The organism is Pseudoxanthomonas sacheonensis (genome assembly GCF_031455975.1).
Taxonomy (GTDB): Bacteria; Pseudomonadota; Gammaproteobacteria; order Xanthomonadales; family Xanthomonadaceae; genus Pseudoxanthomonas_A; species Pseudoxanthomonas_A sacheonensis_A.
On the sequence record NZ_JAVDTT010000003.1, the window covers coordinates 391,850 to 447,680 of the forward strand.

Sequence of the window (55,831 nt, forward strand, 5' to 3'; positions counted from 1 at the left end):
GCGAGCGGAATTGCGGAATCACCGCTTGCGTCATCGCCATGACGCCGAACGTATTGGTTTCGAATAGCTCGCGCACCGTCGTCATGGGTGTTGCTTCGAAGGCGCCGAACAATCCGATACCGGCGTTGTTGACCAGCACATCGAGAGGACCGCTGGTTTCGAGCGCGGCCACGATGCTTTCGGGTCGGGTTACGTCGAGCGCCAACACTTGAAGGCGGTCGCTTGCGGGCAGCACATCGTGGTGCGGCGTGCGCATAGTGGCGATGACGCGCCAGCCCTGGGCAAGGAAATGACGCGCGGTTTCCAGTCCGTAGCCGGACGAACAACCTGTGATGAGGGCGGTTTTCATGAGGACTCCTGAAGGTGATTGATCTTGGGTAGACGATAGGGGAGGATTGCCGGACTATCTATGTCTTAAAGTCCATATTTAATTTGCGAAAGTCCGATCATGGGCGATCCCCTTTCCGACGTCGTTCGTCTGCTGCGGCCTCGTGCCGTGTTCTCTAAAGGCATCAGCGGTGCCGGCAGATGGGCGGTGCGTTACTCGGAATTCGGCCAGCCGAGCTTCTGCGCGGTGCTGGAAGGCAGCTGCCTGTTGGCCGTCGACGGTCATCCGGCGCTGACGCTGGATGCGGGGGATTTTCTGCTGCTGCCCGCGACGCCTGGTTTCACGATGTCGGGGTTCGAACCCGCGACTCCTCAACGTATCGACCCGAAGCTTGCGCCAGCGGCCACCACCGAAATCCGTCACGGCACGCAAGAGGGAGCGCCGGACGTGCGGTTGCTCGGTGGCTCATTCCTGTTCGACTCGCACGATCCTGCGCTGCTGGTGTCCCTGCTTCCCGCCGTGGTGCATGTGCGCGGCGTGCAGCGGCTGTCGCTGCTGGTGCGGCTGCTGGGCGAGGAAGCCGGCGAGGACAAGCCGGGGCGGGAAGTGGTGCTTACGCGGCTGGTGGAGCTGCTGTTGGTCGAAGCGCTGCGATCGACGCCCGGGCAAGATGCGCCGCCGGGCCTGCTGCGCGGACTGACGGATGCGCGCTTGGCGTCCGCGCTACGGCAAATGCATGACCAGCCTGCGCACGCGTGGACGGTCGCGCAACTTGCCGGCGTCGCTGCTTTGTCGCGTTCGGCGTTCTTCGAGCGCTTCAACCGCACGGTAGGCGTTGCGCCGATGGAATACCTGCTGTCCTGGCGCATGGCCGTGGCGAAGGATCTGTTGCGCCACCACGACTTGGGAATCGCCGAAGCAGCCGAGCGCGTGGGCTACGGTTCGGCCAGCACTTTCAGTACGGCCTTCAGCCGCTATGTCGGCCAGTCACCCGGTCGGTATGCGCGCGCGGTTAGTGCATAGAGCAGGCTCAAGCCTGCGAGAACACACTTGATCCGTCATCTATGGGGGCATGGCTCGTGAGCAAACAAGAACAAGTCCGTACCAGCCAGGACCCAGAGCTGTTGCGTCGCCTGCTGCGCGCGAAGGACCGGATGGACGCCGCCTCGCATGAGGCGTGGCCCGTGCAACGGCTGGCGCGGGTGAGCAGCGTCTCCGAGGCCCACTTCGCGCGATCGTTCAAGGAGGCTTTCGGCCTGCCGCCGCACCGGTATCTGCTTACGCGTCGGATCGAACGGGCCAAGGCGCTGTTGCGCGATACGGATCTTCCCATCCTGGACATCGCGCTGCAGACGGGGTGGAACAGCCTGGGAACGTTCGGGCGCACGTTCCGCGACGTCACCGGCGAAAGCCCCAGCGAACTGCGTGCGCGCGAACGAGCGGCGCGACACGAACTGGAGCGGGTACCGGCCTGCTATGTCAGCGCTGCCTACCGCCCCGGCCTCACAACCGCAGTTTCGGAGAAGCGGCGGCAGGAGGCCGGTGCTACAAAGAGCGCCCCACAGAAACCGGAGGTCACATGAGTCAGGGTATTGGAGTAGTCGGGCTATACGTTCGCGATCAGGACGAAGCCCTTGAGTTCTATGTCGAGAAGCTCGGATTCCGCGTGCACACCGACGCGCGCAACGGCGACTATCGCTGGCTCACGGTGCAGCACCCGGACCAGCCGTCCTTGCAGCTCGGCCTGTTCAAACCGCAAGCGCCGGAGTTGGACGCATCGACGGCGCAGACGGTGCGCGAGATCGTCGCCAAGGGCGCGATGCCGCCGCTGGTGCTCAACGTGGATGATTGCCGCGCCGCCTACGCACGGATGCAGGCCCGCGGTGTGGAGTTCACTCAGGCGCCCGAGGATCGCTATGGCAACGTGGATGCCAATTTCCGCGATCCCTCGGGGAACGGATGGAAGATGATCGAGTCCGGCCGCGCATCAAGCTAGATAGATCGTAGGGGCGCCGTTCGTGGGAGCGGCGTCCCGCCGCGAGCTCTTCCTCTGAGTGAGAGTTTGCGCCAAAAGCTCGCGGCGGGACGCCGCTCCCACGCCCCCTTCTTCATCCGTGAATCTGCAGAGGAATTCCCAATGAACTGGAACAAATGGATTCGGCAGTTCCACCGCTGGGTGGCCATCGTTTTCACGCTGACGGTCATCGCCAACTTCGTCGCCCTGGCGCAGAGCGGCGGTGCGATGCCGCCGCCCTGGGTCACCTACTCCCCGCTGCTGCCGCTCGCCTTGCTCATACTCACCGGCCTGTACATGTTCGTGCTGCCATATGCCGCCAAGTGGCGCGGGACCTCGCAGGCCTCATAGGGCGGGCTCAAGCCCGCCGCATGAGGTTCACCCTCCTCCAACCGCTCTACGGAACCTTGGAAAGCGTCTGTGCGCCAATTCTCTTGTCGAGGAACGACAACACCCGGCTGTAATACTCCTCGCGGTTTTCCTCGCCGTAGATCCCGTGGGTTTCGTTGCGCGGAAAGTATCCTTCGTACCGTTTTCCGGCTTTCTCCAAGGCCAACCTCATGGCCTTGGCATGCTCGAAAGAAACGCGTTGGTCGCGCACGCCATGGACCAGCATGATGTCGGCCTTGATCCGCGAGGCGTGGGTCACGGGCGAATGCTCGATCAATTCCTTAGGATCGGAACCCACCGCACGATCGAGGTAGTCGCGGCCACGCTTGCTTCGCTGGATATCCCCCCATTTCTGCATTATCGACAGGTCTGAAACGGCTGCCGTGGCGATCGCGCACTTGAACAGGTCGGGCGACTGTATGGCGCCCATCATGGCCGCGTAGCCGCCATAACTGGACCCCCATATGCAGATCTTCGACGCATCCACCTTTCCTTCGCCGACGACCCACTGTGTCGCGTCAGCGACATCGTCCTGCATTTTCCGTCCCCACTGCCGATAGCCCGACTCGACGAAACTTCGGCCGAATCCGCCCGACCCCCGGTAGTTGACGCGCAGGACCGCATATCCGCGCGCCGCCAGTATCTGGACCTCTTCGTCGTAGGCCCAATTGTCCTTGATCGTGAATGGGCCTCCATGCGGCAACACCACCAACGGTGGGGGCTGGTTCCCGGAAGCCAGGGGAAGCGTCAGGTATCCGGTTATCGCGACGCCGTCCCGAGCCTTGAATTCGATCGATTGCGATGGGGCGAGCGTGTCGGGATTCAGCCAAGGCTTCGCGCGGAAAATCGGCGTGGTCTGACGAGTCGCCCTATCCAGCAGGTAGACGCTTCCGGGATCCCTGTCGCTCCATACATTGACGATGACGCTCTTGCCATCGCGGGAGCCGCTTCCGAATGAAACGGCTTCCTTGGGAAACGCGATTTCCAACTGGCGCAATAGCTTCGCGTCGGGGTCCTGCTGATCCCAAAATCTGGCGCGCGGCACCTCCAACCCATACGCCGCGCCGATCGGCTGCGATCCGTCCGCCGACCATACGATGAACGCGGGATCGAGCCTTGGATCGCTCATTACGACTTCGCGCTTACCCGTTGCGAACACGATGCGTTCGATGACATCGGGGCCGCTGGGTCGTTCGCTTCGCAAATAGCCGGTCGCTCCATCCCGCGACACGCCGAGCGGCGCCACTTCGACGCCGCTCTGGGCCTCGTCGTTGAGAGGCGACCACTTGCCGTCCGCGAGATACCAGAGCTGCTGGATGCCCTTGCTGTCGGTGGCGTAGGCGAACCGGACGTTGCCGTCGTTGTCGGCCATGAACGAAGCGTTGACTATCGGCGCATCGGCGATTCTGGGCCCCGACAATCCTCCGTTGGTATCCACTTTCTGCACATAGGTCCAGCATCCCTTCTCATGGCTCTTTCCGCATCTCTCTATGAGGATGTGGTCGTCGTCATTGAGGATCGTGTCGAATACGGCGGAATAGAAGGCTTTCCTTTTGCTGCCATCCACATTCATCGCCACGATGGCCGGCTCCAGGAACGCTTGTTCGACTCCTACGCCTACGCGGGAAGTCATGACGAAAATACGATCCTTTCCCACCCAGCTGAGCCTGTCGACGGCCCCTTTATCCTCCGGGTCGAGCCCGCGCAGCACTTGCTTGGTTTTGCTGTCGAGTATCGCGACCATCACTTTGTCCTCGACACGCGTTCCCATAGCGATGTAGTCGCCACCGGGCGAAATGCTGACGAGCGTGTTCTGGGTTGGCTTGAGCAGGTCGCTCAGCGACGGCGGCCCCGCCATCGCCACTGTCGGCGCAAGCATCGCTATCCATAACCATGCGATTCGCATTGTTCGTCCCCTTCCCTATTCGAAATAAACCCATCGATACGCTTGGGCTATCTAATCCCCAATTCTGTTGCCACCCCTATTGTTCCCCTAGGACGTGGCGAATAAATCGTACTCCATCCGCCACCGGATCAAGACTCACTTTTGGAACCCACAGACTGCCTGGATCCGTCGTCGCATGCGGTGGCCCCAGGCCCACCCTATGAACTCACCGATAGGGCGGGCTCAAGCCCGCCGCACGAGGCCCGACCTAAGGTGCTTGCCAAGGGCCCTCCCCCTCATGGCAAGCTACCTGCGGGGACGGCGTCACGACGGCGCCAAGGAAAAAACACCGATGCATTTCGTACAGCGGGCAGCCTGTGCCGGGCGAGTGGTGGGCTGGATCCTGTGCTTCGCACTGCTGACGGGTTGCGGTAGCGGTCCGAAGGGAAACGAGTACGTGAACTATGACGGCACTACCCTTGTCGTCGAGGGCACCGAGTTCAAACGGGAAAACACGATGGACCCGCCTGGCACCTTCCTGCCCGGACGCGTCGTGGTCCAGCCGGATGATGACAATGTAGACGACGCCCTGACGCTCATCGAGCGCTATGGGCTGACGCTGGAAGGTCGCAGTTCCGAAGGCTGGCTGCTGGTCAAGGCGCCCGACGGTTTCGAGATGCAGTGGGCGGCAGCCCTGCAGTCGCAGCTCGGCGGGCGTAGCTTTGCGACCATCGACTCCGCCCAGTCGCCAACACCGATAGTGACGGCCGCGGCCGCGGCTGGCAAAGCGCCGGTCGCGGAAGGGCCCGTGCCTGACGATGAGCCGTCCGCCGCGGACGTGCGCCGCATCGCCATTGAGAGGTACGAGCGGCTTGAACAAGCCGGTGGTCTTCCCGTGACCATGACTGCCACCGGGCAGTCGGCGGTCCTTCACGCCAAGGTATTCGATGCACGCAAGGAATCCTGCCGGCGGCTTCCCAGCGCCAAGCCTGGCGAGTGGGAGTGCGAGGCCGAGCTGATGATGGGGCTGTGCAGCGGCGACTGCGACCCGTCCGACGAAGAGCCCCTGCCAAAGGGCGAGCGCGTGTTTATCCGCTGGGATCCTGCGCAGCGTGGCTTCACGCTCGACGACGATTTGAATTAGTGCTGATTTGAATTAGCGAAGCGGGCGACTGTCCGGTTTGGTCGAAAGCGGCCGCTAGTACACGGATCAAAAGCCCCGGGGGCGAGTCGCCTGCCCGGGGCCGAACCGACTTACGGCTTGGCGATCTGCAGCAGTTCGATCTCGAACACCAGGGTGCTGTTCGGCGGGATCGGGCCGCCCGGCGTGCCTGTTTCGCCGTAGCCCAGCTTGGCCGGGATCCACAGCTTGTACTTGCTGCCCACGGGCATCAGCTGCAGCGCCTCGCTCCAACCCGGCACCACCGAACCCAGCACGAACTGGGCGGGTTCGTTGCGCTTGTACGAGCTGTCGAACTCGGTGCCATCGAGCAACGCGCCAGCGTAGTGGACGCTCACGCGGTCCGTCGTTTTCGGCTTGGGACCCGTGCCCTGCGTGATGATCTGGTACTGCAGGCCGGAGGCGGTGGTGACCACGCCGGGCTTCTTGCCGTTGGCGGTCAGGAAGGTTTTTTCCAGTTCCAGGTTCTTCTTGCCCTGCACCGCCATCTCGGCCTGCTTCTTGGCCATCTCTTCCTTTTGCTTGGCCTGCATCTTCTCCGAGAAGGTCTGCATGACCTTCGCTACCTGCTCGTCATTCAACAGCAGCTTCTTGTCCTTGACCACGTCTTCGATCGCGCGGTTGAGGGTCTTCAAGTCCACTTCGTCCTTCATGGGCTTGAGCGATTTGCCGATGTCCATGCCGATCATGTAGCTGACCTGCTCCTTGTCGGTCGCCAGTCCGGGGATCTTGCCGGCCGCGTCCGTCTTGGCGGCGGTTTCGGCGTCGGTACCTGCGGCGCCCTTCTGGGGCGGGTTGCAGGCGGCGAGCACCAGGGCGCACGAGGCCGCGGCCACGGTGAGGGTCAGGGGGCGCGATAGCTTCATCAAAAACTCCGGGAATTGGCGGGGGATGCATAGTGGACTAATAAAGCCAACACCGGCTAACTGTGGCAGGCCCCATAGGGCGGGCTCAAGCCCGCCGCATGATGCCCGACCTACGGAACTGCTCCCATGACGGCATCCGCCACCCCGCCTTACGCACGTTGGAGGCCAATACCCCTCCTCGACTGCGTCGTTCGACATGCCGTCTGCACCGTCGCTACACTGACCTTGGGGCTATGGAGATGCCATGCAGCATTGCGACCTTCGCACTATTTCCACCCGCGCCGGCGTCCATGCCCTACCGGCTCCCCGGAGGCTTGCAATCCCACACGCTTGGCTTGTGGCCTGCTTTGTCTTGTACGGCGTGCCCGCTGCGGCGCAGACCGTATTGCCGCGCATCACCGTCACTGCCCCGCCCGCTAGCAAGGTCAGCGGCGGCTATCTGCGCTCCGGCGACTTCAAGGTCGATCCGCGCATGCCTTACGTCGTATTCGCTGCGGAACCGCTGATCGCGGGCGACATCCTCACCGTCCAGCCCATGCATCTCAACGACGACGAATATCTGGTCCTGCAGGAATGCGCTTCGACCGATTGCAGGGTAGCCAAGCTGGTGCGGGTCTGGAGCGTGGAGGGTTCGACCTCGGTCAACAACAAACCCGATCAAATCTGGATCAAGCGCGAGAACAAATACTTCCTGTGGCTCAAGCGACTGCCGGGCTTCATCTCACCGCCGTGCGAGGGCTGCGGCACGCACTACAGCTCGTTTGCGCTCGAAAGTCCGCCTCTGGTGCTGGAACCGAATGGGACGCTGACAGCATTCAACGTGGCGCGCCTGGAAGCGGCCAAGTCGGCGGATCCGATCCTTGTGAAATCGCAGCGCCACGATGGCACCTATTTCAACGTCACGTACGTGGGCGGCACGCGGATCCGCGTCCAACGCCTGCGGGCGCTGTCCGCTGAGCAGGCTAACGCTGAAGAAAGCACCTCACCGCCACCGCGACCCTAGCCGAACTCTTCTAGCACCATGATCTCGTGTCATGACCTGCCCCATCGGTTCTTACCCAACTTGCGAGGAACTCCATGCGAAACCGGATCGTCTACCTGACCTGCGCAGTCTTGCTGACAGCCGCACTCGCTGGGTGTACGCGGGAAGATCCCGACTGTGCGGCTGCCGGTGAAGCGCTCTCCGATACTGCGTATCGCGAGCAGTTGAAGGCGACTGTCCAGCGCTTGTTCGATGCGGGGGAACTCGGTGAGATCAACACGCTGGTGAGGCCAGGCACGCCGCCCGACCTTCCCGGCAGATACGGCGTCGCTGTCGCGCCCGAGTTCAAGGCAGTGGCCTCCAAGCCCCTGTACCAGCGGACCCTCTTCGACGCTCGCGACCACCTGGTTGCGGTGTTCGTGGGCTGGGCTGCGGGCAAGGGCGTGGTCGTGGACTTGGCGAACGAGGAGGGTGTCGTGCCGGCGGGCACCTTCGCCCCGACGATCGACTACGGAGATGGCGTCCAGCTGGTTTGCTCTCCACAGGACTAGTTGCCGCGGCCTCGAACGTCTGTCGGCCCCGCGCCGTTCTTGGGGTCTATGCCAGCAAGAGCCCCGGGGTTCGCCTATGGCTCTACGCAGGCTACGTCACTGTCGAATAACGAGCACGAGGTGGTCGGCAGTCAGTCGCGACCCACAAACCGCTTTGATCCGTCATCGCATGCGGTGGGCCCGGGCCCACCCTATGAATGCCACCACAGCCGTACATAGGGCGGGCTCAAGCCCGCCGCACGATGCCCGACCTACGGGGCCTTGAGGCGTGTCACCACAGTGCAACGGAGTGCTTAGGGGGCTGGATCAATGAAGATGTACTGCTCAACGATGAGTCCATTTTCTACCTTGATGGCATCTGATCCGGTCAGAAGCACCTTTCCTTGTGACTCGCCGTGCCAGCGTGCAACGCCGATTCCATGGTGTCCGGAGGGGCTGCCCTGAACAACGAAGCGAAAGTCCTCTGGGAAACCACCCATCACCTTGGTCACCGTGGCTGCGATGGCGCCGATGCCTTCGATCGCCTCCTCTCTGTCCGGCTCGTAAAGCCTGACCCGCTCATGGTAGACGCGGTTCAACCAGGACTCTCGCGTTCCAGCGTCCTTCTCATTCCATACGTTGTTCAGACACTGCTCCAACAGTACCGCAGGTGAGATATTTTCCATGATCCTTTCCTCAGTCGGATTGATGTAGTTAGATCAAACATTCTGCTCTGCTTGCAACATATCGCTCGCACTCATGACTATGGGTTTTGAATGAACGAGAAAAGAGGCGTTGATGTCTATGGAAATGGGTTACGTTTCAATAGTACATAGGGCGGGCTCAAGCCCGCCGCACGATGCCCAACCCTCGGGACCTGTGTCACTTAAAGCCAAGACGTGGGTTACACTCGCCCCACGAGGAAGCATTGGAGCGAGAAGACCGATAGTTCTATCAGCCTGTTATATGAACAGATTCACCAGACTGAGAAAACCGTCCGACTGCTGGGTGAGAATCCCACTAACAACCAAAACCGTACTTCAACTACAGAGCATCACTCCAAGGAGGTGACTATGAAGAAATCAAACTTCAAGCTCAATCTCGCGGCAGGGTTGGCTGTGGCACTGTCGGTCTTCGTTGGCGCTGGAGGTGCACAGCCTGGCTGTGCTCGATCCAATGCTTCTTTAGGGCATTGCTGAAACAGGCAATCAATACGATTAGCACATATGACAGCTCAAACCTATCGCATGATGTCCAACCTACGGGACCGGTGGTATTTGATACGGGCCATTGACGCAGCCCTGTCCATCACAAAAATTCTCAACCCTAATAGCGAGCGAATTAAGCTCTGGACATAACTGCCGTACTCGCCTCAAGTTTGAGGCAGCCTTCTTACCTAAAGTGTCACGTCCACCACCAGGCTCTTCATCGATACGCTGGCTCTTAGCGAAGGGCTCAAAGTACGTTTCCTTTGGATGGTTCTCACTGCGCACATCTGCCCAAGCCCATGGCAACGGCTCGGCAGCCAGAGCCCAAACTTCAATCTCCTCTATGGCCGCCTCGGCTAACAAACATCTATCAGCCCCAAGAAAGAAGCATAGCTGTCGCTCCAAATTCAGGAGCGCAGCCCTCCGATTAGCTTGACCGTCCCTATCTACTATAAGCAGGAAGAGGTCGACCTGCCTGTACAAAGGAAGCACTTCGTTCTGCAAGAACGCAAGATCAAGTGCCTTATCTACACCGCCAACTAATGGGTCAGTCAACACACGAACATTTGCGTTTGGTTTTCCCGCGCTAGCAAGAACTGATCTAATCAACGGCCTGAGGATGTACTGATCATTCCTAAAATCTTCCGGAATTATCAAAACATTCATTTATCGCAGTCCGTTGCCGTGATCGCGAAACTAACTGCATCCTCCAACCAACCGGCGGCATGAAGCCTAGAAATATTCTGAGTTTCAAGCACTTCGTGAGCATCCGGCAAGTCTACCAACCTAATAAGCCTCTGATCTGACGTGTTCTCTGCTCGATATGCCACTAGAGTTGCGTTGAGCGTTTGCTTTTCCAAGAACGCTAAAAGTTGTGGCGAGTGAGTAGTAGCCACGACCTGCGACAAACCACTTCTTGATTGCCGCTCTATGAGCTGCAGGAGAAGATGCAGTCTCGTCGGATGCAAGCCAGTCTCCAACTCTTCAAAGAAATAAAACCGAGCAGGTTCGGCGCCCAGGAAAGCGCCAACCATTGCCAAGAATCTTAGCGTACCGTCAGAAGCGCTATAGGCAGACGTAAGTCGACCATTGGCTTCTTTCAGCTGCACAAGTATTTTTCCTGTCTGATCAGATGGAAACTCGAAATCCACGACATCCAACGGTGTAAGTTCTCGTATCCACTTAATGAGTGCTGATTTACTACTCTCTTCTTGGCATATGAGCTCAAGAACAGATGATAAATTCTCGCCGCGATCTCCCAGGATTTTTTGACCCTTAACCGATGGGAAACGCATTTGATCGGGAGACAAATCAAGAAACCTCATAGAGGCCAACGCATCGACCACTTCGCGACAAAATGTGCGGACGTCGCGAGGGACCTCCTGATTACTCTCTGCCAATTGTGTCAATGCAGGTCGATCAGAAAGCAATGAGAGGGTTTTCCCGACAAAACCCGCTCGAGGGGTTTTTTTCAAGCGAACACTGAAATGATGCGGATCTGTTGGCTGCGACGGCGGATTGCTATCTGGATGGGAGTCAAAAATAAACTCGCCTCTGCCATCAACAACAAGTTTCTCTCGATCTACAAATACGCGACCACTATCTTCTACCCGGACTTCTATTCTGTATGTCGCGGCACGCTTCTTTGTTGCGTCATCTATTCGAAATCCTGCCTCCAAAGCAAATGTGTTCGCGCCAGAAAAAACAACCTCCTTAATTCCCCCACGCAGCCCTTTCCATTGCAGCACTCCACCTTCAATCCATTTCTCACCGATTGTTTCTAGAAGGGTGTAGCCCCTAGATAAACCATGGAGGAACCTCAACGCGTCTCTTAGGTTGCTCTTACCTGCAGCATTTGTTCCCACGATAACTGTGAAGTCACCAAGATCAGCCCTGGCTTGCTCAAAGCCTTTGAATCTTTCCATCTGAACATAGTTAAGACGACTTTTTTCGGCTGGATTCATTTTGGTTGACCAGTTCGGATCGGGCTGTCAGGTACATCTTATGCCATCGGCAACTTCAACCCCATCTCCCGCGCACACTGCTTCGCAATCTCATACCCCGCATCCGCATGCCGCATCACCCCGGTGCCCGGATCGTTCCACAACACCCGCGCAATCCGCTTGTCCGCCTCAGCAGTGCCATCGCACACGATCACCACCCCCGAGTGCTGCGAATAACCCATCCCCACCCCGCCCCCGTGATGCAGCGACACCCACGTCGCCCCGCCGGCCACGTTCAACATCGCATTCAACAACGGCCAATCGCTGACCGCATCGCTGCCGTCCTTCATCGCCTCCGTCTCCCGGTTCGGCGAAGCCACACTGCCCGAATCCAGATGATCCCGCCCGATCACCACCGGCGCCTTCAACTCCCCGTTGCGCACCATCTCGTTGAACGCCAGCCCCAGCTTGTCGCGTAGGCCCAGACCCACCCAGCAGATGCGCGCCGGCAGACCCTGGAAACTGATCCGCTCCCGCGCCATATCCAGCCAGCGATGCAGATGCTCGTCGTCCGGGATCAACTCCTTCACCTTCGCATCGGTCTTGTAGATATCTTCCGGATCCCCGCTCAACGCCACCCAGCGGAACGGACCCACGCCCCGGCAGAACAGCGGCCGCACATAGGCCGGCACGAACCCCGGGAAATCGAACGCGTTCTTGCAGCCCTCGTCGAAGGCCATCTGCCGGATGTTGTTGCCGTAATCGAACACCGGAATGCCCTGCTTCTCGAATTCCAGCATCGCCTCCACGTGCACGCGCATCGACTTCTTGGCCGCATCGCGCACCTTGTCCGGATTGGTCTTCTGCTCCAGCAGCCAGTGCTCCACCTTCCAGTCGATGGGCAGATAACCGTGCACCGGATCGTGCGCGCTGGTCTGATCGGTGACCGCATTCGGACGCACGCCCATGCGCACCAACTGCGGCAGGATTTCCGCCGCATTGCCCAACAGCGCGATGGACTTGGCTTCGCCCGCCGCCGTGTACGCGCGGATGCGCGCCAGCGCGTCGTCCAGGTCGGTGGCCTGCTCGTCCACGTAGCGCGTGCGCAAACGCATATCGATGCTCTTCTGCTGGCATTCGATGTTCAGGCTGCAGGCGCCGGCCAGCGTGGCCGCCAGCGGCTGCGCGCCGCCCATGCCGCCCAGGCCGGCGGTGAGGATCCACTTCCCTTTCAAGTCGCCGTTGTAATGCTGGCGGCCCATTTCCACGAAGGTCTCGTAAGTGCCCTGCACGATGCCCTGGCTGCCGATGTATATCCAGCTGCCGGCGGTCATCTGCCCGTACATCATCAAACCCTTCTTATCGAGTTCGTTGAAATGCTCCCAGGTGGCCCAGTGCGGGACCAGATTGGAATTGGCGATCAGCACGCGCGGCGCATCGCTGTGGGTGGGGAACACCCCGACCGGTTTGCCGGACTGCACCAGCAGGGTCTCGTTGTCTTCCAGATTGCGCAGCGATTCCAGGATCGCGTCGTAGCAGGCCCAGTCGCGCGCGGCGCGGCCGATGCCGCCGTAGACCACCAGCGAGGTCGGATCCTCGGCCACTTCCGCATCCAGGTTGTTCTGCAGCATCCGGTACGGCGCCTCGCTGAGCCAGGACTTGCAGGTGAGCCGAGGGCCCCGTGGGGCACGGATGACGCGGGAGGGGTCGTGACGTGGATCGGACATGTGGGAATCCAGTTTCAGATGTAACCCCATTATCGGTGATCGGTGGGAGCGCCGTCCCGGCGCGAGCTCTCCCCGGCATGGCAAGGCAAAAGCTCGCGCCGGGACGGCGCTCCCACAGAAATGACGTGTGCCGTGGCAGAATCGGGGCATGCGCCCACTATCGACTCGTTTGCTGCAAGTACTGCTGCTTTCCGCGCTGTTGCTGTGCGGCTATGCCCACAGCGCCGCACCGCCGCGCGTGCTGGTCTTCACCAAGACCGCCGGCTTTCGGCACGACTCCATTCCCACCGCGGTTGCTGCGCTGCAACGGCTGGGCGCGCAGGAAGGCCTGAAGGTAGACCACACCGAAGACGCGGCCGATTTCAACGAGAAGAACCTCAAGCGCTACCGCGCCGTGGTGTTCGCCAGCACCACCGGCGACGTGCTGGACGCGGCGCAGCAGGCTGCCATGGAAAGCTTCGTGCGCGCCGGCGGCGGCTACGTGGGTGTGCATGCGGCGGCCGACACCGAATACGACTGGCCGTGGTACGGCGAACTGGTGGGCGCGTGGTTCAAGGGCCACCCGCCTGGATTGCAGACCACCCGGGTGGTGTTCGAACACGACGGCATTCCGGTGGGCGCCGCGTGGACGGTGACCGACGAGATCTACAACTACCGCAGCAACCCGCGCACTGCGGTGCAGGTGACCGCCACGGTGGACGAGCGCGACTACCAGGGCGGCACTATGGGCGCCGACCATCCCATCGCCTGGTGCCACAGCTACGACGGCGGACGCGCGTGGTACACCGGCCTGGGACACGAGGCGAAGTTGTATGCGGATCCGCAGTTCGAAGCGCAACTGCGACGCGGCCTGCGTTACGCGACCCGCAAGTCGGCGGACTGCTGAGCCCCGAAAGCAAAACGCCCGGCGTGGCCGGGCGCTCCCCCTATTCTGATCGTGATCAGTGCACTGCCGGGTCCAGCTTGCGGAGCGCATCGCGCAAGTCGATGGCGCCGGTGCGGTCGATATCCTCCTTGCTGTAAGAGCGGCCGGTGGCATTGGCGCACTTGCGGCCCTTGCTGTCGGCGCGGATCAGACGCGAGCCGGTGTATTGGAGGCAGTTGCGGTCCGCCAATTCGTTCTTCTTCGCATCGGCCTTGTCCTGCTTGGCCGATGTTTCGGTGGGAGCCGCGTCTGTCGTCTGCGGATCGGCGGGTTCTGCGGGCGCGGGCGCAGCGGTCTGTGCGGAAGCGGCGAAGGCCAGAGCCAGCAGCGCTGCGGTAAGAGCGAGGCGTTTCATGTGAGTCTCCTGCGCGCAATGAACGCGCTGGGTACGCGAATGCGTTGATCTACCTGGGTTATACGCCTGCAGGCCTATAACAGTCGCAAATCTGCCTGTCCGCATTCATAAACGCGTCAGACCGCGTCGCAAACCTTGCCGCTGCCTTCGCGGAACGCCTGCACTGCCGCCGCGTCCGCAGGTTCTGGACGGTTGCCTTCGTCGAAGATCACCCGCCACACGCCGTCTTCGCCCACCTGCCAGACCGTCCTGAAGCGCCCATGCCGGAACGCGCCCGTTTTCGGGTCCTGATACAGCGCTGGCCCGCTGGAATAGGCGGTGCGCCCGTCGCCGCCCACGGAGACCGCATCGGGGTACCACTCCAACTTGAGCGCGGTCCCATCGATGATGCCCTGCCAGTCGGCGACGATCTTCTCGCGGCCGACGCTGGGCTCGCGTTCCATGCCGAACACGACCTGGGGATGCAGGTGTTCGGCGAAGGCGATCGCATCGTGGTCGGCGACCGATTTGGCGAAGCCCAACTCGCGCTGCCAGACCTGGCAGCGTGCCGACTCCGCAGCGGCCGAAGCGGGTTCCGCGGCCGCTACTCCCAAACCAGCGAGTATCAGCGCGGCGATGCAGGCAATCCGTGGAAACCGTGTCATGCGGGAGACTCCCGAGTCTGCCAAGCTTGGCGCATAGATTCTCACGACGATCGCCTATGCACTTGCCATTCTTCAGGCTGGCGTGGCTGGCCGCTTTGCTGTTGTTGGCGGGCTGCTCCACCACCCCGGCCCGGTCCGCTGCCGGTCGAACCGGTTCAGATCAAACCGGTTCAGAGCCGGCACCCCTGCTGCTGATTTCCATCGATGCCCTGCGCGCCGACTACCTGGGCAAGGGCGACACCCCGCATCTGGATCGCCTGGCCCGGCAGGGAGTACGCGCCGAATGGATGAATCCTTCCTACCCGGCCCTGACCTTCCCCAACCATTTCACCCTGGTCACCGGCCTGCGTCCCGATCGCCACGGCGTGGTCCACAACACCATGCGCGAAGAAGGGCTGGGCGATTTCCGTGTGGCCGATCTGGCCGCGGTCGGCGATGGGCGATGGTGGCGGGCCGAACCGATCTGGGTGGGCGCCGAAAAAGCCGGCCTGCCGACCGCGATCTGGGCCTGGCCCGGCAGCGCGGCGGAGATCGATGGCGTACGCCCCACGCGTTGGAAACCGTACGACGAGTCCGTATCCGCCGCGCGACGCGCCGATGAGGTGGCCCGCTGGTTGGAGGAACCTGCCGCCACCCGCCCGAGATTCGCCGCGCTGTACCTGGAAATGGTGGATGGCGCCGGCCACGAGCATGGTCCCGATGCGCCGCAGACGCGCGAGGCCGTGCGCGAGGCGGATGCCGCCGTCGGCCGTCTGATCGATGCGCTGGCGCGCAAGCGCCTATTGGACAGGGTGAATGTGATCGTGGTGTCCGACCACGGCATGGCGGCGGTGCTGCCCGGCCACGTCGTGGCGGTGGAAGACATGGTGCCGATGGAAGACGCGACGATCGTCAGCATCGGCCAGTCGGTGGGCATCGCACCGCGCACCGGCCGCGTGGAAGCGGCGGAGAAGCGTCTGCTCGGCCGCCACGATCATTACGAATGCTGGCGCAAGGGCGAACTGCCGGCGCGCTGGCATTACGGCCGCAATCCGCGCGTGCCGCCGATCGTCTGCCAGATGGACGAAGGCTGGGATGCCATCCCTGCGGCCAACGTGGCCAAACGCCCACCCGGCGCCACTCGTGGCTCGCATGGCTACGATCCTGCGCTGCCCTCGATGCGCGCGGCTTTCATTGCGCGCGGACCGGCGTTCCGAAAAGGCATAGTGATCGCTGCTTTCGACAATGTGGATGTGTATCCGCTGATGGTCAGATTGCTGGGCATACCGGCGCGCGAGAACGACGGGGATATCGCTCCGTTGCTGCCTGGTTTAGCGACGGACAAATGAGACCGCTGGATACCGGCGCGGCAATCGCTCCTCACACGGATTTGATATCCGTTTCGTGCACTTAGCATCGATGTCCGAAAACGGCGAGTCCGGCCTACGAACCGGTGCTAGCCTGTGCGCATGGAAATCAACGGCGCCTTTACCGCACTGGATCCACGCGTCTGCGAACAGGCGCGTCTGAGCCGCGATGCGCGTTTCGACGGACTGTTCTTCATCGCGGTGAAAAGCACCCGCATCTATTGCCGCCCGATGTGCCCGGCCCCCTCCCCCAAACCGGTCAACATCACCTACTACGGCAATGCCGCCGCCGCGGAAGCCGCCGGCTATCGGCCTTGCCTGCGCTGCCGCCCGGAACTGGCGCCCGGCGACGGCGCCTGGCGGCGCGGCGACGAAGCGGTGGCGCGCGCGTTGAAACTGATCGATCAGGGCATGCTGGCCGAACAACCGCTGTCGGCGCTGGCCGAACGCGTCGGCTTGGGCGAGCGTCAGTTGCGCAGGTTGTTCACCGATCGTTTGGGCGCCGCCCCGATCGGCGTGCATGGCACGCGCAGGCTGCTATTCGCCAAGCAGCTGTTGACCGAAACCAGCCTGCCGATCACCGAAGTGGCGTTGGCTTCGGGCTTCGGCAGCCTGCGCCGATTCAACGCTACCTTCCTGGAAGCCTACCGGATGGCGCCGCGCGATCTGCGCCGCCAGACCGTGATCTCGCAAGAAGGCACGCTGGTGTTGCGGCTGGGTTATCGGCCGCCGTACGACTTCGTCGCGATGCTGGATTTCCTGCGTGGCCGCGCCCTACCCGGCGTGGAATCGGTGGACGAGCATGGCTACGCACGCGTGATCGGTCCGGCCAGCGCGCCGGGATGGTTGCGCGTGAGCGCATGGCCCAACGGCGAGCATGCCCTGAAGCTGGAGCTGCACGGCGTGGCGCCGACGCGGTTGCTGGACATCGTCAACCGGCTGCGGCGCATGTTCGACCTGGATGCGGATCCGCACGCCATCGCCGCCGCGCTGTCGCACGATGCGCGTCTGCGGCCGTTGCTGAAGAAACGCCCCGGCCTGCGCTTGCCCAGCGGTTGGGACGGTTTCGAGATCGCCATGCGCGCCATCATCGGCCAGCAGGTCAGTGTGGCGGCGGCGCGCACGTTCACGGCAAGACTGGCGCAGGAATTCGGCGAAGCGTTGCCGGAAGGTTTCGCGCCCGGGCTGCACCATCTTTTCCCCACACCCGAAGCGCTGGCCGACGCCGACCTTACCCGCATCGGCCTGACCCGCACGCGCGCCGACACCGTACGCACGGTCGCGCGCGCGGTGCTGGACGGGCGCGTGGATTTCCGCGGCGAACGCATGCTGGACGATTTCATCGGCCGCTGGGTGGCGTTGCCCGGGATCGGGCCATGGACCGCGAACTACATCGCCATGCGCGCGCTTGGGCATCCGGATGCGTTCCCGGCCGACGATCTGGTCCTGCAGAAGGCGGTGCCAACCGACGGATCGCGCATGACTGCCAAGGCGCTGACCGCGCGCGCGCAGGCGTGGCGGCCGTGGCGAGCGTATGCGGTGATACAGGTGTGGAAGGATTCGATGGGCGTGGCAAAGCCACCCATCGAAGAGCCGAAATCCCTTAGAAATAAAGTCGTCATTCCCGCGAAGGCGGGAACCCAGTGACTTTCGCTCTTCGCGCCAAACCGTATTCGCCAACAACAGAAAGCAAAGCCGCTGGGTTCCCGCCTTCGTGGGAATAACGGCGTTCTCTTTATTCCTTCTTGAAGAATTGAAATGATCCGTTACCAATACATGGACAGCCCGGTCGAACCGCTGTTGCTAGCCGCGGACGACGATGGCTTGCACCTGATCGAATTCCATTCACCCCGCCATCCGATGGCGCGCCTGGAAAAATGGGTGGAAGGAAAGAATTCGATACTCGACATGGCGCGCGCGCAACTGGACGAGTATTTCTCCGGGACGCGCAAGCAGTTCGACCTCCCACTCGCGCCGCAAGGCACCCCATTCCAGACCGAGGTCTGGCATACGTTGGCGACGATTCCCTACGGCGAAACCATCAGCTATGCGCAGCTGGCGCAACGCGTGGGCAAGCCTACGGCGATGCGCGCGGTGGGCGCGGCCAACGGCCGCAATCCCTTGCCGATCGTGCTGCCCTGCCATCGCGTGATCGGCGCCGATGGATCACTGACCGGCTTCGGCGGCGGTTTGCCGACCAAGCAGTTCCTGCTGGAGCTGGAAGGCGCGTTGCCGCCTGCGAACGACTTGTTCGCAGAAACAGCGGTTTAGGAAGAAGCCCCAAGCGACATCGAGAGGCCTTGAATTCCGCCGGTGCGCCTATCGAGAAACCCGTTCGTGGCGAGCCTGTCGATAAAACCGTTCGTGGCGAGCCTGTCGATAAAACCGTTCGTGGTGAGCCTGTCGATAAAACCGTTCGTGGTGAGCCTGTCGATAAAACCGTTCGTGGTGAGCCTGTCGAACCACGCTCTTGGCGCGGAATTTCAGCAGGCATCGGATCGTTCTCCCTCGAAAAGCGTGGTTCGACAAGCTCACCACGAACGGGGTTGCTTATTCAGAGCTTCCTTAACCGGTCAATAGCCGCTCCAAATTCTTGCGATACCGGGTCGCGATGACATCGCGATCGGCATGCCTGCCGTCGGCGACCAGCCGCCGCCCTGCGACATGCACCTCGCGCACCGCAGGACGATTGCCGCTGAAGATCCAACGATCGATGGCGTCGTCCGCATGCGCACCCGCGAAGATCGGCGCGTCGGCATCGAGCACGACGAAATCGTCCGCCGCGTCCTGGCCCGTCGCCTGTCGGGTGCTGGCCAGCGCCCCGCGCAACAGCGTTTCGCCGACGCTGCTGGAGTCCGCGCCCACTGCGATGTTGCGATGGCGCGTGACCAGGCGTTGGCCGTATTCCAGCCAGCGCAGTTCTTCCACCGGCGATACCGAGATGTGCGAGTCGGAACCGATGCCCCAGGCGCCGCCCGCATCCAGATAGGCGCGCAGCGGGAACAGGCCATCGCCCAGGTTGGCCTCGGTGGTCGGGCAGATCGCCACGGTGGCGCCGCTGGCCGCGAGCTGCTTGGTTTCCACCGCCGTCAGATGGGTGGCATGCACCAGCGTCCAGCGCGAATCGACCTCGACGTTCTGCTGCAGCCATTCCACCGGGCGCGCGCCGCGCAGCGCAAGGCAATCTTGTACTTCGCCGACCTGTTCGGCGATGTGGATGTGCAGCGGCGACTCCGGCGGCAAGGCAGCCAGCACTTCGTGCATGGCCGCCTCGGGCACCGCGCGCAAACTGTGGAACGCGCAGCCGATCCGCAGCAGATCGTTTTCCTCGGCGCGCAGGATCTGCAACAGGCGCAGAAAGCTTTCCGCATCGTGGCCGAAGCGCTGCTGGCGCACGGACAAGGCGCGACCATCGAAACCGCCGGTCATGTACAGCACCGGCAGCAGGGTCATCCTGATGCCGGTGTCGCGCGCGGCGGCGATCAGCGCGTGCGACATCGCCGCCGGGTCGTCGTAGGGCCGGCCATCGGGGGCGTGGTGCAGATAGTGGAATTCGCAGACGCTGGTATAGCCGGCTTCCAGCATTTCCACGTACAGCTGCGTGGCCACCGCATACGTACTGTCCGGATCCATGCGCGCAGCGAAGCGGTACATGGTTTCGCGCCAGGTCCAGAAACTGTCTTCGGGATGCGTCTGGCGTTCGGCCAGGCCCGCCATCGCGCGCTGGAAAGCGTGCGAATGCAGGTTGGCGATGCCGGGAATGCGCCAGTCGCCCCGCGCGGTCGTGGACAAAAGCTCGGCGGCGGCGGGGCCGACGTTGGCGGAGAGCGCGGCTTGCATGCAGGGTTCCGATTGCATGGGGACGGATTGCGCTAGGCTAACGCGTCGCCGCTTCCCTGACACGCCCATGAAGCTATTGCTGCTGGCCTTGGTGGTTTTCTTACCGTTGATCCTGCTGTTGGCGCGGTATCGGCGACGCGAACAGGAACGCAATACCCCGGATTCCGGTAGTGGTAGCGACACGGACAGCAATTGCGGCAGCAGCGATGGCGGAAGTTGCGGAGACGGTGGTGGCGGTGGCGACTGAAAGCAATGAGGCAACGCGCTGGGACGGACCTCGCTGGGACGGATTAATCCTGGGCGCGAATCTGGTCACCCTGACCGATGACTCGGGCTACGGTTTGATCGAGCAAGGGGCGTTGGGCTGGCGCGATGGCGTGCTGCAGTTCGTCGGACCCGTTTCCGGCCTGCCGGCTTTGCCGGAACAACTGGCGCGCCAGGTCATCCAGGCCAAGGGCTGCATCACCCCCGGCCTGATCGACTGCCATACGCATGCGGTGTTCGCGGGCGACCGCGCGGGCGAGTTCGAGCAGCGCCTGCGCGGCGTGAGCTACGAGGAAATCGCACGCAGCGGCGGCGGCATCGTTTCCAGCGTGCGCGCCACGCGGGAGGCGAGCGAGGAGGAACTGTTCGTGCAATCGCTGCCGCGCGCGCGCGCATTGCGCGACGACGGCGTGACCACGCTGGAGATCAAGTCCGGCTACGGCCTGGACTTCGACAACGAACGCAAGATGTTGCGGGTGGCGCGGCGCATCGGCGACGAGCTGGGGATCTCGGTGCGCACTACGTTCCTGGGCGCGCACGCGCTGCCGCCGGAGTTCGCTGGGCGTGCGGACGCCTACATCGATTCGGTCTGCGAGTGGCTGCCCCGCCTGCATGGCGAGGGACTGGTGGACGCGGTGGACGCGTTCTGCGAGCGCATCGGTTTCACCCTGGAGCAGACGCGACGCGTGTTCGAAGCGACGCGAGCACTGGGCTTGCCGGTCAAGCTGCATGCCGACCAGTTGAGCGATGGCGAAGGCGCGGCGTTGGTCGCCGAATTCGGTGGGCTTTCGGCCGACCACGTCGAGCACACCTCGGAAGCAGGTGTGCGGGCGATGGCTCAAGCCGGCACCGTTGCGGTGCTGCTGCCGGGCGCCTTCCATTGCCTACGCGAGACCGTGCTGCCGCCGCTCGATGCCTTCCGCCAGCACGGCGTACCCATGGCCGTGGCGACCGACTGCAATCCCGGCACTTCGCCATTGCAGTCGCTGCGGCTGGCGATGTCGCTGGCCTGCACGCATTTCCGGCTGACGCCGGAAGAAGCCCTGCGTGGTGCCACGCACAATGCGGCGCGCGCGCTGGGATTGTCGGATCGTGGGGCGCTGCGGGTAGGCATGCGTGCCGACTTCGCGCACTGGAACATCCGACAGCCCGCCGAACTCGGCTACTGGCTGGGCGGCGATCCCTTGCTTGCCTCCTACTCGAGCGGCGAGCGCCTGGTCTGATCTGAGCTGTTCTGATTCCACAAACAAAAACGCGACGCCGGGCGTCGCGTTTTGCGCATGATCGGAGGAACCGATCAGCCGGCTTTGGCTACCGTCTTCTTGGCCACGGCTTTCTTCGCCGGCGCCGCCGTCTTGGTCACGGTCTTCTTTGCGACAGGCGCGGCCGGGCCGACGGCGACCTTCGAAACGTGCGTGCGTGCGTTGCCGTAGCTAGCGATGCTGCGCTTGCCTTTGGCGGTCCTGCGATCACCTTTGCCCATGGTTTGCTCCTGATTTAGCTGTAGCGCCTTGCGCGCGAGGCCGCAAAGCCTATCACGCGGGCCTCAGTGCGCGCAGCTGGCATCGTGTATGTGCCAGTGATTCAGGCGCAAATTGACGATGTGGGCCAGCCCCACCAGGGTCCCGCCCAGGGTCATCACAATCGCGTGTATCACCACCGGATGATGCAGCGGCGGGTAATAAACGCCGGCCCACAGCACCGCCAGACCGATCAGCAACAAGGTCAGGGCCCGGAAAGCGCGATGGCGGCGATAGCCCCACAGCAGGCTGAACAGCCCCACCACGGTCACGAACACCACGAAACCGCGCTCGAAACCGTCTCCCAGCCAAGCCGAAAGGCCCAGCGACGGAATCGCCGCGAGCAGCACCGGCGTCAGCGCGCAATGCACGGCGCAAATCATCGAACCGGTGGCGCCGAAACGGTCGAGCAGGCTGCGGAAGCGGGAATCCATGTGCATGAGTATGACTTTCGGGAGGGGTGTCTTTCCAATGTTGGTATATTATAACATTCGTCAAGCCCCTCCCACCCCCTTGGACGTTCCGATGCCCCCCAGCCCTGCCGCGCCCTTCCCCGCATGTTCCCGCCACCGGCTTGCCATCGCTCTGGCGCTGGCCCTTTTCCCAGCACTTGCCTGGGCCGCCCCCGCCCCCACCGACGACGCGGGCGCGAACGCCGCCTCAGCCGATGCGCCACCGCCCACGGACCCCCGGCACGCCGAGGGCGACCCCGACGACCGCCATATCAAGGACCTCGACGACGTGGTCGTCACCGCCAGCCCTTTGCGTGATTCCGCCGACGCCTTGAGCAAGCCCGCCGAAGTGCTGACCGGCGAGCGCCTGGACGAAAACCGCGCCGCCAGCCTGGGCGAAACCATTTCCAGCCTGCCGGGCGTGCAGAGTTCCAACTTCGGTCCCGGCGTCGGCCGCCCGATCCTGCGCGGCCTGGATGGCCCACGCGTGGCGGTGCTGAGCAACGGCCTGTCCAGCCAGGATGTGTCCACCGTCAGCCAGGATCACTCGCCGGCGGTCGAAGCCTTCCTGGCCGACCAGATCGAGGTGTTGAAAGGCCCCTCCACCCTGCTCTACGGCAGCGGCGCCATCGGCGGCATCGTCAACGTGGTCGACGGGCGCATCCCGGAAGCGGCCATCGAAGGCGGTTTCAGCGGCCGCGCGGAAGTGCGCTTCGACAGCGTCAATGAGGGCAACACCGACCTAGTCCGCGTCGACGGCGGCAACGACCGCTTCGCCCTGCACGCGGACGCCGTGTACCGCAACAACAAGGACTACGACACGCCGGACGGCAAACAGGCCAATACCTTCATCGACACCAAGACCGGCGCGGTCGGCGGCTCGTTGCTGGGCGACTGGGGTTTCGTCGGCGTATCGGCTTCGCGCTTCGAGGACGACTACGGCAATCCCGGCGAACCCGGCGATCTGGCCGCGGGCGAGCGCGGCGTCTGGCTGAAGCTGCGCCAGGACCGCTACGACCTGAAAGGCGGACTGACCGATCCCTGGGGCGAAGGCAGCAGCCTGCGTTACAGCTTCGGCCACACCGACTACAACCATATCGAGTTCGAAGGCGACGAAGTCGGCACCACCTTCACCAAGAAGGCCGATGAAGGCCGCGTGGAAGCGGCGTTCGGAGGCGCTTCGGCGTGGAAGGGCGCCGTGGGCGTGCAAGGCAGCGACTCCACTTTCGCGGCGATCGGCGAGGAGTCGTTCGTTCCCGAAACCCAGACCCGTTCCTTCGGCGTCTTCGGCGTTGCGCGCAGGAATTGGAACGACTTCCAGTTGGACCTGGGCGCGCGCATCGACAAGGTGGAAGCGGATCCGGTGAACGCCGCGGCGCGCGATTTCAAGCCGCTCAGTCTGTCCCTGGCCGGCGGCTGGCGGCTCAACGATCAATGGCGGCTGACGGCCAACCTCGACCATGCGGAGCGCGCACCGGCGGAAGAAGAGTTGTTCGCCAACGGTCCGCATCTGGCGACGCTGGCCTACGAGATCGGCAACGCCGATCTGGGCAAGGAAAAGGCCAACCAGTTGGAGTTCGGCCTCCAGTACCAGTCCGACTTCATGGATGCCAAGGCCTCGGTCTACTACAACCGTTTCGACGATTTCATCTATCTGGTCGATACCGGCGAGCAGGTCGAATTCGAGGAAGGCGAATTGCTGCCGATCCGCCAATGGAGCCAGGCCGATGCGCGCTTCCGCGGCTTCGAGGGCGAGGCCACTTTCCACCTGGCCAACAACGACAACGGCGCCTGGGACCTGCGCGTCTACGGCGACACCGTGCGCGGCACGCTGGCGGCGGGCGGCAATCTGCCGCGCATCGCGCCTTCGCGATTCGGCACGCAGCTGCGTTGGGAACGGGAAGGCTGGCGCGCTTCGCTGGGCGCGGTGCGCTACGACAAGCAGGACAAGGTGGCGGTGAACGAAACCCCGACCGCGGGCTATACGCTGGTCGATGCGCATGTGGCCTACCACCACGACCAAGGCAACACCGCATGGGAACTGTTCCTGGACGGCAGCAACCTGACCGGCCAGACCGCGCGCGTGCACACTTCCTTCCTGAAGGATTCGGTGGTGCTGCCCGATCGGAACTTCTCGACCGGCATTCGGCTGTTCTTCTGATAACGAAGGTGTGACCGGCAAGGCGGCTGTCCGTACGGGCAGCCGCCTTTCTGTTGACACAACATGTGCATATGCACTCAAATGGCGGAAACCCCGGTGTAGGCGTACCCGAATGCCCTCTCCTTCCGATAGCGTGTGCACCTGTTTCCGCCTGCGTCGCGCCGCGCGCCAGGTTTCGCAGATATACGATCATGAGCTCGCGGCGGTCGGTCTCAGCCTCAACGAATACTCCATCCTGCGCCATGCCGAACGCGGCGGCCATTGCCTGTTGGGCGAGCTGGCCGATTCGCTGGGCATGGAACGCACCACGCTGACCCGCAACCTGAAGCCGCTGCTGGAAGCGGGCTGGCTGAAGGAGTCGCGCGGCGAAGACGCGCGGCAGCGGCTGATTTCGATCGCCGCCAACGGACGCAGGCGCATCGCCAGCGCGAAGCCGCACTGGCTGCGCGCGCAGCAACGCATCGAAGCGCTTTATGGCGTCGCCAGGACCGATCGTCTGCGCAAGGATCTGGATCTTCTGGACAACGCGCTGCGCCAGTCGCCCGGGATCGCCGCATGAGCGCCCGACCGATTACACGCGCCGCACCGACGATGCACTGGGGACTGCTGCTGACCGCGGCGGCCATGCTGATGATCACCATGGGCGCGCGCCAGACCACCGGCCTGTTCGTGCAGCCGATCCATCAATCCACCGGCGTAGGCATCGCCGCGATCAGCTTCGCGTTGGCGATCGGGCAGTTCGTCTGGGGTGCGGTGCAGCCGGTGTTCGGCGCCATCGCCGACAAGCAGGGTTCGACCCGCATCCTGGTCGCTGGCGGCATTCTGCTTGCCCTGGGTATGGCGTTAACGCCGTTCATGTCCTCGCAATGGGGGCTGATGTTCACGCTGGGGCTGCTGACCGCGGCAGGCGCGGGCGCCGGCAGTTTCTCCATCCTGATCGGCGCCACCGCTTCGCGGCTGGCGCCGGAGAAGCGTTCGTTCGCGGCCGGCTTCATCAATGCCGGAGGATCGCTGGGCCAGTTCGTGTTCGCGCCCCTGGTGCAATTGGCGATCAGTGCGGCGGGTTGGGGCGTGGCGATGTTCGGACTTGCGGCCGCTTCCCTGCTGACCCTGCCGCTGGCCTGGCCCCTACGGCGCAAGCCTGCGCCCGCAGCTTCGGGCGATGCGGGCGCAGTCGCGGCACCGCCGGCGGAAATTACTCTCCGCGAACAACTGCGCATCTCCTTGCGCGACCGCAGTTACTGGCTGCTGCACCTGGGCTTCTTCACTTGCGGTTTCCACATCGCTTTCCTGGTCACGCACCTGCCCGGCGAGATCGCGCTATGCGGTTTGAAGCCGGGAGTCGCCGGCGCTTCGATCGCGCTCATCGGCCTGTTCAACGTATTGGGCAGCCTGGCCGCTGGCGCGCTGGGCCAGCGCTACCGGATGAAAATAGTGCTGGCCGCGATGTACGCCAGCCGCGCGGCGATGATCGTGATTTATCTGCTGTCGCCGCCCACGCCGATGACGTTCTACATCTTCGCCGCGGCGTTGGGCTTCACCTGGCTGGCGACGGTTCCGCCGACGGCGGGACTGATCGGGAAATTGTTCGGTCCGCGCTATCTGGGCACGCTGTTCGGCTTGACCCTGCTGTCGCACCAGATCGGCGGATTCTTCGGCGCGTGGCTGGGCGGCGTGGCGATGGAGAAGTTCGGCGACTACACGTGGATGTGGTACGCGGATATAGCGCTGGCTTTGTTGGCGGCGGTGGCGAACCTGCCGATCCGGGAGAAATCGCCGCGCCTGCAAGCTGCGGCGATGGCGTAGGAGCGTGTAGGAGCTTTCAGGCGGCGCAGCGCGCGCACAGGCCGTGCACTTCCAGGGTTTGCGCCTGCGGCTGGAATCCCAGCGCCTTGGCCCGGGCTTCCAGTTGCGTGACCACTTCGCGATCCTCCAGTTCCACCGCGCTGTGGCAGCGATCGCAGATCAGGAACGGCACCGAATGCTGGTCGCTGTTGGGATGGTGGCAGGCCACGAACGCATTCACCGATTCCAGCTTGTGCACGAAACCGTTGGCCATCAGGAAATCCAGCGCGCGGTAGACGGTGGGCGGCGCATCGGCGCCGACGCCTTTCTTTTCGCGCACCAGCTCCAGCAGTTCGTAGGCCTTGACCGGCTTGCCGGCATCGGCGATCAGCGAAAGCACCCGTGAGCGGATCGGGGTCAGGCGCAGGCCGCGTTCCTGGCACGCGCGCTCCACCGCCGCGACGAAGCCATGGGCGTCGTCGACGTGGTGCTTGGGATCGGTGCAGGAGTGCTTCTGGGCCATGGCAGGGAGGATTATGCGTCCGCAGGTATCTTGATGAGTGCTGCGTCGATGCGTTTCAAGGCCTGCTCGCGTCCGGCCAGGTACACGGTCTGCGAAATATCGGGGCTGACCTGGGTCCCGGTGATGGCCACGCGCAGCGGCTGCGCCACCTTGCCCATGCCCAGGCCCAATGCCGCGGCGGTGTCGTGAAGAGCGGCGGACACCGACTCCAGCGTCCATTCCACCGCATTGGCCAGATGATCGCGGGCGGCGTTGAGCGGCGCAGCGGCAGCGGGATTCAGGTGCTTGGCGACGGCGGCTTCGTCGTAGACCTCCAGCGGCTGGTACCAGACCGCGGCGCGCTCGGCCATTTCCTTCAGCGTGTGCACGCGATCGCGCAGAGCGACGACGACATCGATCGGCGCGGGGCCATGGAACGGATCCAACTCCAGCTTGCGCAACTGGTACTCCAGCTGCGGCGCGATGGTGGCCGGCTCGTCGCTCTTGAGGTAGTGCTGGTTCACCCAGCCCAGCTTGTCCATGTCCAGGCGCGCGGCCTTGGAATTGACGTCTTCCACCGAAAACAGCTGGATCAGCTCCTCGCGACTGAACAGTTCCTGGTCGCCATGCGACCAGCCCAACCGCGCCAGATAGTTGATCAGCGCATGCGGCAGGTAGCCGGCGTCCTTGTACTGCATCACGTCCGCCGCGCCGGTGCGCTTGGAGAGCTTGGCGCCCTCCGGGTCCAGGATCATCGGCATGTGCGAGAACAGCGGCACCGGCACGCCCAGCGCTTCGTAGATATTGATCTGGCGCGGCGTGTTGTTGATGTGGTCGTCGCCACGGATCACGTCGGTGATGCGCATGTCGATATCGTCGACGACCACCGCGAAGTTGTAGGTGGGATAGCCGTCGGATCGGAAGATGACCAGATCGTCGAGCTCGCTGTTGCTGATCTCGATGCGGCCTTTGATCCGGTCCTCGAACACCACGCTGCCGGTCTGGGGGTTCTTGAAACGAATCACGCGGTTAGGGTCGTCGCGATGCGGCAGGTTCAGCTCGCGTGCGCGGCCGTCGTAGCGCGGCTTGTCGCCGGCGGCCTGGGCGGCATTGCGGATCGCCTCCAGTTCCTCCTTGGTTTCGTAGGCGTAGTAGGCCTTGCCGTCGGCGACCAGCTGCTCGGCCACTTCGCGATAACGATCCAGGCGCTGGGTCTGGTAAATCGGGCCTTCGTCGTAATCCAGGCCCAGCCATTCCATCGCCTCCAGGATCGCGTCGATGGCGCCCTGGGTGCTGCGCTCGCGGTCGGTGTCCTCGATGCGCAGGATGAAGTCGCCGCCGCGGTGGCGCGCCTCCAGCCAGCAGTACAGCGCGGTACGCGCGCCGCCGATGTGCAGGTAACCGGTGGGACTGGGAGCGAAACGGGTACGGCAGGTCATGAGGAAGCCAATGATGCGGAATCGCTCGATTTTACCGGAGTGGGCGGGTTTTCTCCTTCCCCTTCGAGGCGAGGCCTTAAACTTCCCGCATGACCACTCTTTTCATCTCCGATCTGCACCTGGATTCCACCCGGCCGGCGATTACCGAACTGTTCGGCCGTTTCTTGCGGCGCGAGGCGAAATCGGCCGAGGCCTTGTACGTCCTCGGCGATCTGTTCGAAGCCTGGGTGGGCGACGACGATCCTTCCGAGACGGGCGCGTATGTCGCTTCTGGTTTGAAGGAAGTGGCCGATGCGGGGGTGCCGGTGTACTTCATCCGCGGCAACCGCGACTTCCTGCTGGGTCAGGATTACGCGTTGCGCGCGGGCTTCCGCATCCTGCCCGACCCGGCGGTAGTGGTGCTCTACGGAAAGCCCACCCTGCTCATGCATGGGGATCTGCTCTGCACCGATGACGTTGCGTATCAGGCGTTCCGTACGCAGACGCGCAACCCGGCCTGGCAGGCCCAGTTCCTGTCGCAGCCTCTGCAGGCGCGGCTCGCCTTCGCCGCACAGGCACGCGCCGCCAGCCAGGCGCACCAGGCCAAGCTGCGCGAAGGCGGCAATGACGTGCGCTTCGAAACGGTGACGGACGTGACCCCAGCCACAGTGGAAGCGACCTTCGCCCGCTTCGGCATCGACACCATGATCCATGGACACACCCATCGCCCTGCCCTGCACGATCTGCAGGTAAGCGGACGCGAATGCCGGCGCATCGTACTGGGCGATTGGTACGAACAGGGTTCCGTCTTGCGTGTGGACGCAAGCGGTTTTCGCCTGGAGTCGTTGCCGTAGGAGCGCGTAGGAGCGCGTAGGAGCGACGTGCGTCGCGACTGACCGCTTGTGATCCCAAAGACCATCTTCGCGACTCACGTCGCTCCTACGCACACGCGCCGGTCAGGCGGACAATTGCTCCAGCGCGGCGATCTCTTCGGCGTCGAATCCGGCCAGCAGACGCGCGTCGTGGTTGAATGGTCCACGCAGCGTGGGACCCGCATACTTCGCCAGCAGCGCGCGGAACGTGGAATGCGGCTCGAACCCGTCGCGCTGGCAGTACCAGCGGAACCAGTGCGATCCGGCGGCGACATGCGCCACTTCCTCGCGAAGGATCAGTTCCAGGATCTCGGCCGTGGGTTTGTCGCCGGCATTGCGCAACTTGGCGATCATTCCGGGCGTCACGTCCAGCCCGCGCGCTTCCAGCACGCGCGGCACCAGCGCCATGCGAGCCATGCCGTCGTGCGCGGTTTTCTCGGTCATTTCCCACAGACCGTTGTGCGCATCGAAATCGCCGTAGTCGTAGCCGAATTCCCGCAGCCGATCGCGCAAGAGCACGAAATGGCGCGATTCGTCGTTGGCGACCGAAACCCAGTCCGCGTAGAAGCCCGCCGGCATGCCGCGGAACCGGTACGCGGCGTCCCAGGCCAGATCGATCGCATTCAATTCGATATGAGCGATGGCGTGGATAAACGCAGCGCGGCCTTCCACGCTGCCCAGTCCGCGCTGCGGGAGCTCGCGCGAGGGAACCAGTTTCGGCCGCACGGGACGGCCCGGCATGCGGATGGGCTGCGGTGCCGGCGCGTCGGCATCGGCACGGAGTTCACAACGGGAGAACGCCGCGGCGTACTCCTGGGTCAGCGCGACTTTGTCGTCTGGCGAAGCAGCGTCAAGGCATGCCCGAGCAGCGTCGAAGAGTGACGAAAACATGAAAAATGAACCGTCATCCCAGCGAAAGCTGGGATCCATTTTGATCTTGCTTTTGCCTTTGCTGTTCGACATTCAAGAACAAAGTCAAAATGGATCCCAGCTTTCGCTGGGATGACGACGCGGACGGAACGGGTTTCACGACACCCGACGCTTACGCTTGGCCTCGTCCGAACGCAACGACTCGATGCGCTCGAAATAACCGGGCTCGATGCCGGTGACGTAATCGCCGTTGAAGCAAGAGGAATCGAAACGCTGCAGGTCCAGGTTGCCTTCGCGCACCGAGGCCTCCAGATCTTCCAGATCCTGGTAGATCAGCCAGTCGCAGCCCAGAAACTTCTCGATTTCCTCGACGCTGCGGTCGTTGGCCACCAGTTCGTCCACCGCCGGCATGTCGATGCCGTAGATATTGGGGAAACGCACCGGCGGCGCGGCCGAGGCGAGGTAAACCTTGCGGGCGCCGGCGTCGCGGGCCATCTGCACGATCTGCTGGCTGGTGGTGCCGCGCACGATGGAGTCGTCCACCAGCAGCACCACGCGGTTGCGGAACTCCAGCGGGATCGGGTTGAGCTTGCGGCGCACCGATTTAACGCGCTCGCCCTGCCCCGGCATGATGAAGGTGCGGCCGACATAACGGTTCTTGATGAAGCCTTCGCGGTATTTCACGCCCAGCACGTTGGAGATTTCCAGCGCCGCATCGCGCGAGGTGTCGGGGATGGGAATGATGGTGTCGATGTCGTGGTCGGGGCGCAGACGCAGGATCTTCTCGCCCAGCTTCACACCCATGCGCATGCGCGCTTTGTGCACGGAGACGTTGTCGATCATCGAATCGGGACGCGCGAAGTACACGTATTCGAAGATGCACGGCGCGTGCTCTTGCGGCTCGGCGCAGATTTCGGAGAACAGCTCGCCGCGTGCGGTGATGACGATGGCCTCGCCCGGCTGCACGTCGCGCACGCGCTGGAAACCCAGGATATCGAGCGCTGCGGATTCGGAGGCGACGATGTACTCGTCCGCGCCTTCCTTGTGTTCGCGCTTGCCCAGCACCAGCGGACGGATGCCGTGCGGGTCGCGGAAGGCCACCAGGCCCAGGCCCAGCACCACGCTGACCACCGCATAGCCGCCCTTCACCCTGCGGTGCACGCCGGCGACGGCGCGGATCGCGGTTTCGGGCGAAAGCGTGCGCTGGCGGTCCAACTCGTGTGCGAACACGTTCAGCAGCACCTCGCTATCCGAATCGGTGTTGATATTGCGGCGGTCTTCGGCGAACACATCCTGGCGCAGGGCCTCGGTGTTGATCAGGTTGCCGTTGTGCGCCAGGGCGATGCCGTACGGCGAATTGACGTAGAACGGCTGCGCTTCGTCCAGGCCTTCGGAGCCGGCGGTCGGGTAGCGGCAGTGGGCGATGCCGACGCGGCCTTCCAGCGTGCTCATCGCCTTGGGATTGAATACGTCGCGCACCAGCCCGTTGTCCTTGTGCACGCGCAGGCGCGTGCCGTCGGCGGTGGCGATGCCGGCCGCATCCTGCCCGCGGTGCTGCAGGACGGTCAGCCCGTCATAAAGCTGGCCCGCAACGTTCTGGTTGCCGACGATTCCGACGATGCCGCACATGGATACGTACTCCGCTCGTTTATTGCGAACTGGGCCGTTTCTGGCCGTTGGGGCGCTGCTTTGCTGATTCGAGGTTGGCCGGTTCGGCCGTTGCCGGGTCTTGCCCGGTCGATTCGATATTCGCGGGGTCCTGCCCGCCGGCCTCGATATTCGCCGGTTCCTGAACTGCCGGGGCGCGGCCCTCCGCCTCCCCTGATACGCCGCCTTTGGCCGTATCGATTGCCTGCTGGACTACGCCTTCCAGCGAGGGCACTGACAACGCTTGTGTGCCGCCATTATCGCCTGTGGAGAGCGGATTGCGAAAATCGATTTCCGGAACGGACCAATCCGGCAGCTTGGAACGCATCCAGCCCGCACCGGGCAGCAAGATCGGCAGAACGCTGGACTGCTGCCAGGAAGGCTCCCGGGGCAACGGCGTGAAGCCCATCAGCAGGACCAGGATGCAGGCCAGGAAGGCCCCGCGCAGCAGGCCCAGTGCCGCGCCCAGCATGCGGTCCACTCCCGACAGGCCGACCGACCGGACCATGGATTTGGCCAGGGCGCCGACCAGCGCCACCGCCACCATCACCACCACGAAACTCAGTGCATAGCCGCCGAACAATTCGGTCATGGTGGGTTTGCCGTCGTCGGACAGCCACGACGCGGCCTGTCCGCCGAATTGGAAAGTGACCCAGCCGGCCAGCAACCATGCGGCCGTCGACACCAGCGTGCCCACCAGCCCCCGGATCAATCCCAACAAAACGGATCCGCCAATGATGATCAATAGAACGATGTCGATCATCGAGACGAACATCCCCTGACTGCTGCGAGTTGGCCTTTCATCCCTGGGCCGCGATCAGATGTCAGGCGGTCACGGATGCGGACGGACCATGCCGTTGATGCCCACCTTGGCGGCGACTTGCGCCTTCAGCTTGTCGGCGTCGGCGCGACTGGCGACCGGCCCGACGCGTACCCGGCTCAGCGTGCCCTTGTCGGTCTTCACCTGCTCGACGAAGGCGCTGAAACCGCCGGCGCGCAATTTATCGCGCAGGGCGTTGGCATCGGCAGCCTGGGAGAAGGCGCCCAGCTGTACGGCGAAACCCACGTTGGAGGCCGCCGGCTTGGGGGATTCGACCGGCTTGGCGACCGGCTCCGCCGGCTTGGGCGCGGCTGTCGCCGGTGGCGCTGTTGCCGGCTTGGGCGCTGCCGCCACTGCTTTGGGTGTCGCCGCGGACGGCGTCTGCGTCGGTTTCGCTGGTTCGGGCGGCAAAGCCTGGGTGGTCACCGCTGTCGGCGCGGCCGCTGCCAACGGCACCGAGGTCGAGGCCGACGACGCCGCGGGCGCATCCAGGGTCACTACCTGCGCCTTCACGTCGCTGCGCACTTGCGCGGCCTGCAGACGCACGGCTTCGGCATCGGCGCGCTCGGCGTAAGGTCCGATCCGCACGCGGTAGGCTGTCTTGCCGTTGATGCTGGCGGGTTCGCGGAAGGCGGGGAGCGAGGATTGCTTGAGCCGCGCAATGACCGCGTCGGCGTCCGCCGGGGTGGCATAAGCACCGAAATTGACCGCGTAGTTGCCACCCGCGGTACTGGCCGGCAGCATCGCGCCCGCTGCGACGGCCGGAGCGGTGCCGAGCGGAACCGCTTCACTGGCGCTCGCTGGCGTGGGCGTCGGCGCATCTTCCATCCCCACTACGCCACCCGCAGGAGCGTTGCCAGGCGTCACCAAGGGAAGTTCGCGGGTTTCGTACTGCCCGCCCGGTGTTGCCGGTACGTCCAACGGCACGTCCGAGACGCCGCTGTCGGGCGCGGGGCCCTTGATCAGCATCGGCAGGAAGATCACCGCCAGCGCCACCAGGACGACGGCGCCGATCAGGCGTTGTTTGAGGGCGGTATCCATGCGGGCTCGCAAAACGACGCGGCGGGAATGCCGTGCGAATTATACGGTGCCGCGAAACGGCTTCGCCGTCATTGACCTGAATGCAGGATCGCTAGCGCTTCGGCCACGGTATGGAAGGAGCCGAACACGAGTATCCGATCCTCCGCGCTCGCATCCGATTGCGCGGCGCGCAGCGCCGCTTCCACGTTGGCGTGCCGCGCGCCCGCTGCGGCTGCGGTTCCAGTCAATTTCGCGGCCACCGCATCCACCGATTGTCCGCGCGCACCGACACTTTCCAACCCCGCGAGAAACCAGGCCGACACTTCGCGCTCGAGAGCGGCGACCACGCCTGCCACGTCTTTGTCGGCCAATGCCGAGAACACCGCCAAGGTGCGCCCCTGCACGGGTTCGGCCCGTAACCACGCCGCGAGCTCACGAGCGGCCTGCGGGTTGTGGCCCACGTCCACGATTATCGCAGTGCCGTGCAGGTCGAAGCGCTGCAATCTTCCCGGCAGCATCGCCGAAGCGACGCCCTTGACGAATGCAGCATCGGGCAACTCGATATCCAGGGCGCGCAATGCCGCTATCGCTGTGGCGGCATTGACGCGCTGCACAGGCGCGCTCAGGGAAGGATTCGGCAATTCGATCTCGAAGCCGGCGTCGCGCCAGCGCCAAGCAGTTGAAGACCGCTCATCCCCGAATCGAGTCCGGGGCAGGCTCTGAGCCTGTCGAAGGACCGGCTCGTGGAAAAAATCGCTGCCCAGACGCACCGCATTGGCGCCGATGGCGTAAGCATGGCGCAGCACGCTGGAAGGCGAATCGATCTCGCCCAGTACCAACGGTTTCCACGGCCGCGCGATCCCGGCCTTTTCGTAGCCGATACTTTCGCGGTCGTTGCCCAGCCAGTCGACATGGTCGATATCGACCGTAGTGATGACGGCGACGTCCGGATCGACAATGTTGACCGCGTCGAGGCGGCCGCCGAGGCCGACTTCCAACACTGCAAGATCCAAGCTGGATTGCTGGAAAAGCCATAACGCAGCCAGCGTTCCGAATTCGAAATAGGTGAGCGGAATTGCTTTTCCTTCTCCCCCCGGGAGAAGGTGGCGCGCAGCGACGGATGAGGGCGTGGACTTCCCGTTTGCAGCGTCGTTTCCGGGGAACGGAATTCTCTCGCCCTCATCCGCCCTTTGGGCACCTTCTCCCGGGGGGAGAAGGGAAAATCGCGCGGCTTCCACCGCCTCGAATGCTGCGGTCAGCTCTTCATCGCTAGCCTCACGCCCCTCGATACGCACACGCTCGTTGTAGCGCAGCAAGTGCGGCGACGTGTAGGTGCCAACCTTTAGTCCCGCCGCGCGGGCGATGGCCTCGATGAAGGCAACGGTGGAACCCTTGCCGTTGGTGCCGCCGACGGTGACGACGTGCCTGGCGGGCTTGCCGATCGCAAGCCGCTGCGCAACGGCGCGCGTGCGGTCCAGGCCGAGCTCGATGGATTTCGGATGTTGTTGCTCGATGTAGCCGAGCCAGTCTTCCAGCGAGCGCGCCACGGCTGTTTACAGCGCCCGATGCACCGCTTCGCCGAAGAACGGCGTGTGGTGCGCGCAGTCGTTGAGGCGGACGATTTCCAGATGATCCACGTCGGGACCTTCCAGCAGATTGAGCGTGGTCGGCGCCTGGCGGAAGCTCCAGAGTTTGGACAACGGCAGACCGAGAATGCGGCACAGGATCACGCGATTGACCGCATCGTGGGCGACGACCAGCAGCGTGTCTCCGTCGCCCAGACCTTCGGCCGCGCGGGCCAGACCCTGCCAGGAACGGTCCAGCACCTGACGCAGGGATTCGCCGCCGGGCATCAGCACGGTTTCGGGTTCCTCGCGCCAGGCACGCAGGCGGGCGGGATCCTTGTCGTCGATTTCGCTGGCCAGCAGGCCTTCCCATTCGCCGTGTGCGATTTCCTGCAGGTCGGGATCGAGGGTCAGCATCGGCAGGCGCGCTTCGCCCAGCGCCAATTCGGCGGTGCGGCGCGCACGCGACAGCGGCGAGGCCACCGCACGGGTAAGGTTCACGTCTGCGAGGCGGACACCCAGCGCAGCGGCTTGCGATTCGCCGATGGGCGACAGTGGGATATCGATCTGGCCTTGGTAACGGCCTTCGGCGTTCCACGGCGTTTCGCCGTGGCGGGCAAGCAGGATGCGCATGCGGGAGGGGGATCCAGGTGAGGTGAAGCCGGGCGTTGCGGAGACCGAAACGACGACGGGAGCGAATGATACCGCGCCGCGACTAGCCCAAAGCGCCGTGACATCGGAACGCGCCGCAGCGCGCCGACAAGCCCACAGCAGTCAACCCCAGGGGTGCCGCCGCGGGCGGGACGATGCCCGTGCCAGTCAGCGCGCCACGCCCATTTCCTTCAGCAACTGCGGCGCCGGATAGACCTCCTGCATGATCCAGCGCAAGTAGCGGCCATCGACCGAGATCATGCGCGTCATCTTCGGGTCGAACACCCAGTTGGAGCTCACCGACTCCCAGTTGCCGTCGAAAGCCAGGCCCACCAGCTTGCCTTGCGCATCCAGCACCGGAGAACCGGAGTTGCCGCCGGTGATGTCCAGATTGGACAGATAATCCACCGGTACGGTGCCCAGGCGTTTGTCTTCCAGACCGCCGTAGCGCTTGGCCTTGACCGCATCGAGCAAAGCCTGCGGCGCGTCGAACGGTTCTACGCCGGTGGCCTTGGCGGCGACGCCTTCGACGGTGGTGAACGGCGTGTACTCCACTCCGTCCTTGGGCTGGTAGCCGGTGACGTTGCCGAAAGTGATGCGCAGCGACAGGTTGGCGTCGGGATAGACGAACTCGCCCTTGCTCTTGCGGTAGTCGGCCACTGCCTGCAGATAGATCGGCCGCGCCAGCAGGGCCTCGCCGGCGCGCGTCTTGCGCTCCTCCTCCAGCTTGAGCAGCGCGGGCATCACCGCGACGGCGTACTGGATGGCCGGATCGGTGCTGGATTCGAAAGCCTTGCGGTCGGCCTTGAACCACTTCATGCGCTCGTCGGTGCTACCCAACCTGGTCTTGGCCAGGCGATCCAGCGCGCGGGTGAGGTTTTGTTCCTTGCTGCCGGCCAGGAACTTGTCGATCGGGGCCAGTCTCTGCTTGGCCGGCAACTGCGCATACTGACGCAGCCAGTATTGCTGCAGCTGCCGGTCCATTGCGGGCACGTAGCGGCGTTCGAGCTGCTTCTGTGCGCCTTCGATGGAGGGATAGTCGCGCTGCTGGTAACCGGCTTCGCGCTCGGCATCGGGCTTTTCGCGTTCGATGGACAGGCGATACAGCTGGACCGCGGTGCCGAGCATCGCGGTGCTGTTGAGCTGACCGACGACATAATCGCGTTCCCGCGTGGCTTTGGTTTTTTCGCCCAATTCGATCAGCTCGTCGTGCGCCGACAGCGCCGCGCTCCCCTGCCCGCCGCGGCTGCGCAGCCAGGCCAGTACCGCTTCTTCATCGGCATGTTTTTGCCAGGCGGCATCGATACGCTCGAAGCCGGCCAACTGGCCTTCGTAGTTCTTGCTGGTGTTGCTCCAGCCGGCCCTGGTGCTGGCGTACTTCACCTGGATATCGGGATTCTTCTTGCCTGCCGCATCCACCATCTCGATCAGATTCTTGTAGTGCTTGCCGATAGTCGGATACGTCCAGCTGGCTGTGCTGTCGAATTCGCTGGCCAGCGCATAGCGGTTGGTCGATCCGGGGTAGCCGGCCACCATCACGAAGTCGCCCGTACCCAACGGCTTGTCGGCGAATTTGAGCCAGCGCTTGGGCTGGTAGGGCACGTTGTCGACCGAATACGCGGCCGGCTTGCCGTCCTTGCCCACGTAGGCGCGGTAGAAGGCGAAATCGCCGGTGTGGCGCGGCCACATCCAGTTATCGATGTCGCCGCCGTACTTGCCCACTCCGCTCGGCGGCGCATAAGCCAGGCGCACGTCCTTGATTTCCAGGTTGCGGAACAGGCGGTAGGCGTTGCCACCTGAAAAACTGAAGAGACGGCAGCGGAAGCCGGCCTCGGCTTCGCATTCGGCGATGAGCTTTTTCTCGAACGCTTCCAGTGCGCGGGTCCGCGCCAGCGGGTCTCCGCCGGCCGACGCGATGGCGGCCTTGGCGTCGGCGGTGACTTCTTTGATGGAATCCAGGACGAAGATGCGCGCATTAGGGCCCGCGCTGACTTCAGCGCCTGGGACGGTTGCATTGAAGCCCAGCTTGATCAGGTTCTTCTCGGCGGTCGAATTCAACTGGATGGCGCCGTACGCGCAATGGTGGTTGGTGACCACCAGCCCACGCGGGGAGACGAAGCTGGCGGTGCAGCCGCCCAACGCCACCACCGCGCCCATCGGGTCGCCGGTCAGATCGGCCAGCTGTTTGGGACTGAGCTTGAGGCCCGCCTTCTTCAACGGCCCGGAGATCTCGGGAAGCTGTTGCGGCACCCACATGCCTTCTGCGGCCCGGGCCACGCCCGTTTGAATCGCGACGGTGGCGGCGAGCGAAACAGCGAGCAGGTTCCAACGCACAGGCAATTCCTTGCAGATCATGGGCTTTGGATTGTAGCCAGCCCGTCCGCCGCCAGCTCCATGACTTATGGCAGGGAGGGCCAACGGACCGCCACGGGCGGCGGCGTATAATTCGCGCCCTCTCTCAAGGCAGGGCCCGCACCGTCATGGCGCAAACGATGAAAGCACTGGTCAAGCGGGAAGCGGGCAAGGGGATCTGGATGGAACAGGTGCCCGTGCCCCAGCCCGGCCCCAACGAAGTGCTGATCAAGCTGGAGAAGACCGCGATCTGCGGCACCGACCTCCACATCTACCTGTGGGACGACTGGAGCCAACGCACGATCAAGCCGGGGCTGGTGATCGGCCACGAATTCGTCGGCCGCATCGTGGAGATGGGCCCGGGCGTCAGCGGCTATGCGCTGGGCCAGCGCGTTTCCGCCGAAGGGCACATCGTTTGCGGCCATTGCCGCAATTGCCGCGGTGGCCGGCCGCACCTGTGTCCGCACACCGTGGGCATCGGCGTAAACCGCGACGGCGCCTTCGCCGAATACATGGTGATGCCGGCCAGCAACCTGTGGCCGATTCCCGACCAGATCCCCAGCGAACTCGCAGCGTTCTTCGATCCGTACGGCAACGCCGCGCACTGCGCGCTGGAATTCGACGTGGTCGGCGAGGACGTACTGATCACCGGCGCCGGCCCGATCGGCGTGATCGCCGCCGGCATCTGCAAGCACATCGGCGCGCGCAACGTGGTGGTCACCGACGTCAACGATTTCCGCCTGAAGCTCGCCGCCGACATGGGCGCCACCCGCGTGGTCAACGTGGCCCAGCAGTCGCTGAAGGACGTGATGGCCGACTTGCATATGGAAGGCTTCGACGTGGGCTTGGAAATGAGCGGCAATCCCACCGCGTTCAACGACATGCTCGACTGCATGTACCACGGCGGCAAGATCGCGCTGCTCGGCATCCTGCCCAAGGGCGCGGGCGTGGACTGGGACCGCATCATCTTCAAGGGTCTCACCGTGCAAGGCATCTACGGCCGCAGGATGTACGAGACCTGGTACAAGATGACGCAGCTGGTGCTGGGCGGTTTCCCGTTGGGCAAGGTGCTGACCCACCAGATGCCGATCGACGATTTCCAGAAGGGCTTCGACCTGATGGAAGCGGGCAAGGCGGGCAAGGTGGTATTGAGCTGGAATTGATTCGAGCCCTGTCGTGCCGAGCTTGCTCAGCGCCACTTGTGCCTTGTCGACGCAAAAAAATCCGAGCAAACCCGGCATTGCAAATCGTCAAAGAAAAAGGGGCGCCTTGCGGCGCCCCTTTTTTTCAAATGGTTCAAATGGTTTACGGCAACGCGACCGATACGGTCAGCACAACGCCCGGCTTGTAGTTGTCGGTGCCGTTGTCGCGCAGTTCGTCGGCATCCGAACGGAAGGTGTCGTAGTAGCCCAAGGTTGCGGTGGCGGGACCGAAACCCTTCGACACGGAAACCGAACCGTCGAAGTAGTCTGTGACGCCATAATCGACCTTTTCGCCTTCGATGGTTTCGTCGCCGTAATCGACCGAGGTATAGCCGACCGACGCACCGACGCTGAAGCCGGTTTCGCCGATGTCGTAGGAAGCCGCCAGACTGGCATAGCTTTCCTTCGCCTTCGGAGTGTAGTCGCCGTAATCGGGGGCATAAGCCACCAGGCCGGTAACAGTGACCGGGCCACTCCAGGTGACCTTGCCGATGATTTCGTCGTAGTCGCCGCTAAAGCCACCGTCACCCGAATAGGTGTAACGGGTGGCGCCGAGGTCGAGATTCCAGCTGTCGCTGAGATCCTTGTTCCAGCCGACGTAATAGTCCGTCTCAAAGCCGCCGGTACCGCCGAAATCAACGTTGGAACCCCAAACGCCCGCATACAGACCGAACGGCGCGCTATAGGTGACGCCCGCCTGGAAGGCCGGGCCGTTGTCGGTCTGCGACACGCCGCGGAATACGTAGTCGGTGGTGGCGGCCAGCGAGATGGCCCATGGCGACGAAGCTTCCTCTTCGGCTGCGGGCGCTGCGGCTTCCTGGGCAAACGACACAAACGGCGTCGCCAACAATGCGGCCGCGAGAGCAATACTGAGCTTGACTGACTTCATCCGGGTTCTCCTGGTTGGGGGCTTGCAGTCCGAGCCCAGTGTCACGAGCCCGCAATCGCAAATTCACGGTTTTTTAACCGATTCGATATTGCGACGCAACATTAGCTCCGTCAAGTACCTGGCGCATAAAGTTGGGATAAAAATTCCCGACTGGCCCGCCTTACCTGAATCAGCCGGGGAAAACTCCGTATTGGACCGGCGCCAGCCTGACTTCGGTACCGGCGATATGGACCGGCGCCGCAGGCCCTGCGGGCAGCTCCACTTCCACTTCAGCATCGCCGTCATGCAGCCGTGCCCACAATCTCTGGCGGGGTCCGCTGCGTTGGCTGCCCAGCACGGTCGCAGTCCATCCCTCTCCTGCCTGCGTGAGCTGCAAGTGCTCGGGCCTTACGTAAAGCTCCACGGCGCCATTGCCCGAATCGCCGGCCGGCCCGGCCAGATCCAGTCCGGCCACCTGCAAGCGCCCATCGCGCCATTGGCCCGGCAGGCGATTGACCGCGCCGACGAAGGAATACACGAAGGGGCTGGCCGGCTGGTCGTAAGTTTCCGCCGGCGTGCCGAGCTGCTCGATGCGGCCCTGGTTGAGGATCGCAACGCGGTCGGCCAGTTCCAGCGCCTCTTCCTGATCGTGGGTGACGAAGACGGTGGTCAGTCCGGTGCGATCGTGCAGCTCGCGCAACCAGCGGCGCAGATCACGGCGCACTTGCGCATCGAGCGCGCCAAAGGGCTCGTCGAGCAACAGCACGCGCGGCTCGATGGCCAACGCGCGCGCCAGGGCCACGCGCTGGCGTTGGCCGCCGGAGAGTTGCGAGGGATAACGCGATTCCAGCCCTTCCAGCTGTACCAGCGAAAGCAGCTCGCTCACCCGTTCGCGGATGCGCGCCTCCGGCCAACGCGCTTCGCCGCGGCGCACGCGCAAGCCGAAGGCGATGTTCTCGCGGATGTTCATATGCCGGAACAGGGCGTAATGCTGGAACACGAAACCCACCCTGCGCGCCTGCACGCTCAGCTGCGAGGCGTCTTCGCCGGTCAGCAGCACGCGCCCGGCATCGGCGGGCTCCAGGCCCGCGATCGCCCGCAATAATGTGGTCTTGCCGGAACCGGACGGGCCCAGCAGCGCCAGCAGTTCGCCTTCGCGCACGTTGAGGCTGATGTCGTCCAGCGCGGTGAACTCTCCATAGCGCTTGCTCAGGTTTTCGATGCGTATGCTCATGGATGCAGTCTCAGTGGCGGTGGTTGGCGGCTAGCGATTCGCCATGCCGCCATTCCAGGTAAGCCTTCAGGATCAGGGTGACCAGCGCGCTAAGCGCGAGCAAAGAGGCCACCGCGAACGCGGCGCCATAGTTCTGTCCGATGTCGTTGTAGAGGATTTCCACGTGCAACGGCAACGTGTTGGTGCGCCCGCGGATGTGACCGGATACCACCGACACCGCACCGAATTCGCCCATCGCGCGCGCGCTGCACAACAGCACGCCATACAACAACGCCCAGCGGATATTGGGCAGAGTCACCCGCCAGAAAGTCTGCCAGCCACTGGCGCCCAAGCTGAGCGCGGCGAGCTCTTCATCGGTGCCTTGCTGCTCCATTAGCGGCATCAACTCGCGCGCGATGAAGGGAAAAGTCACGAAAGTCGTGGCGAGCACGATGCCTGGCGTGGAAAAGATTATTTTCGGCAATTGCAGGGTGAATTCCCCCAGCCAGGGCAAGGCGAAATGCCAGCCCTCGTTGATCAGCGGCCAGGCCCAGCCCTGCGCACCGAAGATCAGCACGAACACCAGGCCGGCCACCACCGGCGAAACCGCGAAGGGTAGATCTATCAGGCTCACCAGCAAACGCTTGCCGCGGAAATCATGCTTGCTGACCACCCATGCTGCAGCGATGCCGAATACCAGGTTCAGGGGCACCACGATGGCGGTGACGAGCAAGGTCAGCCTGATCGCGGCCAACGCATCGGCTTCGGTGATCGCGGAGACGAACGCTTGCACGCCGCCGCTCAGCGCTTCCACGAATACCAGTACCAGCGGCAACAGCAGGAAGCCGAGCAGGAAAAGCAGGGCGACCGCGATCAACAGCACCTGGACCCAGCGCGGTTCGGTGGTCGAGGCGACGGCGCGCCGCTTGTGGGCACTCTCGCGGGCATGCTCGGTGTACAGCTGCGGATTCTCCGAAGGGAACGCGATGACGGCGGAAATGGCTTCGCTCATCTTAACGCCCCCGCCGCGTCAGCTTCGACTGCAGCGTGTTGATCGCAAACAAGGTCAGGAACGACAGCAGCAGCATCGCCAGCGCGATGGCGGTGGCGCTGGCGTAGTCGTACTCATCCAGGCGGAAAGTGATCAGCAGCGGCGCGATTTCCGTGAATCCAGGCAGGTTGCCGGCGATGAAGATCACCGAGCCGTACTCGCCCACGCCGCGCGCGAACGCCAAACCGAAACCCGCCAGGATCGCCGGCCACAACGCTGGCAGCACCACCCGCATCACCGTTTGCCAGCGGTCTGCGCCAAGCGTGGCCGACGCTTCCTCCAACTCGCGCTCCACTTCGGCCAGCACCGGCTGCACCACGCGCACCACGAAAGGCAGGCCGACGAAGATCAGCGCCACGGTGATTCCCAGTGGCGTGTACGCCACCTTGACGCCTATCGCTTCAAACCAACGCCCGATCCAACCCGACGGGCCGTACAACGAGGTCAGAGCGATGCCCGCCACTGCGGTCGGCAGCGCGAACGGCAGGTCGATCATCGCGTCGAAGATCCGCTTGCCCGGGAATCGGTAGCGCACGAACACCCATGCCACCAGCGTGCCCATCAGCGCGTTGAACGCGGCCGCGGCCAGCGCGGTGCCGAAACTTAGCTTCAGCGCCGACAGCACTCGCGGCTCGGTCCATATATTCCACAATCCCTGCCAGCCCAGGCCACCTGCCTTGATGAAAAGACCGGCCAGCGGAATCAGCACGATCAGGCCCAGCCAGGCCAGCGTATAGCCCAGGCTCAAGCCAAACCCCGGCAAGACGCGCCTGCGCCGGAGGCGCCCGATCGATGCTGATTCCGCCGCCATCAACTATTTTTCCGCTTGTATCTGGTCGAATACGCCGCCCTCGGCGAAATGGGTGGCCTGGGCCTTGGCCCACGAGCCGAATACCTGGTCTATCGTCACCAGTTCCACCTTGGGGAAACGCGCGATGTCGGCCGGGTCCGCATACTGCGGGAAACGTGGACGATAGTAGTGTCTGGCGGCGATCTTCTGTCCCTCGGGCGAATACAGATATTGCAGATAGGCCTGCGCCACTTCGCGGGTGCCGTGCTTGTCCACATTCTTGTCCACCAGGGCCACCGGCGGCTCGGCCAGGATCGAGAGCTTCGGCACCACGATCTCGAACTTGTCGGGACCCAGCTCCTCGACGGACAGGAACGCCTCGTTCTCCCAGGCCAACAGCACATCGCCTATTCCGTTCTGCACGAACGTGGTGGTGGAACCGCGCGCGCCGGTATCCAGCACCGGCACGTTGCGGAACAGTGCACGCACCATGTTGCGGGTCTTCGCCTCGTCTCCCTTGAAGATCTTCAGGCCATAAGCCCACGCGGCGAGATAATTCCAGCGCGCGCCGCCGGAAGTCTTGGGATTGGGCGTGATCACCGAAACGCCGGGACGCAGCAGGTCGGGCCAGTCCTTGATCTTTTTCGGGTTGCCCTTGCGCACCAGGAATACGATGGTGGAAGTGTACGGCGCGCTGTTTTCGGGCAGGCGCTTCTGCCAGTTGGCCGGAAAAAGTTTGGCGCGCTGGGCGATGGTATCCACATCGTAGGCCAGCGCCAGCGTCACCACGTCCGCTTCCAGGCCATCGATCACCGCACGCGCCTGTTTGCCGGAACCGCCATGCGAAGTTTCGATCTGCACCTTCTGCCCTTTCTTCTGCAGCCAGTCCTTGGCGAAGGCGGCATTGAAATCGCGATAGAGCTCGCGCGTGGGATCGTAGGAAACATTGAGCAGTTCCACGTCTTTCGCGACCGCGCCGGCCGCCACGGTCAGGCCGAAGGCGAGCAACAGGGTCCGGAGAGGCAGTGGAAGGGAGGAGATTTTCATGGGGAGGCTCCGGTTTTCTCAGAAGGCTACTTGCAGGCGTGTGAACACGGCTTTTTCATCTTCGCGATCGGCGCCGCTCGCCGCTCCGCCCTCCAGGCTGGTATGCAAGTAATTCAACACCAGCTTGAGATTGCTGTTGAGGTACCAGTTCAGGCCCACAGTCCAGGAGGCGGCTTCGCTTGCCGATACCGCGGGATCGGCGAACAACGGGAACGCGTCGTCGTCCACTTCCAGCACACCATAACGGCCGACCACTTCGAACGCACCCCATCCGCCCGTGCCGGGGCTGAACGGGTGCGACGGCTTGACCACGCCACGGTAGCTGGCGTCCTCGCCGGTCAACACGTAACTGGCGGTCGCCTGCCAGGCCTTGTTCGATAGTTCTTCGCGCACGCCGCCGATGCTGACTTCCTGCTTGGACACGATGTACTCGGCAAGCAATCCGAAGGCATTGCGATAGTAGTAACCCTGCGGCGAAATGCGGCTCTGCTGTCCATCGGCCAGCGCGGCGGCACGGTAATTGAAGAACTGCACTTGCCCTGGCGTGCGGTAACGCGGCAGGAAATTGTTGCCGCTGCCTCGCTTGTCGCCGACGCTGGCGCCGATGCCGAATCCCAGGCCGGACAGCGCGTTGGCGTCGTTCTTGAACGGTTCGAAGAACACGCGCCCGGCATATTCAAACTCATTGTCGGGATTGGTGGTGACCGCGTCGCGGCCGTCGACGGTGCCGTTGAATACGCCGATCGCGTAGCCGAAACGGCCTTCGGCCACGTCGCCCTGCAGCTGCACGCCGATATCGCGATTGGGCGCCAGTTCGCTAGGCAGCGCGCGTTCCACCTCGGACAGCGCCGACGAAGACTGCAGACGCTCCAGCCCCACCGGCGAAGTGAACTTGCCCGCGCGCACCGTGTAAGCCGGATTGAAGCGAAGATCCACGTAGGCATCAACGATGGTGGCGCTGTCGCCAGCGAACTCCGGCGTGAAGCGGAAGCCCACCAGCTTGCCCAGGGAGCCTTCGATGATCGGTCGCGCGGTACGCAACAGGAAGGTGTCGTTGTTGCCCGCCGGCGCCCCATCCAGGAAGAAGCGGCCGTCGCCTTGCAGCAGCCCGCGGATCTTGATTTCGTAGTCGCCATTGGCCGACTTGAAGGAAGCGCCCTTGTCGTTGACCGCGATCACCGGCGCTTCCTTGGCTTTGGCCACCTGCTCTTCCTGCTGCAGTTCCAGCTTGCGCTCCAGGATGCGCAGGCGCTGGTCCAGGTCGGCGAGGCCGGACTCGGCCGGGGTTTCTCCGGATTCGCTGGCCGCGCTACCGCCGACGCGGCGTTCCAGCGCCTCCAGGCGCTGCTGCAACTGCTCGACCGTCAGTTTTTCCTGCGCCAGCAACGGGGCGGACAGCGAACAGGCCAGAACGCCCAGCAAGACAGCACCCTGCCCTTTGCCCTTGGTCCGTTCCGATCGCGTTCGCATTGCCTGGCTCCCCTCGGTTGACCCATCCGGGCCGGAACGCAGATGCTGCGCATGCACAATGTCCGGGGGAAATGAATAGAGGGCTGCCGCTTATATCCGATTGGCATGAACAAGCAGCAAAACGTGTCCAGGCGGGCAATTGTTAAACTGCCCGCCTTTCCCGACCGCCGAGCGCCATGACCTCTTCTGCCCGCACCGAGCCTGCCCTCACTGGGCCTGCCCTCACTGAGCATTACGCTGCCGAACTGGAATCCATCCGTGCCCAGGGCCTGTTCAAGGCCGAGCGCATCATCACCAGCCCGCAGTCCGCCGAAATCGAACTGGCCGACGGCCGCAAGGTGCTGAATTTCTGCGCCAACAACTACCTGGGCCTGGCCGACCACCCGGACATCATCCAGGCCGCCAAGGACGCGCTGGACACGCACGGCTTCGGCATGGCCAGCGTGCGCTTCATCTGCGGCACCCAGGACCTGCACAAGCAGTTGGAGGCCAAGATCGCGGAATTCTTCGGCACCGAGGACACTATCCTCTACGCCGCCTGCTTCGACGCCAACGGCGGCCTGTTCGAGCCGCTGCTGGGCGAAGAGGACGCGGTCATTTCCGACGCGCTGAACCACGCCTCGATCATCGATGGCGTGCGCTTGTGCAAAGCCAAGCGCTTCCGCTACGCCAACTGCGACATGGCGGACCTGGAAGCGCAGCTGCAGGCGGCCGATGCGGCGGGCTGCAAGACCAAGCTGATCACCACCGACGGCGTGTTCTCCATGGATGGCTTCATCGCACCATTGGACCAGATCACCGCGCTGGCCAAGAAGTACAACGCGCTGGTGCATATCGACGAATGCCATGCCACTGGTTTCCTCGGCGCCACCGGCCGCGGCTCGGCGGAAGTCAAAGGCGTACTGGACCGCATCGACATCATCACCGGCACCCTGGGCAAGGCCATGGGCGGCGCGCTGGGCGGATTCACTACCGCAAAGAAGGAAGTGATCGAACTGTTGCGCCAGCGCTCGCGCCCTTATCTTTTTTCCAATTCGCTGCCGCCGCATGTGGTCGCGGCCGGCATCAAGGCCTTCGACATGCTTTCGTCGGCAGGCGATCTGCGCGAAAAGCTGGCGGAGAACACGCGCTATTTCCGCGAGAAAATGACTGCCATCGGTTTCGACATCCGTCCCGGCGTGCATCCGATCAGCCCGGTGATGTTGTACGACGCGCCGCTGGCGCAGCGCTTCGCCGAGCGGCTGCTGGAAGAAGGCATTTATGCGATCGGTTTCTTCTTCCCGGTAGTGGCCAAAGGCCAGGCCCGCATCCGCACGCAAATGAGCGCCGCGCATTCGCGCGAGCACCTGGATCGCGCGATCGATGCATTCACCAGAATCGGTCGCGAACTGGGCGTCATCAAAGCCTGATTAAGTTTGCAGGATTGACGTAGGAGCGACGTGAGTCGCGATGGAGCTCTATGGTTAAAGCTCCATCGCGACTCACATCGCTCCTACGACGATGATGACGGTATCGGCGACAGCGCTGCCGCTTCTTCCGGCGACAGGCTGCGCCACTGTCCTTTCGGCAATTCTCCCAACACCAGGCCGCCGATCGCGACGCGGATCAGGCGCAGCACGCCGATATCGAACGCCGCCAGCAGCCGGCGTATCTGCCGATTTCGCCCTTCGTCCAACACGATCTCCAGCCACGCATTCTTCTCGCCGTGGCGCAGCATCGTCACGGAGCTCGCGCCGAGCGGCGCGCCATCGACCACTACGCCGGTCGACAAGCCCGTCAGCAAAGCTGCATCGGGAATACAATCGACCTGTACGTGGTAGGTCTTAAGCGGTCCGGTTTCCGGATCGGTAATGGATGCGGCCCACTCGGGATCGTTGCTGAAGAGCAGTAGCCCTTCACTGGCCTTGTCCAGGCGACCGACGGGCGCGATCCAGCCCAGGCCGGCGCCGTCGAAGCATCGGTAAACCGTATCGCGGCCCTGCTCGTCCTTGGCCGTGGTCACCAGCCCGCGCGGTTTATTGAGCGCCAGATAGTGGCGCAGGCTTTGGCCGATTTCGTTGCCATCCACCGCGATGCGATGCAGGCCGCGGACCACCGGAAATTCGACGTTCTTCACGACCCGCCCATCCACCGATACCCGCCCCGCGGATATCCAGGCGGCGGCCTCGGTACGTGAGCAGACTCCCAGCTTGGATAACGTGCGCGCTAGCCCGTGTCTTGCGGCAGGCGCTGACCTGAAGGTGTTCGCGGAGGCCACAGGCTACGGATTGCGCGCCGCGCCTAACGCGACGGAGCGCCCGATTACTTCTTTACCGGCTCGGCAGCCGGGGCCGCAACCGGTACAGGCGCTGCCGCGGGCGGCACGCCCTTGACCACGCGCACGCCGCGCGACTTCATCCAGGCATCGAACTCATCGGCGGTCATGCGCTTGCCGTTCTGGGTCATATCGAAACGCCAAGGCGTGTTGTCGAACGCCGTCTTCGGCTTGTAGGCGGCCGGATCATTGGGGTCGGTGACGCTCTGAACGGGCATTGCCATCGCCACGTTCTGGCAGGCCTGGACCCGCAACCGGAGCAACACGCGGTCGACCGACTGCGCTTCATCGTACGCATGCGCCAGGACGCCGCTGGGCGCACCCAGAGGCGTGGTGTTGGTGGCCAGTTCGGGCGCGACCGGCGCCAGCAACGTCTGCGTCGAGGAAAGCGGTGGCGATACGCCGCCGCTCGCGCAATTGGGCAGCGCGTTGGCGCCCGGAATCGCGGCGAAGGCAAACAGGCTGGAGACGACGAAACGGCGCATTGGAAAACCCGGGCGGTAGGTGTACCAGAGTGTAGGAAGCGCAGCAGCCAATATCAAGGAAAGTCTCGCCGCACGCGCAGGCAGCGGCAACGCAACGGATATGCGCGCAACCATCGCGGATAACCCATGCGATACAACACAAGCCGCACGCAAAAAAGAAGCCCGGCACTAGGCCGGGCTTCTGGTCTTGCTTGAAGCTGTGTCCGATTAGTTCTGGACGTTCAGCTCGGTGCGACGGTTCTTCTCGCTCTTGCAAGCCGGGAAGGCCTGGCCCAGGTCTTCCAGCGGACGGCTTTCGCCGTAGCCGTTCGGACCCACCAGACGGCCGGCGTCGACGCCGTTCGTGGTCAAGTAGTCGTACACCGCCTTGGCGCGACGCTCGGACAGGCTCTGGTTGTAGGCGTCCTTACCGCACTGGTCGGTATGGCCGGCCACTTCAACGCGCAGATCCGGGTAACGCTTCAGGATTTCGGTGGCTTCGCTCAGGATCGCCACCGCGTCAGGACGCAGCTTCGACTTGTCGAAGTCGAAGTTCACGCCCTTCAGGTCGATCGCCACGGCCACCGGGCAGCCGTCCGGACCGATGGTCTGGCCAGCCTGCGAACCCGGGCACTTGTCGTTGCAGTTGTTGACGCCGTCGCCGTCGTCATCCAGGTCCGCGCAATTCGGGGCCACTTCCGGAGCAACCGGAACCGGAGCCGACGGCGCCGGGCCGAGCGGGATCACGACACCGACCGAGGCCAGCACATCGCTGAAGAAGCTTTCTTCCTGCTGGTGCGGGTAACCGCCCCAATCCGGGCCACCCTCGGCGGCGAAGCTGCTGTCGTCGAAGTCGGCGCGATAAGCCACTTCGGCACGGATAGCGACGCGCTTGTCGAAGGTGGTCTGCAGGCCGACGCCGAGCTTAGCGGACAGATTGCCGTCTTCGCGCTCGCCCGGGGAATTCGGGCTCGGGACATTATCGAACTCTTCTTCGGAGCGCTGATAGCCCAGGCCAGCCAGAACGTAGGGATTCCAACCGCGGCCTTCGGAGATGAAATGACGACGCAGGTCGATCGACACGCCGTACTGGCTCCAATTCAGATTGTCGCCATCGGGAACGATGCTGCCGTCGAAGTTCGGATTCTGATAATTCAGTTCGCCATCGAGCGACCAGTTCGGGCTGATGAACTTGCCCAGGCCCAGGGTCACGAACGGAACGTTATCGGTGCGGCGATCTTCGTCCTGCAGGTTGAAACCTGCCGAACCCGTCAAATACCAACGGTCATCGAACTCCTGAGCGGAAGCGGCCTGCGCCACGCCCAGACCGGCCAGCAATGCGGCACAGAGAAGTTTCTTGTTCATTTGCAGCTCCTTAAAAAATCAAGATGTAAGAGAAAACCGGAGTACTTTCGTTAAAGGGTCCAGCTTTTGTAAGTGGTTCAGACGGCCATGTCTGCACGCCATCTCGTCCAGATTATGCGTGTCGATGTGAAGGCTGTGTTAACGGTACCATAACAAGTCAGCCGGGCCAATGACCGCACTATCTCATATCTCTAGGCGCTGTACATGTTCATGAACATGTCAATGGGAAGAGCTTCGAGCCTGGAAGGATCGGCTGCCAGGGCAATGATCCGATCGACTTGCCCGGCCGACAGGTGGGCTCGCAGGGCTGCCTCGCACTTGGCCATCAGCATCGGAATGCCTTCGGCCCGACGCTTGCGGTGGCCGATGGGGAAATCAACCGAAATCCGGTCGGTGGAGGTCCCGTCCTTGAAGAGCACCTGCACTGAATTGCCGATGTAGCGCTTGTCGGGATCGAAATAGTCCTGGGTGAACTGCGGGTTCTCCTTGACCTCCATCAGGCCGCGCAGGGCATCGATCCGAGGATCGGCAGCCACACCATCGCGGTAGTCGTCGGCAGTCAGACGGCCGAAGATCAGCGGCACGGCGACCATGTACTGCAGGCAATGGTCGCGGTCGGCGTAGTTCGCCAGCGGACCGGTCTTGTCGATGATGCGGATGCCGGCTTCCTGGGTTTCCAGGAGGATCCTCTCGATCTCGCCGATCCGGTCCTTGACCTGCGGATGCAGGAGCATGGCGCACTCGACGGCGGTCTGGGCGTGGAACTCGGCCGGGAAGCTGATCTTGAACAGCACGTTCTCCATCACATAGCTGCCGAACGGGCGCTCGAACTGGAACGGCTTGCCCTGGAAGGCGATGTCATAGAATCCCCAGGTCCTCACGCTCAGGGCGCTGGGATAGCCGACTTCGCCGTTGACCGCATTCAATGCGTGAATGACCGCGCGACGGCAGGCGTCGCCGGCGGCCCAACTCTTGCGCGGGCCGGTATTGGGGGCATGGCGGTAGGTGCGCAGCACGCCGTTGTCGATCCAGCTGTGCGAAACCGCGTTGACGATCTGTTCTTTGCCGCCGCCCAGCATTTGCGTGGCTAAGGCGGTAGAGGCGAGCCGGACCAGGATCACGTGGTCCAGGCCAACCCGGTTGAACGAGTTCAGCAGCGCATAGCCGCCCTGGATTTCATGGGCCTTGATCGCCGCGGTCAGCACATCGCGCACGGTCAGCGGCTTGCCGCCTTCGCGGTTGGCCTTACGGCTCAGGTAGTCGGCAACCGACAGGATGGCGCCCAAATTGTCGGACGGATGGCCCCATTCGGCGGCCAGCCAGGTGTCGTTGAAATCCAGCCAGCGGATCTGCGTGCCGATGGCGAAAGCGCCCTGTACGGGATCGAGCTCGTGACTGGTGCCGGGAACACGCACACCACCCTGCAGGGTCGCGCCGGGAACCACCGGCCCCAGGTGCTTGACGCAATCCGGGAATTTCATCGCCAACATCGCGCAGGCCAGGGAATCCAGCAGCATGTAGCGCGCGGTGTCGTAGGCCTCCTGCGATTCGATCCGGTAATCGACGACGTAATCGGCGATATCGACCATGGCTTGGTCGGGATCTGGACGGACCGCGGAACGGGTGTCGTGGTGGCTCATGCGAACCTCGGCCAGCGGAAACCTCGCTTATGTTGCCTGACCAGCGCCCCCGTCGCCGTGTTTTGCAACCGAAGCGGCAGCAATTCCGGACCATTGCTGCAACACACCGAGTTGGCGGTGGCCCTTGGTGAAACGCATGCGCGGCCCGATCCTGTGGATATGAAAACCACACGCTTGCCCTCCCTTTTCGTTTCGCACGGTTCGCCGATGATGGCGCTCGAGGACTCCCCGACCGCCCATTTCCTCGACCAGCTGGGCGCCTCGCTGCCGCGGCCGCGCGCCGTGGTGATGGCTTCGGCGCATTTCATGGCGTCTGCGCCCACCGTTACCGCCACGTCCTCGCCGCGAACCATTCATGACTTCGGCGGCTTTCCCAAGCCGCTGTACGAAATCCAGTACCCGGCACACGGCGCGCCCGCCCTGGCCGGGGAAGTGGTGCGACACCTGACCGCAGCCGGCTTCGAACCGGTACTGGACGACCACACCGGCATCGACCATGGCACCTGGGTGCCGCTGCGGCGCATGTATCCGCAGGCCGATATTCCCGTCGTGGCCTTGTCCGTGAACCCCGCACAGACCGCGGCCTGGCATTACCAGCTAGGGCGTGCATTGGCTCCCCTGCGCGACGAAGGCGTGCTGGTGATCGGCTCCGGCGGCTACTCGCATAATCTCCGTGAGCTGGACTGGCAGCACGCTAACTCCCAGATGTATCCGTGGGTGAAAGCCTTTACGGATGCGCTCAGTGCGAAGTTGCTCTCGGGCGACGTGCAAGGCGCGTTGGACTGGCAGTCATTGCCCGAGGCGCGACGCAACCATCCCACTACCGAGCATCTCTATCCTTTGTATGTCGCCCTGGGCGCAGGTGGTGCGGGCGCGCAGGCCACACGCCTGCACCATGCCGTACAGATGGGCGGCATGGCGCTGGATGCGTTCGCCTTCGACCAGGCGGCCTGAAAACTCAGACCTTTAACCCATGTTCCCAGGGCGCGTCGCCGAACCGCGAGATCAGGAAATCGACGAACGCACCCACCCGCGGCGGCACCAGCCGACGTTGCGGCATGACCGCGCTGATCGCGGTGGTGGCAAGGCGACAGTTGGGCAGCACCACGCGCAAGCGGCCGGCGCGCAGATCGTCGGCGATATGCCACAGGGAATGAGTGGCGATGCCTTCGCCCGCCACGGAAGCATCGCGCAGCAGCTCGCCATAATTGCTTTCGAACCGACCCTGCACGCGGATCGCATGTTCTTCGCCCTGCGCGTCGTGCAGGCGCCAGACGTCCTGGCGTCCGCTGCTGCCGAATAGCAGCAGACAGTCATGTTCCATCAGGTCCTTGGGCGAACGCGGATCGCCTCGGCGTTTCAGATAGTCGGGCGACGCGCATAGCACGCGCCGGTTGGGAGCAATGTGGCGAGCCACCAGGCTGGAATCTTCGAGCGCACCGATGCGTATCGCCAGATCGAAGCCTTCGCTGATCAGGTCCACTACCTGATCGCTGAGATGCACGCTGATCCGCAGCTTGGGATGCCGGGCCAGGAAAGCGGGCAGCAACGGCGACACGTACTGGCGGCCGAAGGAAGCGGACAGCGTGACCCGCAGGGTCCCGGCGACCTCGGTGGCGGTTTCGCGCAGACCCGTTCCTAGCGACTCCAGGTCTTCGACCAACACGCGCCCCTGCTGGGCGAGCGCCGCCCCTTCCGGCGTGGGATGCAGGCGGCGCGTGGTCCGATGCAGCAGACGCACACCCAGATCGCGCTCCAGCCGTTTCAGGCGCTGGCTGGCGACCGCCACCGACAGATCCAGGCTATGAGCCGCCGCGGTGATGGAGCCCAAGTCCAGTACGCGCAGGAATAGGGTCAGGTCGCCTACTCGATCCATTATCAACGAATAATTGAGAGTGATTAGCCATATTCGCTGTTTTTTATATTCAGCGAAAGTCCCAAGCTGGCGGCCAGTCGAATCCGAGCACCCTTCTTGAACGCCACCGCCCCCGCGTCCTCCAAACGATTCCCACTTGCGCTGTATGCATTGACCGCCGGCGCCTTCGGTATCGGCACCACCGAGTTCGTGATCATGGGCCTGCTGATGCAGGTCGCCACCGACCTCCAGGTGTCCATCGCCGCCGCCGGCCTGCTGATTTCCGGATACGCACTGGGCGTGTTCGTCGGTGCGCCGCTGCTCACCGCCGCCACCGGCCGCATGCCGCGCAAGGCGGTGCTGGTGGCGCTGATGGTGGTCTTCACCTTGGGCAATCTGGCCTGTGCGCTGGCGCCCAACTACACCGTGCTGATGATCGCGCGCGTGATCACCTCGCTGGCGCACGGCACCTTCTTCGGCGTCGGCGCCGTGGTCGCGACCGGATTGGTCGCCGAAGACAGGAAAGCTTCGGCGATCTCCATCATGTTCACCGGCCTGACCGTGGCCACGTTGCTAGGCGTGCCCGCAGGCGCCTGGTTGGGCCTGCACTACGGCTGGCGTTCGACCTTCTGGGCGGTCACCGCTATCGGCGTGATCGCCACGATCGTCATCGCGACGCTGGTGCCGAAAGATCGCGGCGACGCTCCTCCGATGGCCTTCCGTGAAGAGCTCAAGGCCGTTGCCCGTCCACAGGTGCTGTTGGGTTTGCTGATGACGGTGTTGGGTTTCGGCGGCATGTTCACCGTCTACACCTATATCCAACCGCTGCTCACCGAAGTCGCCGGCTTCGCCGACGCGGCCGTGTCGCCGATCCTGCTGGTTTTCGGCGTGGGCATGATCGTGGGCAACCTGCTGGGCGGAAAATTCGCCGACCGCCGTTTGCTGCCCGCGCTGCTGGGCACGTTGATCGCGCTGACCGCAGTGATGGGCCTGATGAGTTTCGTCCTGCACAGCCAGTGGGCGATGGTGTTGTTCGTCGGTCTGCTGGGCGCGGCGGCGTTCGCCACCGTTTCTCCTTTGCAGTTGTGGGTGCTGCAGAAAGCGACCGGCGCGCAAAGTCTGGCGTCCAGTTTGAACATCGGCGCCTTCAATCTGGGCAACGCATTCGGCGCATGGCTGGGCGGCGTGGTGATCATGCATGGCCCTGGCCTCGTCGCGTTGCCGTGGGTCGCGGCGCTGGTGCCGTTCTCGGCGTTCCTCGTTGCGCTGTGGGCGATTGCGTTGGAGCGCAGGCACAACCGCTTCGCATTGGTCGAACAGACCCAGTGCTCCTGAACATCTCCTCCCTTCAATACGGAAACAATCCCATGGAAACCCGCTATCTAGGCAACTCCGGATTCAAGGTGCCCGTCCTGGGCTTCGGCGCGGGCACGTTCGGCGGCAAAGGACCGCTGTTCAGTGCCTGGGGCAACACCGACGACGCGCAAGCCACGCGACTGATCGACATCAGCCTGGAGGCCGGCCTCAACTTCTTCGATACCGCCGACGTGTATTCCGATGGCGCCTCCGAGTCGATCCTGGGCGCGGCCATCAAGGGCCGGCGCGACCAGGTGATCCTTTCGACGAAAACGGGACTGCGGGCGGGCGACGGACCGAACGACGCCGGCGCTTCGCGCTTCCATCTGCTGCAAGCCGTGGACAAGGCCTTGCGGCGCCTGGGCACCGACTACATCGATCTGCTGCAATTGCACGCCTTCGATGCGATGACGCCGGTCGAGGAAACCCTGTCGACGCTCGACGGTCTGGTGCGCGCCGGCAAGGTGCGTTATCTGGGCGTTTCCAACTTCTCCGGCTGGCACCTGATGAAGTCGCAGGCCGTGGCCGATCAGCGCGGTTATTCGCGCTACGTGGCCAACCAGACTTATTACTCTTTGATCGGCCGCGATTACGAATGGGAACTGATGCCGCTGGGCCAGGACCAGGGCGTGGGCGCGGTGGTGTGGAGCCCGCTGGGCTGGGGCCGCCTGACCGGCAAGATCCGCCGCGGCCAACCGTTGCCGGAAAACAGCCGTCTGCACGACACCGTGGATTTCGCGCCACCCGTCGACGACGAACGCCTGTACCGCGTCATCGATGCGATGGATGAAGTCGCCAAGGAAACCGGCAAGACCATTCCGCAGATCGCATTGAACTGGCTGCTGCAACGGCCCACGGTTTCCACCGTACTGATCGGCGCGCGCAACGAGGAGCAGTTGCGCCAGAACCTGGGTGCGGTGGGCTGGAATCTTTCGTCGGAACAAGTAGCGAAGTTGGACGCGGCCAGCGCGGTCACCCCGCCCTATCCTTACTACCCGTACTGGCGTGGCCAGTTCTCCGAACGCAACCCGACCCCGGTCTGAAACCCCACGCCGAACCTGGAGACCCCCACATGAAAGCCATCGCATTGACCCGCTACCTGCCGATCAGCGATCCGGAATCGCTGCAGGACGT

The 55,831-nt window shown here is 63.6% G+C and carries 55 protein-coding genes (2 of these 55 cut by a window edge); 23 read left to right on the top strand and 32 right to left on the bottom strand.

Annotation, left to right across the window (positions count from 1 at the left end):
• Window positions 1–349, bottom strand: the beginning of a protein-coding gene (locus tag J2W94_RS14070) for an SDR family oxidoreductase (protein ID WP_310094624.1). 395 nt of this gene lie to the left of the window's left edge; 349 of the gene's 744 nt are visible here — the first part of the coding sequence; the start codon lies at window positions 347–349; its stop codon lies beyond the left edge, outside the window.
• Between the two features lie 99 nt (window positions 350–448).
• On the opposite strand from J2W94_RS14070, the gene J2W94_RS14075 reads away from it, so the two are divergent.
• The 4 genes from J2W94_RS14075 to J2W94_RS14090 all read left to right on the top strand — a co-directional run bounded on the left by J2W94_RS14075 (window position 449) and on the right by J2W94_RS14090 (window position 2,693).
• A complete protein-coding gene (locus J2W94_RS14075) occupies window positions 449–1,351 on the top strand; it encodes an AraC family transcriptional regulator (protein WP_310094627.1) in 903 nt (300 codons plus the stop codon).
• Between the two features lie 131 nt (window positions 1,352–1,482).
• The gene (locus J2W94_RS14080; RefSeq protein ID WP_310094896.1) at window positions 1,483–1,911 is read left to right on the top strand and encodes a helix-turn-helix transcriptional regulator; all 429 of its coding nucleotides are present in this window, start codon (window positions 1,483–1,485) and stop codon (window positions 1,909–1,911) included.
• Window positions 1,908–2,324 (top strand): VOC family protein, encoded by a 417-nt coding sequence (locus J2W94_RS14085; RefSeq protein WP_310094630.1) that lies wholly within the window; start codon window positions 1,908–1,910, stop codon window positions 2,322–2,324. The genes J2W94_RS14080 and J2W94_RS14085 overlap by 4 nt, the downstream gene beginning before the upstream one ends.
• Before the next feature lie 141 nt (window positions 2,325–2,465).
• Window positions 2,466–2,693, top strand: a complete 228-nt coding sequence (locus tag J2W94_RS14090; protein ID WP_310094633.1) for a hypothetical protein — start codon at window positions 2,466–2,468, stop codon at window positions 2,691–2,693.
• 46 nt (window positions 2,694–2,739) lie between these two features.
• On the opposite strand, the gene J2W94_RS14095 is transcribed toward J2W94_RS14090, so the two are convergent.
• Window positions 2,740–4,590, bottom strand: coding sequence for an alpha/beta hydrolase family protein (locus J2W94_RS14095; RefSeq protein WP_310094636.1), 1,851 nt, complete (start codon window positions 4,588–4,590; stop codon window positions 2,740–2,742).
• 325 nt (window positions 4,591–4,915) lie between these two features.
• Here J2W94_RS14095 and J2W94_RS14100 point away from each other — a divergent pair, with 325 nt between their 5' ends.
• Window positions 4,916–5,761, top strand: coding sequence for a hypothetical protein (locus J2W94_RS14100; RefSeq protein ID WP_310094637.1), 846 nt, complete (start codon window positions 4,916–4,918; stop codon window positions 5,759–5,761).
• A gap of 110 nt (window positions 5,762–5,871) precedes the next feature.
• Here J2W94_RS14100 and J2W94_RS14105 read toward each other — a convergent pair whose 3' ends face one another.
• Window positions 5,872–6,663, bottom strand: coding sequence for an FKBP-type peptidyl-prolyl cis-trans isomerase (locus tag J2W94_RS14105; protein WP_310094641.1), 792 nt, complete (start codon window positions 6,661–6,663; stop codon window positions 5,872–5,874).
• A 337-nt stretch (window positions 6,664–7,000) separates the two neighbouring features.
• Between J2W94_RS14105 and J2W94_RS14110 the strand changes: the two genes are divergently transcribed.
• Both J2W94_RS14110 and J2W94_RS14115 read left to right on the top strand, forming a co-directional pair.
• Window positions 7,001–7,666 (top strand): hypothetical protein, encoded by a 666-nt coding sequence (locus J2W94_RS14110; RefSeq protein ID WP_310094644.1) that lies wholly within the window; start codon window positions 7,001–7,003, stop codon window positions 7,664–7,666.
• Window positions 7,667–7,740: 74 nt separating this feature from the next.
• Window positions 7,741–8,196: a hypothetical protein gene (locus J2W94_RS14115; protein WP_310094647.1), complete on the top strand. Its 456-nt coding sequence runs from the start codon at window positions 7,741–7,743 to the stop codon at window positions 8,194–8,196.
• A gap of 293 nt (window positions 8,197–8,489) precedes the next feature.
• Here the strand turns inward: J2W94_RS14115 and J2W94_RS14120 are convergent, their stop codons facing one another.
• From J2W94_RS14120 to hutU, 4 genes are all read right to left on the bottom strand, one after another.
• On the bottom strand, window positions 8,490–8,861 hold the full coding sequence (locus J2W94_RS14120) for a hypothetical protein (RefSeq protein ID WP_310094649.1): 372 nt from the start codon (window positions 8,859–8,861) through the stop codon (window positions 8,490–8,492).
• Between the two features lie 573 nt (window positions 8,862–9,434).
• Window positions 9,435–10,049 (bottom strand): hypothetical protein, encoded by a 615-nt coding sequence (locus tag J2W94_RS14125; protein WP_310094652.1) that lies wholly within the window; start codon window positions 10,047–10,049, stop codon window positions 9,435–9,437.
• The gene (locus tag J2W94_RS14130) at window positions 10,046–11,347 is read right to left on the bottom strand and encodes an AAA family ATPase (protein ID WP_310094655.1); all 1,302 of its coding nucleotides are present in this window, start codon (window positions 11,345–11,347) and stop codon (window positions 10,046–10,048) included. The genes J2W94_RS14125 and J2W94_RS14130 overlap by 4 nt, the downstream gene beginning before the upstream one ends.
• A gap of 38 nt (window positions 11,348–11,385) precedes the next feature.
• On the bottom strand, window positions 11,386–13,053 hold the full coding sequence (gene hutU, locus J2W94_RS14135; protein ID WP_310094657.1) for a urocanate hydratase: 1,668 nt from the start codon (window positions 13,051–13,053) through the stop codon (window positions 11,386–11,388).
• A 148-nt stretch (window positions 13,054–13,201) separates the two neighbouring features.
• On the opposite strand from hutU, the gene J2W94_RS14140 reads away from it, so the two are divergent.
• Window positions 13,202–13,939 (top strand): ThuA domain-containing protein, encoded by a 738-nt coding sequence (locus J2W94_RS14140; protein WP_310094661.1) that lies wholly within the window; start codon window positions 13,202–13,204, stop codon window positions 13,937–13,939.
• A gap of 55 nt (window positions 13,940–13,994) precedes the next feature.
• Here the strand turns inward: J2W94_RS14140 and J2W94_RS14145 are convergent, their stop codons facing one another.
• Window positions 13,995–14,333 (bottom strand): hypothetical protein, encoded by a 339-nt coding sequence (locus J2W94_RS14145; protein WP_310094664.1) that lies wholly within the window; start codon window positions 14,331–14,333, stop codon window positions 13,995–13,997.
• A 116-nt stretch (window positions 14,334–14,449) separates the two neighbouring features.
• Complete coding sequence (locus J2W94_RS14150) at window positions 14,450–14,977, bottom strand: YybH family protein (RefSeq protein WP_310094667.1); 528 nt, start codon at window positions 14,975–14,977, stop codon at window positions 14,450–14,452.
• Between the two features lie 56 nt (window positions 14,978–15,033).
• On the opposite strand from J2W94_RS14150, the gene J2W94_RS14155 reads away from it, so the two are divergent.
• The 3 genes from J2W94_RS14155 (at window position 15,034) to J2W94_RS14165 (ending at window position 18,594) form a co-directional block, all read left to right on the top strand.
• Window positions 15,034–16,305 (top strand): ectonucleotide pyrophosphatase/phosphodiesterase, encoded by a 1,272-nt coding sequence (locus J2W94_RS14155; RefSeq protein WP_310094670.1) that lies wholly within the window; start codon window positions 15,034–15,036, stop codon window positions 16,303–16,305.
• A 120-nt stretch (window positions 16,306–16,425) separates the two neighbouring features.
• A complete protein-coding gene (locus J2W94_RS14160) occupies window positions 16,426–17,970 on the top strand; it encodes a DNA-3-methyladenine glycosylase 2 family protein (protein WP_310094673.1) in 1,545 nt (514 codons plus the stop codon).
• Window positions 17,971–18,075: 105 nt separating this feature from the next.
• Window positions 18,076–18,594 (top strand): methylated-DNA--[protein]-cysteine S-methyltransferase, encoded by a 519-nt coding sequence (locus J2W94_RS14165; RefSeq protein ID WP_430540622.1) that lies wholly within the window; start codon window positions 18,076–18,078, stop codon window positions 18,592–18,594.
• 294 nt (window positions 18,595–18,888) lie between these two features.
• On the opposite strand, the gene J2W94_RS14170 is transcribed toward J2W94_RS14165, so the two are convergent.
• On the bottom strand, window positions 18,889–20,163 hold the full coding sequence (locus J2W94_RS14170) for a formimidoylglutamate deiminase (RefSeq protein WP_310094679.1): 1,275 nt from the start codon (window positions 20,161–20,163) through the stop codon (window positions 18,889–18,891).
• A 67-nt stretch (window positions 20,164–20,230) separates the two neighbouring features.
• Here J2W94_RS14170 and J2W94_RS14175 point away from each other — a divergent pair, with 67 nt between their 5' ends.
• A complete protein-coding gene (locus tag J2W94_RS14175; RefSeq protein ID WP_310094681.1) occupies window positions 20,231–20,410 on the top strand; it encodes a hypothetical protein in 180 nt (59 codons plus the stop codon).
• Complete coding sequence (gene hutI, locus J2W94_RS14180; protein ID WP_310094683.1) at window positions 20,370–21,650, top strand: imidazolonepropionase; 1,281 nt, start codon at window positions 20,370–20,372, stop codon at window positions 21,648–21,650. The genes J2W94_RS14175 and hutI overlap by 41 nt, the downstream gene beginning before the upstream one ends.
• Window positions 21,651–21,724: 74 nt before the next feature.
• Here the strand turns inward: hutI and J2W94_RS14185 are convergent, their stop codons facing one another.
• Both J2W94_RS14185 and J2W94_RS14190 read right to left on the bottom strand, forming a co-directional pair.
• Complete coding sequence (locus J2W94_RS14185) at window positions 21,725–21,910, bottom strand: 30S ribosomal protein THX (RefSeq protein ID WP_310094686.1); 186 nt, start codon at window positions 21,908–21,910, stop codon at window positions 21,725–21,727.
• Between the two features lie 63 nt (window positions 21,911–21,973).
• Window positions 21,974–22,387, bottom strand: coding sequence for a MerC domain-containing protein (locus J2W94_RS14190; protein ID WP_310094688.1), 414 nt, complete (start codon window positions 22,385–22,387; stop codon window positions 21,974–21,976).
• Between the two features lie 85 nt (window positions 22,388–22,472).
• Here J2W94_RS14190 and J2W94_RS14195 point away from each other — a divergent pair, with 85 nt between their 5' ends.
• From J2W94_RS14195 to J2W94_RS14205, 3 genes are all read left to right on the top strand, one after another.
• Window positions 22,473–24,560 carry a TonB-dependent receptor gene (locus tag J2W94_RS14195; RefSeq protein WP_310094690.1) on the top strand — a complete coding sequence of 696 codons (2,088 nt, stop codon included), beginning with the start codon at window positions 22,473–22,475 and terminating at the stop codon, window positions 24,558–24,560.
• Window positions 24,561–24,672: 112 nt separating this feature from the next.
• Entirely contained in the window at window positions 24,673–25,119 is a 447-nt protein-coding gene (locus tag J2W94_RS14200; RefSeq protein ID WP_310094692.1) for a MarR family winged helix-turn-helix transcriptional regulator, read from the top strand.
• Complete coding sequence (locus J2W94_RS14205) at window positions 25,116–26,366, top strand: MFS transporter (RefSeq protein ID WP_310094695.1); 1,251 nt, start codon at window positions 25,116–25,118, stop codon at window positions 26,364–26,366. The genes J2W94_RS14200 and J2W94_RS14205 overlap by 4 nt, the downstream gene beginning before the upstream one ends.
• Before the next feature lie 16 nt (window positions 26,367–26,382).
• Here J2W94_RS14205 and J2W94_RS14210 read toward each other — a convergent pair whose 3' ends face one another.
• A complete protein-coding gene (locus J2W94_RS14210; RefSeq protein WP_310094698.1) occupies window positions 26,383–26,868 on the bottom strand; it encodes a Fur family transcriptional regulator in 486 nt (161 codons plus the stop codon).
• An 11-nt stretch (window positions 26,869–26,879) separates the two neighbouring features.
• On the bottom strand, window positions 26,880–28,286 hold the full coding sequence (gene gltX, locus J2W94_RS14215; protein ID WP_310094700.1) for a glutamate--tRNA ligase: 1,407 nt from the start codon (window positions 28,284–28,286) through the stop codon (window positions 26,880–26,882).
• A gap of 89 nt (window positions 28,287–28,375) precedes the next feature.
• On the opposite strand from gltX, the gene lpxH reads away from it, so the two are divergent.
• Window positions 28,376–29,119: a UDP-2,3-diacylglucosamine diphosphatase gene (gene lpxH / locus J2W94_RS14220; protein WP_310094703.1), complete on the top strand. Its 744-nt coding sequence runs from the start codon at window positions 28,376–28,378 to the stop codon at window positions 29,117–29,119.
• A 102-nt stretch (window positions 29,120–29,221) separates the two neighbouring features.
• Here the strand turns inward: lpxH and J2W94_RS14225 are convergent, their stop codons facing one another.
• From J2W94_RS14225 to J2W94_RS14255, 7 genes are all read right to left on the bottom strand, one after another.
• Complete coding sequence (locus tag J2W94_RS14225; RefSeq protein ID WP_430540611.1) at window positions 29,222–30,067, bottom strand: ferritin-like domain-containing protein; 846 nt, start codon at window positions 30,065–30,067, stop codon at window positions 29,222–29,224.
• Window positions 30,068–30,163: 96 nt separating this feature from the next.
• A complete protein-coding gene (purF, locus tag J2W94_RS14230; RefSeq protein WP_310094707.1) occupies window positions 30,164–31,636 on the bottom strand; it encodes an amidophosphoribosyltransferase in 1,473 nt (490 codons plus the stop codon).
• 19 nt (window positions 31,637–31,655) lie between these two features.
• Window positions 31,656–32,417, bottom strand: coding sequence for a CvpA family protein (locus tag J2W94_RS14235; protein ID WP_430540623.1), 762 nt, complete (start codon window positions 32,415–32,417; stop codon window positions 31,656–31,658).
• Window positions 32,418–32,486: 69 nt separating this feature from the next.
• A complete protein-coding gene (locus tag J2W94_RS14240) occupies window positions 32,487–33,515 on the bottom strand; it encodes an SPOR domain-containing protein (protein WP_310094712.1) in 1,029 nt (342 codons plus the stop codon).
• Window positions 33,516–33,583: 68 nt separating this feature from the next.
• Window positions 33,584–35,041 carry a bifunctional folylpolyglutamate synthase/dihydrofolate synthase gene (locus tag J2W94_RS14245; RefSeq protein WP_310094713.1) on the bottom strand — a complete coding sequence of 486 codons (1,458 nt, stop codon included), beginning with the start codon at window positions 35,039–35,041 and terminating at the stop codon, window positions 33,584–33,586.
• A gap of 6 nt (window positions 35,042–35,047) precedes the next feature.
• Complete coding sequence (locus tag J2W94_RS14250) at window positions 35,048–35,692, bottom strand: histidine phosphatase family protein (RefSeq protein WP_310094715.1); 645 nt, start codon at window positions 35,690–35,692, stop codon at window positions 35,048–35,050.
• A gap of 186 nt (window positions 35,693–35,878) precedes the next feature.
• Window positions 35,879–38,044, bottom strand: coding sequence for a S46 family peptidase (locus J2W94_RS14255; RefSeq protein ID WP_310094717.1), 2,166 nt, complete (start codon window positions 38,042–38,044; stop codon window positions 35,879–35,881).
• A gap of 146 nt (window positions 38,045–38,190) precedes the next feature.
• Between J2W94_RS14255 and tdh the strand changes: the two genes are divergently transcribed.
• Window positions 38,191–39,225 carry an L-threonine 3-dehydrogenase gene (gene tdh / locus J2W94_RS14260; protein WP_310094719.1) on the top strand — a complete coding sequence of 345 codons (1,035 nt, stop codon included), beginning with the start codon at window positions 38,191–38,193 and terminating at the stop codon, window positions 39,223–39,225.
• Window positions 39,226–39,367: 142 nt separating this feature from the next.
• Here tdh and J2W94_RS14265 read toward each other — a convergent pair whose 3' ends face one another.
• The 6 genes from J2W94_RS14265 to J2W94_RS18210 form a co-directional block, all read right to left on the bottom strand.
• Window positions 39,368–40,153: a TorF family putative porin gene (locus J2W94_RS14265; RefSeq protein WP_310094721.1), complete on the bottom strand. Its 786-nt coding sequence runs from the start codon at window positions 40,151–40,153 to the stop codon at window positions 39,368–39,370.
• Between the two features lie 169 nt (window positions 40,154–40,322).
• The gene (locus J2W94_RS14270) at window positions 40,323–41,366 is read right to left on the bottom strand and encodes a sulfate/molybdate ABC transporter ATP-binding protein (protein ID WP_310094723.1); all 1,044 of its coding nucleotides are present in this window, start codon (window positions 41,364–41,366) and stop codon (window positions 40,323–40,325) included.
• A gap of 10 nt (window positions 41,367–41,376) precedes the next feature.
• A complete protein-coding gene (gene cysW / locus J2W94_RS14275; protein ID WP_310094899.1) occupies window positions 41,377–42,306 on the bottom strand; it encodes a sulfate ABC transporter permease subunit CysW in 930 nt (309 codons plus the stop codon).
• 52 nt (window positions 42,307–42,358) lie between these two features.
• Window positions 42,359–43,207, bottom strand: coding sequence for a sulfate ABC transporter permease subunit CysT (cysT, locus tag J2W94_RS14280; protein WP_310094726.1), 849 nt, complete (start codon window positions 43,205–43,207; stop codon window positions 42,359–42,361).
• 3 nt (window positions 43,208–43,210) lie between these two features.
• The gene (locus J2W94_RS18205; protein WP_430540624.1) at window positions 43,211–44,227 is read right to left on the bottom strand and encodes a sulfate ABC transporter substrate-binding protein; all 1,017 of its coding nucleotides are present in this window, start codon (window positions 44,225–44,227) and stop codon (window positions 43,211–43,213) included.
• A 24-nt stretch (window positions 44,228–44,251) separates the two neighbouring features.
• On the bottom strand, window positions 44,252–45,703 hold the full coding sequence (locus J2W94_RS18210) for an OprO/OprP family phosphate-selective porin (RefSeq protein WP_430540612.1): 1,452 nt from the start codon (window positions 45,701–45,703) through the stop codon (window positions 44,252–44,254).
• A 176-nt stretch (window positions 45,704–45,879) separates the two neighbouring features.
• Here J2W94_RS18210 and kbl point away from each other — a divergent pair, with 176 nt between their 5' ends.
• Window positions 45,880–47,112 carry a glycine C-acetyltransferase gene (gene kbl, locus J2W94_RS14290; protein WP_310094728.1) on the top strand — a complete coding sequence of 411 codons (1,233 nt, stop codon included), beginning with the start codon at window positions 45,880–45,882 and terminating at the stop codon, window positions 47,110–47,112.
• An 83-nt stretch (window positions 47,113–47,195) separates the two neighbouring features.
• On the opposite strand, the gene J2W94_RS14295 is transcribed toward kbl, so the two are convergent.
• The 4 genes from J2W94_RS14295 to J2W94_RS14310 all read right to left on the bottom strand — a co-directional run bounded on the left by J2W94_RS14295 (window position 47,196) and on the right by J2W94_RS14310 (window position 51,486).
• A complete protein-coding gene (locus tag J2W94_RS14295) occupies window positions 47,196–47,960 on the bottom strand; it encodes a pseudouridine synthase (protein ID WP_310094730.1) in 765 nt (254 codons plus the stop codon).
• Between the two features lie 44 nt (window positions 47,961–48,004).
• Window positions 48,005–48,502: a hypothetical protein gene (locus J2W94_RS14300; protein ID WP_310094732.1), complete on the bottom strand. Its 498-nt coding sequence runs from the start codon at window positions 48,500–48,502 to the stop codon at window positions 48,005–48,007.
• 207 nt (window positions 48,503–48,709) lie between these two features.
• Entirely contained in the window at window positions 48,710–49,846 is a 1,137-nt protein-coding gene (locus tag J2W94_RS14305; RefSeq protein ID WP_310094734.1) for an OmpA family protein, read from the bottom strand.
• 191 nt (window positions 49,847–50,037) lie between these two features.
• Entirely contained in the window at window positions 50,038–51,486 is a 1,449-nt protein-coding gene (locus J2W94_RS14310; protein ID WP_310094735.1) for a bifunctional 2-methylcitrate dehydratase/aconitate hydratase, read from the bottom strand.
• A 159-nt stretch (window positions 51,487–51,645) separates the two neighbouring features.
• Here J2W94_RS14310 and ygiD point away from each other — a divergent pair, with 159 nt between their 5' ends.
• The gene (ygiD, locus tag J2W94_RS14315; protein WP_310094737.1) at window positions 51,646–52,440 is read left to right on the top strand and encodes a 4,5-DOPA dioxygenase extradiol; all 795 of its coding nucleotides are present in this window, start codon (window positions 51,646–51,648) and stop codon (window positions 52,438–52,440) included.
• A gap of 4 nt (window positions 52,441–52,444) precedes the next feature.
• Here ygiD and J2W94_RS14320 read toward each other — a convergent pair whose 3' ends face one another.
• On the bottom strand, window positions 52,445–53,362 hold the full coding sequence (locus J2W94_RS14320; RefSeq protein WP_310094740.1) for a LysR family transcriptional regulator: 918 nt from the start codon (window positions 53,360–53,362) through the stop codon (window positions 52,445–52,447).
• Window positions 53,363–53,458: 96 nt separating this feature from the next.
• Here J2W94_RS14320 and J2W94_RS14325 point away from each other — a divergent pair, with 96 nt between their 5' ends.
• The 3 genes in view from J2W94_RS14325 to J2W94_RS14335 are tightly spaced (at most 32 nt apart) and all read left to right on the top strand, a layout consistent with a single transcriptional unit that may run on beyond the window.
• Window positions 53,459–54,676: an MFS transporter gene (locus tag J2W94_RS14325; RefSeq protein WP_310094742.1), complete on the top strand. Its 1,218-nt coding sequence runs from the start codon at window positions 53,459–53,461 to the stop codon at window positions 54,674–54,676.
• Between the two features lie 32 nt (window positions 54,677–54,708).
• Window positions 54,709–55,740, top strand: coding sequence for an aldo/keto reductase (locus J2W94_RS14330; RefSeq protein WP_310094744.1), 1,032 nt, complete (start codon window positions 54,709–54,711; stop codon window positions 55,738–55,740).
• Between the two features lie 29 nt (window positions 55,741–55,769).
• Window positions 55,770–55,831, top strand: partial view of a zinc-binding alcohol dehydrogenase family protein gene (locus J2W94_RS14335; protein WP_310094746.1) — the start only. 970 nt of this gene lie beyond the right edge of the window; the window shows 62 of its 1,032 coding nt (coding positions 1–62); its start codon is at window positions 55,770–55,772; its stop codon lies off the right edge, out of view.

Excerpts from the sequence above, each read along its gene's own strand:
- J2W94_RS14170 (WP_310094679.1), bottom strand. The coding sequence starts at position 20,163 with ATGCAAGCCGCGCTCTCCGCCAACGTCGGCCCCGCCGCCGCCGAGCTT.
- J2W94_RS14160 (WP_310094673.1), top strand. The coding sequence starts at position 16,426 with ATGGAAATCAACGGCGCCTTTACCGCACTGGATCCACGCGTCTGCGAA.
- cysT (WP_310094726.1), bottom strand. The coding sequence starts at position 43,207 with ATGGCGGCGGAATCAGCATCGATCGGGCGCCTCCGGCGCAGGCGCGTC.
- hutU (WP_310094657.1), bottom strand. The coding sequence starts at position 13,053 with ATGTCCGATCCACGTCACGACCCCTCCCGCGTCATCCGTGCCCCACGG.
- gltX (WP_310094700.1), bottom strand. The coding sequence starts at position 28,286 with ATGACCTGCCGTACCCGTTTCGCTCCCAGTCCCACCGGTTACCTGCAC.
- J2W94_RS14205 (WP_310094695.1), top strand. The coding sequence starts at position 25,116 with ATGAGCGCCCGACCGATTACACGCGCCGCACCGACGATGCACTGGGGA.
- J2W94_RS18210 (WP_430540612.1), bottom strand. The coding sequence starts at position 45,703 with ATGCGAACGCGATCGGAACGGACCAAGGGCAAAGGGCAGGGTGCTGTC.
- J2W94_RS14145 (WP_310094664.1), bottom strand. The coding sequence starts at position 14,333 with ATGAAACGCCTCGCTCTTACCGCAGCGCTGCTGGCTCTGGCCTTCGCC.
- hutI (WP_310094683.1), top strand. The coding sequence starts at position 20,370 with ATGGCGGAAGTTGCGGAGACGGTGGTGGCGGTGGCGACTGAAAGCAAT.
- J2W94_RS14080 (WP_310094896.1), top strand. The coding sequence starts at position 1,483 with ATGGACGCCGCCTCGCATGAGGCGTGGCCCGTGCAACGGCTGGCGCGG.
- J2W94_RS14090 (WP_310094633.1), top strand. The coding sequence starts at position 2,466 with ATGAACTGGAACAAATGGATTCGGCAGTTCCACCGCTGGGTGGCCATC.
- J2W94_RS14190 (WP_310094688.1), bottom strand. The coding sequence starts at position 22,387 with ATGCACATGGATTCCCGCTTCCGCAGCCTGCTCGACCGTTTCGGCGCC.
- J2W94_RS14225 (WP_430540611.1), bottom strand. The coding sequence starts at position 30,067 with ATGGATCCCAGCTTTCGCTGGGATGACGGTTCATTTTTCATGTTTTCG.
- J2W94_RS14265 (WP_310094721.1), bottom strand. The coding sequence starts at position 40,153 with ATGAAGTCAGTCAAGCTCAGTATTGCTCTCGCGGCCGCATTGTTGGCG.
- J2W94_RS14130 (WP_310094655.1), bottom strand. The coding sequence starts at position 11,347 with ATGAATCCAGCCGAAAAAAGTCGTCTTAACTATGTTCAGATGGAAAGA.
- kbl (WP_310094728.1), top strand. The coding sequence starts at position 45,880 with ATGACCTCTTCTGCCCGCACCGAGCCTGCCCTCACTGGGCCTGCCCTC.
- tdh (WP_310094719.1), top strand. The coding sequence starts at position 38,191 with ATGGCGCAAACGATGAAAGCACTGGTCAAGCGGGAAGCGGGCAAGGGG.
- J2W94_RS14320 (WP_310094740.1), bottom strand. The coding sequence starts at position 53,362 with ATGGATCGAGTAGGCGACCTGACCCTATTCCTGCGCGTACTGGACTTG.
- J2W94_RS14195 (WP_310094690.1), top strand. The coding sequence starts at position 22,473 with ATGCCCCCCAGCCCTGCCGCGCCCTTCCCCGCATGTTCCCGCCACCGG.
- J2W94_RS14210 (WP_310094698.1), bottom strand. The coding sequence starts at position 26,868 with ATGGCCCAGAAGCACTCCTGCACCGATCCCAAGCACCACGTCGACGAC.
- J2W94_RS14125 (WP_310094652.1), bottom strand. The coding sequence starts at position 10,049 with ATGAATGTTTTGATAATTCCGGAAGATTTTAGGAATGATCAGTACATC.
- J2W94_RS14270 (WP_310094723.1), bottom strand. The coding sequence starts at position 41,366 with ATGAGCATACGCATCGAAAACCTGAGCAAGCGCTATGGAGAGTTCACC.
- J2W94_RS14250 (WP_310094715.1), bottom strand. The coding sequence starts at position 35,692 with ATGCGCATCCTGCTTGCCCGCCACGGCGAAACGCCGTGGAACGCCGAA.
- J2W94_RS14155 (WP_310094670.1), top strand. The coding sequence starts at position 15,034 with ATGCACTTGCCATTCTTCAGGCTGGCGTGGCTGGCCGCTTTGCTGTTG.
- J2W94_RS14185 (WP_310094686.1), bottom strand. The coding sequence starts at position 21,910 with ATGGGCAAAGGTGATCGCAGGACCGCCAAAGGCAAGCGCAGCATCGCT.
- J2W94_RS14300 (WP_310094732.1), bottom strand. The coding sequence starts at position 48,502 with ATGCGCCGTTTCGTCGTCTCCAGCCTGTTTGCCTTCGCCGCGATTCCG.
- J2W94_RS14310 (WP_310094735.1), bottom strand. The coding sequence starts at position 51,486 with ATGAGCCACCACGACACCCGTTCCGCGGTCCGTCCAGATCCCGACCAA.
- J2W94_RS14175 (WP_310094681.1), top strand. The coding sequence starts at position 20,231 with ATGAAGCTATTGCTGCTGGCCTTGGTGGTTTTCTTACCGTTGATCCTG.
- J2W94_RS14085 (WP_310094630.1), top strand. The coding sequence starts at position 1,908 with ATGAGTCAGGGTATTGGAGTAGTCGGGCTATACGTTCGCGATCAGGAC.
- ygiD (WP_310094737.1), top strand. The coding sequence starts at position 51,646 with ATGAAAACCACACGCTTGCCCTCCCTTTTCGTTTCGCACGGTTCGCCG.
- J2W94_RS14235 (WP_430540623.1), bottom strand. The coding sequence starts at position 32,417 with ATGATCGACATCGTTCTATTGATCATCATTGGCGGATCCGTTTTGTTG.
- J2W94_RS14115 (WP_310094647.1), top strand. The coding sequence starts at position 7,741 with ATGCGAAACCGGATCGTCTACCTGACCTGCGCAGTCTTGCTGACAGCC.
- J2W94_RS14140 (WP_310094661.1), top strand. The coding sequence starts at position 13,202 with ATGCGCCCACTATCGACTCGTTTGCTGCAAGTACTGCTGCTTTCCGCG.
- J2W94_RS14200 (WP_310094692.1), top strand. The coding sequence starts at position 24,673 with ATGCCCTCTCCTTCCGATAGCGTGTGCACCTGTTTCCGCCTGCGTCGC.
- lpxH (WP_310094703.1), top strand. The coding sequence starts at position 28,376 with ATGACCACTCTTTTCATCTCCGATCTGCACCTGGATTCCACCCGGCCG.
- J2W94_RS14120 (WP_310094649.1), bottom strand. The coding sequence starts at position 8,861 with ATGGAAAATATCTCACCTGCGGTACTGTTGGAGCAGTGTCTGAACAAC.
- J2W94_RS14150 (WP_310094667.1), bottom strand. The coding sequence starts at position 14,977 with ATGACACGGTTTCCACGGATTGCCTGCATCGCCGCGCTGATACTCGCT.
- J2W94_RS14105 (WP_310094641.1), bottom strand. The coding sequence starts at position 6,663 with ATGAAGCTATCGCGCCCCCTGACCCTCACCGTGGCCGCGGCCTCGTGC.
- J2W94_RS14305 (WP_310094734.1), bottom strand. The coding sequence starts at position 49,846 with ATGAACAAGAAACTTCTCTGTGCCGCATTGCTGGCCGGTCTGGGCGTG.
- J2W94_RS14075 (WP_310094627.1), top strand. The coding sequence starts at position 449 with ATGGGCGATCCCCTTTCCGACGTCGTTCGTCTGCTGCGGCCTCGTGCC.
- purF (WP_310094707.1), bottom strand. The coding sequence starts at position 31,636 with ATGTGCGGCATCGTCGGAATCGTCGGCAACCAGAACGTTGCGGGCCAG.
- J2W94_RS14095 (WP_310094636.1), bottom strand. The coding sequence starts at position 4,590 with ATGGCGGGGCCGCCGTCGCTGAGCGACCTGCTCAAGCCAACCCAGAAC.
- J2W94_RS14240 (WP_310094712.1), bottom strand. The coding sequence starts at position 33,515 with ATGGATACCGCCCTCAAACAACGCCTGATCGGCGCCGTCGTCCTGGTG.
- J2W94_RS14330 (WP_310094744.1), top strand. The coding sequence starts at position 54,709 with ATGGAAACCCGCTATCTAGGCAACTCCGGATTCAAGGTGCCCGTCCTG.
- J2W94_RS14100 (WP_310094637.1), top strand. The coding sequence starts at position 4,916 with ATGGCAAGCTACCTGCGGGGACGGCGTCACGACGGCGCCAAGGAAAAA.